Below are 57,671 nucleotides of genomic sequence, written 5' to 3' on the forward strand. Positions count from 1 at the left end.
GGTTACCAAGCGATCCCCGCGGGTATTTGACCCGCAGGATCGGTAATGGGTTTGACAAATCACGCAGCGGGCACAAGATTCTGTGGCTGGTGTGCAGTGATGATGCTCGTATCATGTCGATTCCTTATCTGCGTCTTGTTGTCGTGGGCTGGCTCGTCGCGGCGGGTCTGGGAACTGATTCGGCACTGGCCCAGTCATCCGGCAACGACGGCGCGGAGACATTTCCAGTCTTCGACACCTCGGCGATGCGCCGGCTTGTGCACGGCCATCGTCAAAACCTCGATCTGGCAGCCGGGGCGCTGCCGTTGGGCCACGCGCAGGCTTTTTTCGGCGTCGATGATTCCAGCAGTGCAACGCGGCGTTATCTCACCAGCGGTCTCGAATGGCAGGCGGCCTCATCGGCCAGCCCGCTCGACTTGCGTTTTAGCGGGATGCACACCTCAAGCCGAGGTGCGGCCGTAGGCGGGCAGACGCTGCTGCAGGCCACCAGCAATTTTGATCTCGGCGGCGGCGCGTTCGTGCCTGATCTGTCGTTCATGACGGCGGAAGTCGATGGTTCCGGGCCGGCCGGGGCCAGCCTGTCGGGACGGGCCAGCCGCTACGGCGTAAGCGAAGATTACGCGGCCGGCGGCTACCACCTGGGTTATTTTTCGGCCAGCTCGGGTTTTGATACCTGGGGCAGCCCGCTTGCCAGCGTTGGCCGGGGTGTCGAGCTGGAAAGCCATTACGATGGCGACTCGGGTTGGCGCGTGCACAACACGTTGCGCGTGCACGACCGCACGACCGAAAGCGGCCTCGTGGACACGTTTACCATCAGCGGGCGCTATGCTCAGGCCGGCACCGGCCGGCCCTGGGCGCTGAGCGCGCAGTTCGGTAGCAAACGGTCGGCCGATCATCGCCCGGTCTCGCTACGTGTGGCCAGCCGAACACAATACTGGCGCGCTTGGCATGTGAATACCGCCATGGGCTGGTATCAAGGCGATGTCGTCAATCCACAGAATCGGCCTGTCGAGGGCGGCCTGTGGTCGTTGTCGTTCGATCGGCGTCTGGCGATCGCCGGTGTGGCTGCACGCCTGCGTCCGAGGTTCGCGCTTGGCGGCACCCAGAGCCGCGATAGTGACTATGCGGGCCTGGCTGGTGTTGGACTCGTGTTTCCGGGCATCGCTGATCAGTTCGCCATCAACATGGACTATGCCTCGGCCGGCTGGGTGCCGGCGACCCACGCCGGCGGTGATGTGCGCTTGTCACTGAACTTTACGAAAGATTCCGGTCAAATATTCTCACCACTGCGTTCTCTGATCGATCGGTTTTGATCCAGCGATGGCCGATGTGCGGCCGTGTTCATGGTCTGCTCATGCCGTCTGTCGTCAGATAGCGCGGCATATGGCTTGATACGGCGTGCCCGCGGGGCAATGGGCGCGTCGTGAATTTGTTCGAACAAGGAAAAGCGCATGCGTCTGGCTCGTTACTATCGTTCGACGGTTGGTCGTGCCGTCATGCACACGGGGCTTGTGCTCGTCATGGCACAGGCGGGCGGGGCGATGACGGCCCAGGCCGCCAGCGATCCGGCCAAGTCGGGTGCGGCCAACAAAGCCAAGAGCGCTGAAAGCGCGCCGCAGAAAACGACGCCCTATCAACAAGTGATCGATTACGCCGCGCTCGTATCCCTGGCCCGGCAGCGCGCGAAAAAAGATTACAAAGCGCCGCCGCCGGTGGGGGAGGCGTTGAACAAGCTTTCGCCGAACGACTACACGCGTATCGGTTACAAGACGGATCGCGCGCTATGGGCCGATCAAAAAACCGATTTCAAGACGCTGTTCTATCCGCCGGGCTCGTTCTACGAGCACGCAGTCAAGATCTACACCATCAACGATGACAAGACCGTGCGCTCGGTCGACTTCGACAAGCACGCATTCAGCTATCCGTCGCCGGCCGTTGCCAAGAAGATGCCGGCCGATGCCGGGTTTGCCGGTTTCAAGCTGACGTATCCACTGAACGACGCGGATAAACAGGACGAACTGGTCTCGTTTCTCGGGGCCTCTTATTTCCGTGCGCTGGCTGCCGATACGCGCTATGGCCTGTCGGCGCGTGGCCTGGCCATCGATACAGGCAATACCCAGAAAGGCGAAGAGTTTCCGAATTTCACGCGCTTCTGGCTGGTGGAGCCGGCCTCAGGTGCCAAGAGCACGACGGTTTATGCGCTGCTGGACTCACCGAGCGTGGCCGGGGCCTACAAGTTCGTGATCACCCCCGGCAAAAAGACGGTCACCGCCGTCGAGGCAACGCTGTTCACCCGCAAGGCAATCGACAAGCTGGGCATCGCCCCGCTGACCAGCATGTTCACTTGGGGGGAGAACAGCCTGACTCGCCTGGATGATTATCGCCCGGAAGCCCACGACTCTGACGGCATGCTGATTTCCGCAGCCAACGGCGAATGGCTCTGGCGGCCTCTGATCAATCCGCAGAAGCTCTGGATGAACCAGTACGATGCCAACGATGTGCGTGGGTTCGGCCTGGTACAGCGGGATCGCGATTTCGCCAACTATCAGGACATGGACTACGGCTACGAAAAACGCCCGAACGCCTGGGTACGTCCCAAGGGCGACTGGGGCAAGGGCCATTTGGAACTGGTGGAGATCCCGTCCGACTCCGAGGTCAACGACAATATCGATCTGTACTGGGTGCCCAGCGAGCCCGTCAAAGCCGGCCAGCGCCTGCACTACGCTTATGACGTGAGCTGGTCGGATGCCCCGATCGCGCCGCAATCGTTAGGGCATGTCGCGGCGAGTCGGATCGGCATGGCCGCGGTGGTTCCCGGGCAGCAGAAGAATCAGGTCAAGATCGCGATCGATTTCGTCGGCGGCTCGTTGACCAAGCTCACCGACGCGAACTCGGTCAAGGCACGCGTCAACGCCGCGCGCGATGTGACGATCAACAATATCCGGGCGGTGCGTAATCCGCACACGAATGGTTGGCGTCTGAGTTTTCTGGTGCCGACGAAGGCGCTCGAATCCCCGCTCGATCTGCGAGCCTATCTGGCCGATGCCAACGGCGGTGGCTTGACTGAAACCTGGAACTATCGGCTGGCCAATCCGTGAGCGTAGAGACCGCCGAACAGCGCGCGCCCATGCGCCGTGTCGAGGCTTATCTCGCCGCGCTCACGGATCACACATCGCGCCGCATTGCGCTGCGAGACACGGTCGCTGCCAAGAACCCCGATACGCCGGATGCCGCCATGGCTGCGTTGCATGATGCGCTCGCCGGCGATCATCACGGTATGGACGACCCGGCCGAGGCCGAGCTGATCGGCCGGATCGAGGCCGCCTACCCGGACCTGGCCGCGCGGCGGGCTGCGGATACGGGCAACGCCGGGTTGCGCGGCGGCTCAATGCCGGGCATGGCGCGGCGCTCGATGTCGCCAGCGGCCATGGATCGGCGGCCCTGGCGTTTCATTTCCCGGCTATTGCCCGGCCTGGATCGGCGTCTGCGCCTGCCACGGGCGGTGCCCAGCCGGCTGCGCGGCGTCGTGCGCTGGCGTCAGCTGGTGCTGTTCTTTCTGGTCGCTCTGCCGGCGGCCGGGGCGACGTTCTATATGTTGACCGTGCTGCCGCATCAGGGCGGTACGCCTCTGGAAGTCGTCATCCTGGGGCTCGCCGGGCTGCTGTTTGCCTGGATTCTGGTTGGCTTCTGGACAGCGATGGCCGGCTTTTTCGTGCTCTGGCAGGGCGATAAGTATCGGATCAGCGACGCGCCGGGGGCAGCATGCGATCAGGACATGTCGGCGGCACGAACCGCAATCGTGATGCCGATCTACGAAGAAGACGTAACACGCACGTTTGCCGGTCTACAGGCGATCATCGAGTCACTGGCGGCGACCGGCCGGCTGGACGAGTTCGATATCTTCGTGCTGAGCGACTCGGTCAAACCCGATACGATCGCCGCCGAGCAGAAGGTCTGGGCCCAAACCTGTGACCGGCTCGGCGCGTTCGACCGGCTGTTCTATCGGCGCCGGCGTGCGCGGGTCAAGCGCAAGAGCGGCAATCTGGCCGATTTCTGTCGTCGCTGGGGCGGGCACTATCGTTACATGATCGTGCTGGATGCCGACTCGATCATGATCGGAAGCACGTTGACCGCGATGGTCGATCGGATGCAGGCCAACCCGAGCGTAGGCCTGATTCAGACGCCACCAACGGCCGTTAACCGCGTAAGCGTTCTGGCACGTGTGCAACAGTTCGCCACGCGCGTTTACGGACGCATGTTCGCGGCCGGATTGCATTACTGGCATCTCGACAACGCCCATTACTGGGGGCATAACGCGATCATTCGCATCGCGCCCTTCATGGATCATTGTGCTTTGCCGCGCCTGCCCGGCCGTGGCGCGTTGTCCGGCGAGATCCTGTCACATGATTTCGTCGAGGCCGCGCTCATGCGACGGGCCGGCTGGGGCGTGTATGTCGCCTACGACCTGCCGGGCAGTTATGAGGAGGTCCCGCCCAGTCTGATCGATGAGCTCGGGCGTGATCGACGCTGGTGCCAGGGCAATATCCAGCATCTGCGCCTGTTGTTCTCCGACAATCTGGCCCCGGCGCATCGTGCGCTGTTTGCCAACGGCGTGATGGCCTATACCTCGGCAGCGATTTGGTTCGTGTTTCTGGTTCTGTCTTCTTTCGAAGCGGTGATGGAAGCCGTGACCACGCCGGATTATTTCCCCTCGCCCGGGGCGCTGTTTCCCGCCTGGCCGGTCTGGCAGCCGATCTGGGCGCTGACGTTGTTTTACGCCACGCTCGTGGTGCTGTTTCTGCCCAAGATTGTGGGCATGGGCATGATCATCGCCCGTGGTGAACACAAGGCCTTTGGCGGCGTGGGTAATCTGATCGGCTCGACGCTGATCGAGATCATCCTGACCTCGTTGCTGGCGCCGATTCGCATGTTGGCGCATACGGTCTTCGTGGCCACCACGCTGATCGGCAGGCAGGTCAAGTGGAACAACCAGCAGCGCGAGGATGCCACCGTGCCCTGGTGGGCCGCGACCCGGTTTCATTTGCCGGGCATGGTGCTGGCCGTGGCCTGGGGCGCGGTGCTCTATATCTATACGCCGGGCTTTTTTCCCTGGCTGCTGCCAATTTTGATCCCGCTCCTGATCGCGCCGGTGGTGACGGTTCTGACCTCGAGCGTATATCTCGGTCAGGCTATGTCACGTCACGGCCTGCAGCGTATTCCCGAAGAAAACGCCCCGCCGGCCGAACTCAGGCGTGTGGTCGAGCTAGGGGATGAGGCTGGCCCGGAGCCGAGCATGGCCGCCCTGGTGATCGATCCGCGGCTCAATGCCTTGCACGTGGCACTGCTTGGCCAGCCGCGCCGGCTGAGCGATGAGCTTGCAAGCTATCGCCACGAGCTTGGCGAGCGGCTGCTCGCCGAGGGCCCAGCCGGCCTGGATACAGGCGAACAGGCCGCGCTGCTGGCCGATCCGGGACAGATGCGTGCCCTGCACAGCGCGCTCTGGTGTTTGCCGACATGGCCGGATTGGGCCGCCGCGGCCTTGTGCCCTGACACCCGGGCGAGCGCATCGGTATAGTCGCGCCATTCGCCTAAAGACAACGCTGTTATGTCGCTGCATATCGTGATTCTGGCCGCCGGCCAGGGCAAACGCATGAATTCGGCTCTGCCCAAGGTGTTACAGCCGCTGGGTGACCGGCCGTTACTGCGCCACGTGGTCGAGACGGCCCAGGCGCTGGAGCCGGCGGCCATCCACGTGGTTTACGGACACGGCGGGGAGCGCGTGCAGCAGGCGTTGGCGGATATGCCGGTACGCTGGGTACAACAGGCCGAACAGCTGGGTACCGGGCACGCCGTGGCCCAGGCCATCGGCGATATCCCGGACGATGCTCGGGTGCTGGTGCTTTACGGCGACGTGCCTCTGGTGCGGGCGAACACACTGAATCATCTGGTCTCGGCTGCTGACAACGGTGCCTTGGCCTTGCTGACGGTGGTGCTGGCTGATCCCACCGGTTATGGCCGTATCGTGCGCGATGACGACAATCGCGTGCAGCGTATCGTCGAGGAACGCGATGCCGATAGCGCCGAGCGGCATATTCATGAAACCAATACCGGGCTTCTGTGTGCCGGCGCTGCAGCCCTACGCGACTGGCTATCACGGCTGACCGACGACAACGACCAGGGCGAGTATTACCTGACCGACTGTATCGCGCTGGCCGCGGCCGACGGCGTGCCGGTCACCGCCGGCCAGGCTGCCAGCGAGGCCGAGACCCAGGGCATCAACAACAAGCTGGATCTATCACGCGCCGAGCGCCTGTTCCAGCGTCGTCAGGCCGATGCGCTGATGGCTACCGGGTTGACGCTACGCGATCCGGCACGGTTCGATCTGCGTGGCGTGCTGCGGGCCGGGCGCGATACCGAAATCGACGTCGATGTGGTTGTCGAGGGCCGAGTGATCCTGGGGGATAACGTCTATGTCGGCCCGCATGTCGTGCTCAAGAACTGTCGGATCGAAAACGATACACGCATCGAATCCCACAGCGTGGTCGAGGGCGCGACGATTGGCGCACGCTGTGCCATCGGCCCGTTCGCCCGGCTGCGTCCGGATACCGTGGTCGCCGACCGGGCCAAGATCGGCAACTTCGTCGAAACCAAGAAGACACGCTTGGGCGAAGCCAGCAAGATCAACCATTTAAGCTATGTCGGCGATGCTCGTATCGGCCGCGACGTCAATATCGGGGCCGGTGTCATCACCTGTAATTACGATGGACTGTCCAAGCACGAGACGATCATCGAGGACGGGGCGTTCGTCGGCTCGGACTGCCAGCTCGTCGCCCCGGTCACGATCGGCCGTGACGCCACCATCGGTGCCGGCTCGACCGTGACACGCAACGCACCGGCCGATGCCTTGACGCTATCGCGGGTACGACAGAGCACCGTGGCCGGCTGGCAGCGGCCGTCGAAAAAGACAACCAAATAATCAACTTATCACCGGGGCAATTCTATGTGCGGCATCGTTGGGGCAAGTGCGCAGCGTGACGTATCGGCCATTCTTCTCGAGGGCCTGAGACGGCTCGAATATCGTGGCTACGACTCGGCCGGCATGGCGCTGGTCGATGATGGGGCGCTACGGCGACAGCGTGCCGTGGGCAAGGTGGCCGCGCTGGCCGATGCACTCGCCGACGCCCAGGCCGAGACGCCCGGCGACGGCCTGCCGGGCCGGCTCGGCATTGCCCACACCCGCTGGGCCACGCATGGCGGGGTGACTGAGGCCAATGCGCATCCGCATGCCTCGAGTGAGCGTGTTGCCGTGGTGCACAACGGCATCATCGAGAATCACGAGGCGCTGCGCGATGAGCTGGTGGCGGCCGGTTATAGCTTCACCTCGGAAACCGATACCGAGGTCGTGGCGCATCTGATCGATTTCTATCGGCGCACCGCGGCCGATCTGGCCGGTGCTGTCCGGGCGGCGGTGGATCGGTTGCACGGGGCCTACGCGCTGGCCGTGGTCAGTATCGACGATCCGGATACGCTGGTGGCGACCCGGCGTGGCTCGCCGCTGGTGCTGGGCGTGGGGATCGGCGAGCATTTCGTGGCCTCGGATCTGGCCGCACTGTTGCCGGTCACACGGCGTTTCGTCTATCTCGAAGATGGCGATATCGCGATCGTGCAGCCCAAGCATTTTGCGTTGACCGATTTCAACGGCCAGCCCATCGAGCGCCCGGTACAGGAATCCGAGCTATCGCTGGAAGCCACGGAAAAAGGTGGCTATCGCCATTTCATGCTCAAGGAAATCTATGAGCAGACCCGTGTTCTGACCGAAACCTGGCAAGGCCGGCTGGGCGATGACGGCCCGCTGGCCGCAGCCATCGGCCCCCAGGCCGAGGCGCTGCTCGCCGAGGTGGAATCGGTGCATATCGTGGCCTGTGGCACGAGTTATCACGCCGGCTGCGTGGCGCGTTACTGGATCGAGTCGCGTGCCAGGATTCCCTGCAACGTCGAGCTGGCCAGCGAGTTTCGGTATCGCAGCCCGGTGGTGCCCAAGAACTGCCTGTTTGTAACCTTGTCGCAGTCGGGGGAGACAGCCGATACGCTGGCGGCATTGCGCTATGCCAAAGCGTTGCCCAGCGGCGCCGGTTATCTGGCCACACTGGCGATCTGCAACAAGCCCGAGACCTCGCTGACCCGCGAATCCGATCTCATCCTGATGACCCGCGCCGGGCCGGAGATCGGCGTTGCCTCGACCAAGGCATTCACCACCCAGCTGGTCTGCCTGGCCATGCTCTCGGGCATGCTGGCACGCCCCAATGCGTCGGCGGTACATGTGGCCCAGGCATTGCAGTCGATGGGCTCGGCGATCGAGGCGGTGCTCGCGCTCGACGACACGATCGCCGAGCTGGCCGAAGCCTTCGTGGACAAGCATCACGCCCTGTTTCTGGGGCGCGGGCCGATGTATCCGATCGCGATGGAAGGCGCGCTCAAGCTCAAGGAGATCTCGTATCTCCACGCCGAGGCCTATGCCGCCGGCGAGCTCAAGCATGGCCCGCTGGCACTGGTCGACGACGACATGCCGGTGGTCGCCATTGCCCCGACCGACGACTGGCTGGAAAAGGTCAAGTCCAACCTGCAAGAGGTTCGCGCCCGCGGAGGGCGGTTGTTCGTCTTCGCCGACGAGAATTCGGGCCTGAAATCCGGCGAGGGGCTGACCGTGATCGACATGCCGCATATCGCAGAGGCGATCGCGCCGATCGCCTATACCGTGCCGCTGCAGCTTCTGGCTTATCACGTGGCCGTGGCCAAGGGCACGGACGTGGATCAGCCGCGTAATCTGGCCAAATCGGTGACCGTGGAATAACACGACAGGCGGCCCCGGTTCGGTTTCGGGCTCGGTCTCGTATGAAACGGCAACAGGCCCTAAGATAACCGGTCACATTGAGATGATCGGACAAGCCTACGATGAAGATCGTTGCCATCGGTGCCGGCGCCTGGGGCCGTAACGTCATTCGCAATCTCGAAGCGCTGGGCGTGTTGTCCGGCATCGTCGAGAGCAATAACGAGCGCCTGAACGCTTACGCCAGCGAGCATCCGGATTTATCACTGTTCGCGGACTGGCGCGCCGCCCTGGCTTCGGACTGTGACGGTGTGGCCATCGCCACACCCACGGCAACGCACTACGAAATCGCGGCTGCCGCGCTGGCGGCCGGCAAGGACGTGTTTGTCGAAAAGCCGATGACGCCGACATCGGCCCAGGCACAAGAGCTGTCTGATCTGGCCGAGCGCGAGGCGCGGGTCCTGATGGTCGGTCATCTACTGCTCTACCAGCCGGCAATCGCCTGGATGAAGGAATATATCGAGGCCGGCAAGCTGGGGACGTTGTTCTCGATTCGTCACGAACGGCTGAACCTCGGCCGCGCGCGCAGCGCAGAGAACGTGATCTGGGATATCGGCGTCCACGACATGGCCGTGATGCTCTATCTCACAGGCACGGCCCCCGACCGAGTTCGGGCGACCGGCCATCGCATGCTGGGCCTGGCGGTCGAGGACGAGGTGCATGTACATCTCGAGTTCGCCCACGGCGTGCGGGGCAACCTGCACACCTCCTGGCTGTGGCCCGAAACAGCCCGTCGTACGGTCCTACGTGGCTCGGCGGGCATGCTCGTCTATGACGAGATCGAGCAGAGTGTCACCCTGCATCGACGATGGATCGACGATCAGCTGCAAAATCACGATGAAGGCAGTGAGATCGTGCATCGCGGCGATGGCCAGCCCCTGGCGCTGGAGCTTGCGCATTTCATCGATTGCATGAAACGCCGCGAGACATCGCGCTCGAGCGGGCGCTCGGCGATCGCGGTGATCAAGACGCTCGAACGGATCAACGAGGCCGTGGCGCACTCATCCCGCTATGCGTATTAGCCCGGTTCATCTCTTGGACTGTTGTGTATCGATACGCTGTTGAAAACTAGCTGTGACAAGCCGGAATCGAGACAAACACGATCCAAGAGATTGAATCAGATACCGTCTCGTCCGGCTTCCGTTGGTTGAACCACGGCGTCGGCCCGCTATTAACAGCTGTTCGGCAAAAAACTAACGATCGGTCGTGGTTTTGATGAAAACCATCGTTTCTTCTTTTAAGCGATTGTTTTGCAAGCGATATATTTTTCTATCTTTATTCGTTAAATAAAAACAATCGCGCCCGGCCATCGGCTTTTCCTGGGCGTGTGTTATACACGATATGTGAAGTAGAAAAGCAGAAAAATTGCGGCGATTCGTGCAGTCGGCCACAAGTTTTCTGTATATCGAATATTTTAGCGAATACGGATTTTCTGCTTCTGCTATCGAGTGCACTTTTGAGAGCGAAGGCGCATGCCAAGACGTCTTCTCTAACGGCTTCAAGGCCGAAACCGCACCAAGTGCTGGGTTGACTGGGCTATGAAAAAATACGATCTGCCACGCTCTCCGTTCATTCGTGCGTTGGAGCCACGCCTGCTGTACGACGGTGCAGCCGCCGGTGAAGCGCTTCAAACAGCCACGGATCAATCGCATGCAGCGGACAAATCGACCAGCGACGCACAGACGCCGGATCAGCTGGCCCCGGAACAGGTCAGCCATGTAGCAACGCGCTCGCCGTTGGCCAAGGCGCTCGAGGCCAGTGCGCAGGCACGTGCTAATGGTGAAGCAGAGTCGGCGGCTGTCTTCGTCGATTCAAAAGCGTTGTCGGATGCCGACGCGACTACCAAGGCACTGTTCGAAGACGCACGAACCAGTGACAACGTCGATGTGTTCGTGGTCGATCATCGCAGCGCCGGCGTGGCCGATATCGAGGCCACACTCTCCGAACAGCCGCCTTATGATGCGGTCTTCGTGGTGGCTGACGGTCAGGGTAGTGAAGCCAAGATAGGGCAAAGCACGCTCGCCGATCTGTCGGCGGCACAGAATGGTCTGCTCAACGGCTCGGCCGTGTCGGTGTTTGATCGAGCCGGAGAGTCGATCGCGGCTCGTGACCCGGCTAATCTCTCGCTCGCCGATGGCGATACCACGCTGGCCTTATCCGATAGATCGGTCGATGCGTCGGGCGACACCGGTGAGATCGCCGCCATCAACGCCGCGATCGGTGATCGTGCCGGTCAGAATCTCGTCTTCGTCGATCGTAACGTGCAGGGCCACGAGGCGCTGGTCGCGTCCTTGGACAGCCGCGCCGAGATCGTCTATCTCGACGGCGATCGCGACGGCATCACGCAGATGCTGGAGGCCACCGCCGGCCGTCAGGATATTCAGGCCATCCATATCCTGTCCCACGGCGAAGCAGGCCAGTTCAGTCTGGGCAGTTCACGTATCAACACGGATTCGATCCGCGGCGAATACGCCGACGGGTTGGCCGAGTTGGGCACGCGCCTGTCGGACAGCGGCGATCTTTTGATCTATGGCTGTGACTTCACCGGCAACGCCGAGGGCATCGCGGCAGCCCAGGCCCTGGCAAGCGCCACGGGCGCTGACGTAGCCGCCTCCAGCGACGACACGGGCGCGGCGGCGCTGGACGGCGACTGGACGCTGGAAACCCATATCGGCGATATCGAAGCCGCCACGCTCGACGGTACCGATTGGGCCGGGCGTCTGGCTGATCCTATTAATCTGAGTTTCACCACTACGCCGACACTTGTCAGTGGTACCGATCGTCAAGTCGGCGCGGTATATCGTTTTGCCAACGTGGCCAGCGGTGTCGATGCGCTGGTTACGATCGAAACGCTCTCGAACGCTCAGATCACGGCGATCGACGCTAACCAGAACGGCGTCTCAGAAGCTTTCTCGCCGACCATTCAAGGCAATGGCGCCAACGGATTCGCTCAGTTCTCATTTCGTTTCGTAGACGCTGGCACCAACAATTCGCGGGTGGTCAGCTATACCGCGAGCGCCTTGGACGTGGATTCCACTGCGGAGACGATTCAGTTCCGCGGCGCGTCCTCGTTCACGCGGGAAAGCGACACGTTCGTTACTGCCAACGTCGACCGGCGAACCAGCAATGTCGATTTCCGCGGTGGCGGGCCGAGCGTGTCGCCGACTTCGCGCGATAACACGCGATATATCGTCTCGGCGGGCTACACCGACGTCACCGGCTTTGTCTATCGCGCCGGCGTGGACGGCACCACCGAGCGCCAGACCTCGCTGCTGTTCGAAAACATCAACTTCCGTAACGCCCAGACCTCGGTCTTGCCGGCTGCGCAGAACGATACCGTCTCGACGAGCCAGAACCGTGCTGTGACCGTCGATCCGTTGGCCAACGACACGCGGGGCAGTGGCACGACCACGATCTCCGACTTTCAGACCAGCACGAATAGCGGCGGCATCATTATTCGGGGCACCGATGGGCGTTTGGTTTATTCTCCGCTCAACGGTTTCAACGGGACCGATTCCTTCACCTATACGATTCGCGACAGCCAGGGTTTCGAGTCCACTGCCACGGTTACGGTCAAGATCGACAACGACCGCGACGGCGTCGTCAACGATATCGATGTCGACGACGACAACGACGGCATCCTGGACGTCAACGAGGGTTACGCACCGGCCGCACAGACCGGCACCTGGACCATCAACGGCAACAGCGCCACGATGAATCTGGGCAATGGCGTTATCGTTCGTGCCACAAGCCAAGGCGCAAGCGCATTCAGTAACACAAGTTTTAATCCGAACGGACAAGGGTTCTGGAGTGGCGATCTGGCCGGGGATCCTGGGTTAACCAGCACCTTCACCGATGGCGATAGAATCACATTCCGTTTCGAAGACGCCTCCGGCAACTTGGTTGCAGTACGTAATCCGGTGCTACATATCGACCGAATCGGGGCGCTAGAAGATGAAGGCCTCATCGGTAGTATATTGCCGGGGACAGACCAGCTGTCGCAAACGCTTACCCTGCAAAACGGCCTGTCTTGGACACGTATTGCCGGAACACAGGATTTCGGCGTCAACAACACCACCGCGCGCGACAGTGGTGCCGGCTCTAATGCGGCTTCCGGCTGGACATCGCAATCCACACGGATGGACGCGAACGGCACCGCTGCGGGCTCATTACGACTTGATGGCGCTATCAGCTCGTTCTCCTTGGTCAGCTCGGGTCGCCTCGGAACACTGATTCAGAGAGATTTCGAAGACGCGTTGTCGTTCATTCTGGAAGCTCGTCCGGTCGCACGCGACTCCGACGGCGCGGGATTGCCGGATTATCTGGATATCGACTCCGATAACGATGGCATCACCGATAACGTCGAAGCCCAGACCACCGCCGGCTACCGGGCACCCTCTGGCATGGGTGGCACGTCGGCTTTTCGGGATGCCAACGGCGACGGCCTGGACGATAACTACGGCCCGAACGGTCTCGCGCCGGTCGATACCGATCGTGATGGCACGGCTGATTTCATCGACACCGATTCCGACAACGATGGTCGACTGGACATCACCGAGGCAGGCCACGTAACGACCACGCGTTCAGGCCAGGATGCTGATGGCGACGGTCTGGATGATGCCTTTGATGCCGTGACCGGCTACGACGTCAACGATGACGATATCGTCGGTGACAACGGCGGGGCCGACGGCGATTACACGCGCTTCGCACTGCCCGATACCGATCGGGATACCAACGCCAACGAAGCCGTTGTGGGTCGAACGAGCAATGACGCGGTGGCCGGCGTCCGCGATCTGGATTTCCGTGAGGACGATCTCGATAACGACGGCATCCCGAACGCCGCCGATATCGATGACGACAACGACGGCATCATCGACACGCGCGAAGGGTTCGGTGGCCTGACGCAGAGCGGCAGTTGGACGCTCAACGGTACGAGCGCGACTTTCGACCTGGGCAATGGGCTGATGATCCGTGCCACCGGCTCCGGCACCGATAATTTCGCTAACCAGGCCTTCAATCCAAACGGCACCGGGTTCTGGAATTCTGCCTTGTCCGGTAATCCGGGCCTGTCCAGCGTTTTTAGTGATGGCGATACCATTACGTTTACCTTCGTCGATGGCAGTGGCAACTCGGTACAGGTCAACAACCCGATTCTGAATATCGATCGGATCGGTGCGTTGTCCGGCGGTACCCAGCAATCGCAGACATTGACGCTGCTTAACGGATTAACCTGGACATCGTTAGCGGGCACCAATGATTTCCGTGTTTCGCCAACGACCGTGCTCGACGGCGGCGCGGGCACTGCGGCGGCATCGAGCTGGACGGCGGCTTCCTCGTTGAACGACGCCGACGGCACAGCCGCGGGATCGCTGCGTCTCAACGGCATGATCACTTCGTTCACGTTGCGCTCGAACGGCGGGTTCGATGACGGCGCGGGCTTCATCATTCAAGCGCGCCCGCCAGCCCGCGATACCGACGGTGACGGTCGCCCGGACTATCAGGACATCGATTCCGACAACGATGGCATCACCGACAACGTCGAGGCCCAGACCACGGCGGGTTATATCGCGCCCTCCGGTGTTGGTGGCACGCCGGCGTTCATTGACGCCAACCGCGACGGTCTGGACGACAACTATGGCCCGAACGGCCTGACGCCGGTCGACACCGACGGCGATGGCCGTGCCGATTATATCGATACCGATTCCGACAACGATGGGCGCCTGGATATCAATGAGGCCGGGCACGCCAATACACAGCTATCCGGCACCGACAGCGATTACGACGGCCTGGATGACACCTTCGACACCGTGTCCGGTTTCGATGTCAACGACGACGATATCCTCGGCGACAACGGCGGTGCAGACGGCGACTACACCCGCTTTGGTCTGCCCGATTCCGATCGTGACACCAACGCCAACGAGGCCATGGCGGGTCGCACGACCAATGATGCGACGCCACTCGTTGCCGACCTTGATTTTCGCGATAACGTCGCGCCCGTGGCTGTGGCCGATCGCAACACCACGCCCGAGGACACGACGCTGGACGTGGCCGCGGCTAACGGTCTGCTGGCCAACGATCAACGCGTGGCAAATCGCCCGCTGACCGTCACCGACTACACCGTGGCCGGACGCACGATCACCGTTGATGCCAATAATGGCGGCACGACCACGCTGGACGGTATCGGCACGCTCACAATTCGGGCCGATGGCTCGTATCGCTTTGTGCCGGCGGCCAATTACAACGGTGCGGTGCCCCAGGTCAGCTATACGATCGCGGCCGGCATTGCCGGACGGGCCACCTCGACGCTGGATATCACGGTCAGCCCGGTCAACGATGCGCCCACGGTCGCGGTACCCCTGGCCAACCGCACCAACAACGATGGCGAAAGCGTCACCGCCAACACCGCCGGTGCCTTCACCGACGCCGATGGCGACGTATTGACCTACAGCGCCACGAATCTGCCCAAGGGGCTATCGATCAACGCCACGACCGGCGTGATCAGCGGCACGTTGGCGCGCGATGCCAGTCAGGTCATGGGCGGCGCGTACAGCGTGGTCGTCACGGCACGTGACCCCAGCGGTGCCACGGGCACGGCCAGCTTCACGTGGAACATCGCCAACGTGGCGCCGGTTGCCGTGGCCGATACCGCGGGCACCGATCAGAACACGACGCTCACGATGGGCAACGTGCTGGTCAACGATCGTGACGGCGCTGGCGATACCGATCCGCTCACCGTCAGCCAGGTGGCCGGTGCGGCCAATAACGTCGGCGCGACGGTCGCTGGCAGTGCTGGCGGTACGTTCAGTATCAACAGCGACGGCAGCTATACGTTCAATCCGGGCGCGTCTTTCGTGGGCTTGGCCGCCGGGCGAACCGCCCAGACCCAGGTCACCTATCGCGTCTCCGACGGTCAGAACGGCTTTGCCGACACCACGCTTGTCGTGACCGTGACCGGTACCAATGACCGGCCGACGGTGGTCAATACGCCTGTCAATCAAGCCGGGCGCGACGGTGATACGGTATCGATCTGGGTTGCCGTCAATTTTAGTGATCCAGACAACGGCGACACGCTAACCTACAGCGCGACTGGCCTGCCGGCTGGCCTGCGCCTGGATCCGGCCACTGGCCAGATCACGGGCACCCTTGATCGCAGTGCCAGCCAGACCAACGGCGGCACGTACACGGTGAGCCTGACGGCGACCGACGGCGCGGGCGCCTCGGTCTCCAGCAGCTTCGTCTATACCATCACCAATCCGGCACCGATCGCGACCGATGACACGAACACGATCGGCGAGAACATGCCGGTCACCGGCTCGGTGCGTGCCAACGACCGTGACGGTGCCAATGATACCGATCCGTTGACGGTCGATCAGGTCGCCGGGAGTGCGGCCAGTGTCGGCAACGCCGCGCCCGGCAGCGCCGGTGGCTCGTTCATCATCAACGCTGATGGCAGCTATCGCTTCGAGCCGGGTACGGCCTTCGACTATCTGGCGGCCGATCAGACCGCGACCACCGCGATCAACTACCGGATCAGCGACGGTCAGGGCGGCACCTCGATCGCGCGCCTGACGATTACGGTCACCGGCGCCAATGATGCGCCGACCGTGGTCAACCCGTTGACCAATGTGGCCAGCAACGACAGCCAAAGCATCTCCATTGATACCGCAGGCGCCTTTACCGATGTCGATACCAATGACCGGCTGACCTACACCGCCACGGGGCTGCCGGCCGGCCTGGCCTTTGATTCGGCCACGGGCCGCATCACCGGTCGCCTGGCCAACGATGCCTCGGTCAACAGCCCTTACACCGTGACCATCACGGCTAGTGACGGCACCGCCACCGCCCAGTCAAGTTTCACGTGGCGCATCAATAACCTGGCTGCAACGGCCAACGACGACACGGGCATGACCGGTGAGAACACCGTGCTGACCGTGAACGCGGGCAATGGCGTGCTGGCCAACGATCGTGATCTTGACGGTGACCCGCTGCGCGTCGCCCAGGTCAACGCTGCGGCCGACAACGTCGGCAACGCGGTTCGCGGGGCCAACGGCGGGCAGTTCACCATCAACGCCGACGGCAGCTATCGCTTTGATCCAGGCATGGATTTCGAGGCGCTGGCTGTCGGCGAAACCCGTACGACGTCGGTGAGCTACCAGGTCAGCGATGATCAGGGCTCGACCTCGATGGCCACCCTGACCGTCACCGTGACCGGCGCCAACGATGCGCCGATTGTCGAGGCCCCGTTGCCCGACGCCTCGAACAACGACGGCCAGATGGTCACGCTGACCACGGCGGGTGCATTCCGTGATGTGGATACCAACGACCGCCTGAGCTACAGCGCCACGGGTCTGCCCGACGGCGTGATGATCGACGCGGCGACCGGCGTCATCAGCGGCCGGCTGGCCAGCGATGCCTCGGTACGCGCGCCGTATAACGTCACCGTTACCGCCACGGATCCGGCGGGGCAATCCGTCACGAGTTCGTTCACCTGGGCGATCGCCAACCTGGCAGCGACGGCCAACGATGACAGCGCGAGTACGCCCGAGGACGTCGCGTTTTCGCGCAACGCTGCCAGCGGCGTGCTGGCCAACGACCGGGATCTCGACGGCGACCCGCTGACCGTGGTTCGCGTGGCCGATCAGGCCGGGCGCGTCGGCCAGGCCGTCGCCGGAACCAACGCCGGCTTGTTCACGATCCGCGCGGACGGCAGTTACAGCTTCGACCCCAACGGCGCGTTCAATGATCTGGCTGTGGGCGCCTCTCGCGATACGTCCGTGACTTACCAGATCAGCGACGGTCAGGGCAGCACCTCGACCGCCACGCTGACGGTGACCGTTACAGGCACCAACGATGCGCCGACGGTCGTTCAGCCCGTGGCCGATCAGAGCGCTCGCGATGGCGATGGGGTGCGTCTGGCCACGGCCGGGGCCTTTGCTGACGTGGATCGGGGCGATGTGCTGAGCTACAGCGTCGCCGGCCTGCCTGCCGGTTTGAGCATTGATGCGGCCACCGGCCTGATTTCCGGCACGCTGGATCGTAGTGCCAGCCAGGTCAACGGCGGTCAGTATGCCGTCACGGTCACCGCGACCGATAACAACGGCGCACAGGTCAGCGATAGCTTCAATTATGTTGTGACCAACCCGGTACCGGTGGCCGTCGACGACACCGCCACGACGAGCGAAAACGCCGACGTCGCCGGTAGCGTGTTGGTCAACGACCGTGATGGGGCGGGTGATACCGATCCGTTGACCGTGGACCGTGTCAACGGCCAGGCCGAGGCCGTGGGTCGCGGCGTGGCCGGTAGTGCCGGCGGCGTGTTCACCATCAACGCCGATGGCAGCTATACCTTCGACCCGGGTACGGATTTCGATGCGCTGGCCGTGGGCCAGAGTGCGACGAGCCGTGTGGGCTATCGCATCAGCGACGGCCAGGGTGGAAGCGATACCGCCCAACTCACCGTCACCGTCACCGGCACCAACGACGCGCCGACGGTCGCGCGCGCGCTGGACGATCTATCGGCCAGCAATACAGAAACGATCACGATTCCCACCGCGGATTCCTTCGCCGATGTGGATACGGGCGACACGCTCACCTTCACGGCCGAGGGGTTGCCGGATGGCTTGATGATCGACGCCGAGACCGGCGAAATCAGTGGCCAGCTGGCCGCCGATGCCTCGGCGCGTGGCCCGTTCAATATCCGCGTCACGGCGACCGATCGCGCGGGTGCCATGGCCAGCGATGCCTTCGTGCTTACGGTCAATGACCTGCCGATCACGGCCCGGGCCGATACCGATACGACGGATCAGAACACCGTCATCACTCGGGAACAGAGCACGAGCGTGCTCGCCAACGACGGCGACACCGCGCAGACGGTCAGCCAGGTCAACGGCTCGGCCGACAACGTCGGCATGGCGATCGCCGGCACCAACGGCGGGCTGTTCACGGTCTTTGCCGACGGCACGTATCGCTTCGAGCCCAACGATGCCTTTGATCGTTTGCAGATGGGCGAAACGGATACCACATCCGTGGTCTATGAGGTCACCAATAACGGCGGCGGCACGGACACGGCACGTCTGAGCATCACCGTTACCGGCGTCAATGACATGCCCATCGGCGATAACGTGCCGCTGGCGCCGCAGGATGCCCTGGACGGCGATACCGTGATCATCGCCACGGCAGACGGCTTCGTCGACCCGGACGGTGATAGCTTGACCTACACCGCGGCCGGTCTACCGGCCGGGCTGTCGATCGATACCGATACCGGTGTGATCCGCGGCACGCTGGCCAGCGATGCCTCTCAAAACGGGCCCGGTAACGACGGGCGCTACACGATCGATGTCACCGCGACCGATCCGTCCGGCGCCATGCATACCGAAGCCTTCACGCTGGACGTGGCCAATGTGCCGGTCACCGCCCGCGACGAGATGGTGGACGTGGGCCAGGCCGGCATGTTCAGCGGCAACGTCCTGGACAACGATATCGACGGCGCCAACGACATGGATCCGCTACGCGTGGCCCGCGTGGCCGGCCAGCCGGACAACGTCGGCCAGACGATCACCGGCAGCAATGGCGGTGTGTTCGTCGTCAACGCCGACGGCAGCTATACCTTCGATGCCCGGGATGCGTTCGTGGCGTTGGCCGCGAACGAAACCGCTGTCACCACGATTGATTACCAGATCACCGACGATCAGGGCAGCACGGCCACGGCCACGATCGTGGTCACGGTCACCGGTGCCAACGATGCACCGATAGCCGGCAACGTGCCCTTGCCGCGTCAGGACAAGACCGACGGCGCCAGCGTATCGATCGCCACTGACGGGGCCTTCGTCGATCCTGACGGCGATCAGCTGACCTACAGCGTTGCCGGCTTGCCGGACGGTTTGATGATCGATGCACAGACCGGTCGTATCACCGGTCAGCTGGCCAGCAACGCCTCGCAGCAGGGCCCGGATAACGACGGCACCTACAGCGTGACCGTCACCGCCACCGATCCAAGTGGCGCGACACATGACGAAAGCTTTGTTCTGAGTGTTGCCAACCGGCCGGTGGTCGCCAACGACGATAGCGGGCAGGTCGCCCAGAACGACACCACGAGCGGCAACGTACTCGCAAACGACGCCGACACAGGCCCGGATAACGATCCCTTGAGCGTCGTGGCGGTCAATGGCGACGCCGACGGTATCGCCATGGCCGTGGCCGGCGACAACGGTGGCCTGTTCACCATCGACGCCGACGGCAGTTATATCTTTGATACCAACGGCGCCTTCACGGGCTTGGCGGCCGGTGAAACGGCCAGCACCACGGTGGCCTATCAGGTCAGCGACGGTCAGGGCAGTACTGTCACGGCCCGGCTCACCGTCGAAGTCACCGGCGTTAACGATACGCCGAACGTCGTCGCCGATCTGGCGCGCCAGGAGGTGAGCGACGGCGAAACGGTATCGATCGCCACCGCCGATGCGTTTGCTGATCCGGATAACGATACCTTGCGTTATACGGCCCTCGGTTTGCCTGACGGGCTGGCCATCGACGCGGCCACCGGCGTCATCGCGGGCCGCCTGACCAGTGATGCCTCACAGGGCGGGCCCAACGGTGACGGGCGCTACTCGGTTGTCATCACCGCGACGGATCCGTCCGGCGAAGCCGTCAGCCAGACGCTGACGGTGGCTGCGGCCAATCGGCCGGTCATCGCCAACGATGATAGGGCCATGACCGACCAGAACGGCACGGCCTCGGGCAATGTGCTGAGCAACGATCAGGACACCGGCCCGGATAACGACCCGCTGCGCGTGGTCACCGTCGACGAGATGGATCAGCCGGGCACCCGCGTGGCCGGCGACCAAGGCGGTATGTTCATCGTCAACGCCGACGGCAGCTATACCTTTGATACCAACGGTGCCTTCGACACCTTGGCTGCCGGCCAGACGGCCACCACGTCGGTGACCTATCAGGTCTCCGACGGTCAGGGCAGCACCACGAGCGCGCGGCTGTCGGTCGAAGTGACCGGCGTCAACGATGCGCCCACAGCCGATGGCATGCCGATCGGTGACCAGCAAGATCTCGACGGCAATACGGTCAGCCTGGACACCGCGGGCACGTTCAACGATGTCGACGACGGCGATATGTTGACCTACACGGCCAGCGATCTGCCGTTTGGGCTTGCCATTGACGCCGCGACCGGCGTGATCAGCGGCACGCTCGATCGCTCGGCCTCGGTGGCCGCGCCGTATCGCGTGTCGGTCACCGCCACGGACGAGGCCGGCGCGAGCGCGACCACGCAATTCGTCTGGCAGGTCATCAACCCCGCGCCCCAGGCTGGCGCGGATGCCAATACGGTGGGCGAAAACGCGCGTCTGTCGGTCGACGCCGATCAGGGCGTTCTGGCCAACGATATCGACCCCGACGATGACCGACTCCAGGTGGACGCCGTCGGCGGCCAGGCCAATGCGGTTGGCCAGAGCGTGACCGGCAGTAACGGCGGGCTGTTTGTCATCGAGCGCGATGGCAGCTATCGCTTTGATACCAACGGGGCTTTCAACGATCTGGCTGCGGGTGCTACGCGCACCACGCAAGTGGCTTACCAGGTTCGCGATGCCGATGGCGCCAGCGATACCGCGTTTCTGACCGTAACCGTCACCGGCGCCAACGATGCGCCGGTGATCAACGGCGACGGCTTGATGATGCGCCAGGACGCCGACGGCGCCGAGGTGTCGCTGGACACCGGCGCGGCCTTCGTCGATCCCGATCGTGGCGACACGCTGACCTATCGCGTCGACAACCTGCCGCCGGGTCTGATGTTCGACACCGCGACCGGCCTGATCACCGGCCGCCTGGACAACGATGCCTCGGCCAACGCGCCGTATCAGGTCACGGTGACCGCGACCGACGACAACGGCGGCTCACTCAGCCAGAGCTTTGTCTGGCAGATCGACAACGTCGCACCCGTGGCGGGCGAGGATGCCGCTCAGGTTCAGGCCGGCGGTGCCACGACCGGCAACGTCCTGGATAACGACTTCGACGGCGCCCCGGATAACGATCCGCTCACGGTCGTGGCCGTCAACGACACCGGCGATAACGTGGCCCGCGAGATCGCGGGCAGCAACGGCGGTACGTTCATCGTGCGCGCCGACGGCAGCTATAGCTTTACCGCGGGCGATGACTTCCGCGGCCTGGCCGCCGGCGAGCGTCTGGATACCGCCATCAGCTATCGCATCAGCGACGGCCAGGGCGGCTTTGATACGGCGACGCTAAGCGTTGGCGTGACCGGCGTGAACGATGCGCCCGTGGTTGTTTCCCCCGTGGGCGATCAGCAGGGCACGGACGGCGCCAGCGTGCGCATCACGCCCGGCATCATCGATCGTGACAACGGCGATGTATTGACCTATACGGTCGACAACCTGCCGGCAGGCCTGACCATCAATCGCGACACCGGCATCATCAGCGGCACCCTGGCCGCCGATGCCTCGGTCAACGCGCCGTATCGCATCACCGTGACCGCCACCGACGAAGCGGGCGCCACGGTCGACGATGTGTTCACCCTCAACGTGGCCAACCCGGCGCCGGATGCCGCCGGTGACACGGGCCGCGTCAACGAAGACGCCGATCTCGTGGTTGCCGCGGCCAACGGCGTGCTGGCCAACGATGTGGATCCCGACGGCGATGTGCTGACCGTCGATCAGGTGACCGATCAGGCCGACAACGTGGGCCAGGCGATTGCAGGCGCCAACGGCGGTCTGTTCACGATCGCGGCCGATGGCAGCTATCGTTTTGCCACCAACGGCGCGTTCAATGATCTGGCCGCCGGTGATACCCGAGCCACATCCGTGACGTATCGGGTCTCTGACGGCCAGGGCGGTTTCGATACCGCACGGCTCGTCGTCACGGTACTGGGTACCAACGACGGCCCGGTTGCGGTCGCCGACGGCGCGGCTACCGACCAGAACACGCGGCTTGTCATCGAGGCCGGCCGCGGCGTGCTGGCCAATGATCGCGATGTCGACAACGGCGATACCTTGCGCGTGGTGGCCGTGGCCGGCCGCAGCGACGGTGTCACCACCGCGGTGGCCGGCAGCCAGGGCGGGCGTTTCACATTGGCCGCCGACGGCAGCTATGTGTTTGATCCGGGTGATGATTTCGCCTCGCTGGCCGCCGGCCAGACGGCCACGACGCGTGTCAACTATACGGTCTCCGACAGCCAGGGCGCGACCGCCGACAGCATGGTCAGCGTCACCGTGACCGGCATCAACGATGCGCCGATCGCCCGGGGCCAACTGCCTGACCAGAGCGCAAGCGACGGCAATCAGGTCTCGATCAACACGGCCGGCGGCTTTGCCGACGTGGATCGCGGCGATACGCTGGCCTACAGCGCCGACGGCCTGCCGCCGGGGCTGATGATCAATGTTGAAACCGGCATCATCTCGGGCCAGCTTGCCCCCGATGCCTCGGACAACGGCCCGTATGCCGTGAGTGTGACGGCCACCGACGATGCCGGGGCCAGCGCCACGCAGCGCTTTATCTTCTCGGTAGCCGACCGCGCCTCGGTGGCCGCCGACGATGCGGCCTCGACCGACCAGAACACCGATCTTTCGGTGGATGCCGATAACGGCGTGCTGGCCAACGATCAGGATCCCGACGGCGATGACCTGGCCGTGGTTTCGGTCACCGGTGATGCCGACGCGCTGGGCATGGGGGTTGCCGGCAGTAACGGTGGTGTCTTCACCGTCAACGCCGATGGCAGCTATGTCTTCTCGCCGGGCGACGATTTCGTGAACCTGGCGGCCGGTGATACCGCCACCACGTCGATCATCTACGGCCTGGACGGCAACGATGCCTCCGCGCGCCTGACGATCACGGTCTCTGGCATGAACGATGCGCCGGTGGTCGTGAACACGCCGGACGACGTCGATACCACCGACGGCAGCACGGTTACTATTGATACCGCCGATGCCTTCAACGATCCGGATCTGGGCGACACGCTGACCTATTCGGCTGACAATCTGCCGGATAATCTGGTCATCGATCGCGATACCGGCCTGATTCAGGGCCGATTGGCCGCTGATGCCTCTGACAACGGCCCCTACCAGGTCGCGGTCACGGCCACTGATGCCGCCGGGCGCCAGGCCACGGTGATGTTCACGGTTCGTGTGGCCGATGTGCCCGCCGAGCCGGTCGATGACGCCGCGCGCACCGACGAAGACACCGCACTCGTGCGCCAGCCCGTCAACGGCGTGCTGGCCAACGATATCGATCCTGACGGCGACGTGCTGGCCGTGGATCAAGTCGCCGGTTCGCCCGACAACGTCGGCCAGGATGTGCCCGGCAGCAACGGCGGCGTGTTCGTCATCAATAACGACGGCAGCTATCGTTTCGATCCGGGCATGGATTTCCAGAGCCTGGCGGCTGGCGAGAGCGCGACCAGCTCGATCAGCTATCGCACCGACGGCGGCGCTGATACCGCCACGTTGACCGTCGTGGTCGACGGCGTGAACGACGCGCCGACCGCGCTCGGCCTGTCGCCAATGACCGCGAACGACAACCAGCAGGTCACGATCCCGACTGCCGGCGGTTTCGCTGATGTCGATACCAACGACGCCTTGTCGTATCAGGCGATGGGCCTGCCGGGCGGGTTGAGCATTGACGCCGATACCGGCCTGATCACCGGGCGTATCGCCGACGGCGCCGCGGCCCGTGGCCCCTACGATATTCAGATCACCGCCACGGACCCGGCTGGCGCCAGTGCGGCCACGCGGTTCACGCTCACCGTCATCAACGACCCGGCTGTGGCCGTGGACGATGCCGCCGCCACGAGCGAAAACACGGCCATCAGCCGGAACGCCGACAATGGCGTATTGGCCAACGACAGCGACAACGACACGCCGATGCTGGTCGTGGGTGCTGTGGCCGGGCAGGCCGATAATGTCGGCCAGAGCGTCGCCGGATCGGACGGAGGCGCGTTCATCATCAACGCCGACGGCAGTTACAGCTTCGAGCCGGGCGATGATTTCGACATGCTGGCCGAAGGCGCGACCCGCACCACGAACATCACGTATCGCGTGGGCGACGTCGACGGTGAGACCAATACCGCCACGTTGACCGTCACGGTCATGGGTACCAACGACGCCCCGCGTGTCGTTACGCCCCTGGGCGACAGTCAGGCCAGTGACGGCGCGGCTATCGACATCACCACGGCCGGTGCATTCGCCGACGTGGACAATGGCGATCGTTTGACCTACAGCGCCGATGGTCTGCCGCCGGGTATCTCGATCGATACCGACACCGGGCGTATCTTCGGCCAGCTGGCCGCTGATGCCTCGGTCGACGGGCCCTACACCATCACCGTGACCGCGACCGATCCGGCCGGCGCTTCGGTGGCCAGCGCGTTCGATCTGTCGGTGGCCAATATCGCGCCGATCGCAGCCGACGATATGGCTCAGGCAGCGGCCGAAGGCGCGGTGGCCGGCGATGTGCTGGCCAACGATCGCGACGGCGCGCCGGATGCCGATCCGCTGCGCGTTGTCGCCGCGGGCGGCGACGATGACAGCGTCGGCCAGGCTATCGCCGGTGATAACGGCGGCCAGTTTACGGTCAATGCCGACGGTAGCTATACCTTCACGGCCGGCGATGACTTCGCTTACCTGGCCGACGGCCAGACCGCGGTCACCCGCGTGACCTATCAGATCAGCGACGGCCAGGGCGGCAACGCCTCGGCCAGTCTGGCAATCACGGTCACCGGCGCCAACGATGCGCCGGTGGTGTCTGCCCCGCTGGGCGACGTCTCCGCCAACGACGGCGCACGGGTCACGATTCCCACGGCCAACGCGTTCACCGATCCCGATCGCGGCGATGTGCTGTCTTATAGCGCCGACGGTCTGCCGGCCGGGCTTGCCATCGATGCCCAGACCGGTCTGATCACCGGCCGTCTGGCGTCTGATGCCTCGAACAACGGCCCGTATCGCATCACCGTGACCGCGACCGACCGGAACGGGGCCGCGGTCTCATCGGTGTTCAGCCTGTTGGCCAACGACCAGGCGGCGGTGGCCAATAGTGATACCGCCAGCACCGGTGAGGACGTGGTGCTCGTACGCGATGCGGCCAACGGCGTGCTCGCCAACGACCGTGATCCCGACGGGGATGCGCTGTCCGTGGCTGCGGTCAACGGACAGGCGGGCAACGTCGGTGCACGTATCGCCGGCGATAACGGCGGCGTGTTCATCGTGGCCGCCGACGGTAGTTATCGCTTCGAGCCGGGCACCGATTTCGATCGCCTGGCCGCGGGCGATCAGGCCACCAGTGCGGTGACCTACCAGGTGGCCGGCAACGGCGCGCCCGGTGGCACGGCGACGCTCTCGGTCACGGTGCAGGGCACCAACGATGCGCCGCAGGTCGTGGATCCGCTGGCCGATATCGATACCCGCGACGGTGACACGCTGGTCATCGCCACCGCTGACGCGTTCAAAGATATCGATGCCGGCGATCGTCTGACCTACAGCGCTGATAACCTGCCCGACGGGCTGGCCATCGATGCCGCCACGGGCATCATCTCCGGGCGTCTGGACTCGGATGCGTCGCAGAACGCCCCCTACGAGATCATCGTGGTGGCAACGGATGCCAGCGGCGTACCGGCCGAGGCGCGCTTCACGCTCAATGCCTTCAACGTGGCCCCGCAGGCCGGCGACGACACGGCAACGACCGCACAGAACGACGTACTGAGTGTCAACGCCGACGACGGCGTGCTGGCCAATGATGCAGACGGCACGGCCGACTTCGACGCGATTAACGTCGCCGAGGTCGGCGGCAATGCCGATCGCGTCGGGGCCGGTGTGGCCGGTGATCAAGGCGGCTCGTTCGTCATCAACGCCGACGGCAGCTATATCTTTGATCCGGGCATGGATTTCGATGCCCTGGCCGCGGGCCAGAGTGCGACGACGTCGGTGCGTTATACCGTCTCCGACGGTCAGGGTGGTACGGCACAGGCCACGCTGGCCGTGCAGGTCACCGGCACCAACGATGCGCCGACGCTGGTCAGGCCCATCGCCGCTCAGAACGCATCGGACAATCAGGACATCGTCATTGCGGTGAGCGGCACGTTCCGTGATGTGGATACCGGCGACCGGCTGACCTACAGCGCCGACGGCCTGCCCGACGGTTTGATGATCGATCCCGAGACCGGCCTAATCGCCGGCACCCTGGCCGACGATGCCTCGATGATGAATAACGGCAGCTATGTCGTGACCGTCACCGGCACCGATCGAAGTGGCGCGAGCGTCAGCGACCAGTTCACGCTGAGCGTGATCGCGCGTCCGGCCGACGCGGTGGCTGATCAGGGTCGAACCGACGAGAACACCGATTTGTCGGTGGCAGCCCCGGGCGTGCTGGCCAACGATGCCCGTGCCACCACGGTGGCCGGCGTGGCCGGTTCTGCCGAGCGCGTGGGCCAGACCGTGGCCGGCAGCGACGGCGGCGTATTTGTCATCAACGCCGACGGCAGCTACAGCTTCTCGCCCGACGCCGATTTCGAAAATCTGGAGATCGGCGATACCGCCACGACCTCGATCACTTATCAGGTGGATGACGGTCGCGGCGGCTTGGCCCAGGCCACGCTGACGATCACCGTCGACGGCGTGAACGACGCGCCCACCGTGGCCCAGGCGGCGGGCGATCAACGCAACGACGACGGCGATCGCGTCACGATCGACACCGCGGGCCTGTTCGCCGATGTCGACGACAACGACACGCTGACCTACAGCGCCGACGGCCTGCCCGACGGCGTGGCCATCGATCCGGCCACCGGCCGTATCACCGGCCGCCTGGCCAGTGATGCCTCACAGAACGGCCCTTACACCGTCACGTTGACCGCCACCGACAGCCAGAACGCCAGCGCAAGCCAGACGTTCACCTGGACCATCGACAATCTGGCCCCGGTAGCCGCGGATGACCGTGGCGCGATCACCGCCGGCGGCGATCCGATCACGGGCGACGTGCTGGCCAATGATCTTGACGGTGCGCCGGACGACGACATGCTGCGTGTGGCTCAGGTGGCCGGTAGCGCCGACAACCTGGGCATGGCCGTACGTGGCACTCAGGGTGGGTCGTTCACGCTGCGTGCCGATGGCAGCTACAGCTTCGATGCCGGTCAGGATTTCAAGAACCTGGCTGCCGGCCAGACCCGTGGCACGGCCATCGATTATGTCGTCACCGACAATCAGGGCGGTACGGACACCGGACGTTTGATCGTCACCGTCACCGGAGTCAACGATGGCCCGGTCATCGTCACTCCGTTGGCCGATACGCGTTCCAACGATGGTGCGAGCGTCGCGCTGTCAACGGCGGGCGCCTTTGCTGATCCGGACGCCGGCGATGCGCTGTCCTACAGCGCCGACGGCCTGCCCGAGGGCCTGGCCATCGATGCCAATACCGGCATCATCACTGGCCAGGCGGCCAGCGATGCGTCGGTCAACGGCCCGTACACCGTGGTGGTCACGGCCACCGACGGTGCCGGCCAGAGTACGAGCTCTCGTTTTGCCTGGGCCTTTGACAACGTGGCCCCGATGGCCACCGACGACATGGCGCGCGGTAACGACGGCGTGCGCCAGACCGGCAACGTGCTGATCAACGACGTTGACGGCGCGCCGGACAACGATGCCCTGAATGTCGCCCGCGTGGCCGGCGATGCCGATAACGTCGGCCAGTCGGTCACCGGCGATCGCGGTGGCCGATTCACCATCGACGCCGACGGCAGTTATGTCTTCGTGCCCGGCAACGACTTCGTGGATCTGGCCGCGGGTGAGACCCGCTCGACCCAGATCACCTATCAGGTCGGTGACGGTCAGGGCGGTCTGGACACCGCGACGATCACGGTCACGGTCGTGGGCATCAATCAGGGGCCGACCACGGTCTCGCCGCTGGCCGACATCACGGCCAACGATGGTGCCAGCGTGGCCATTGCCACCGCCGGCTCGTTTGCCGATGCCGACAACGGCGACACGCTGACCTACAGCGCCCAAGGCCTGCCGCAGGGTCTGGTCATCGATGCCGATACCGGGCTCATTACCGGCAGCCTGGCCTTCGATGCCTCTGAGCGGGCGCCGGTTCAGGTGCAGGTCACCGCGACCGATCGTGCCGGCGTGGCCACGACGAGCACGTTCATGCTGACCAGCCTGAACGTCGCCCCGGAGGCCGTGGACGATACGGTCATCGACGAGGCTGGCATTACAGCCACGGGCAATGTGCTGGCCAACGATCGCGACGGTGCGACCGATGGCGACAGGCTCGTTGTGAGCGCGGTCAATAACGACCCGGCCGGCGTGGGCCAGGACGTGGCGGCCAGCAACGGCGGGACGTTCCGCATCGCCGCGGATGGCAGCTATCAGTTCCTGCCGGGCGATGATTTCACCAACCTGGCGGTCGGCGAGCAGGCCGTCACCCAGGTGACGTATCGTGTATCCGATGGCCAGGGCGCGTTTGATACGGCAGCCTTGATCGTCACCGTGAACGGCGTTAACGATGCACCGCAGGTCGTGCGCGATCTGGCGCCCACGCCGGCCGGCGACGGGCAGAGCGTGACGCTGGAAACAGCGACCGCGTTCGTTGATCCCGACAACGGCGATCGGCTGACCTATCGCGCCGACGGCCTGCCCAACGGGCTGGCCATCGATGCCGATACCGGGCGCATCACCGGCGCGCTGGCAAGTGACGCCTCGGTCGGCAGCCCGTATCCGATTGATATCACGGCAACCGATCAGAGCGGTGCCAGCGCGACCACGCGCTTCACCCTGACGGCTGTCAACGCGGCCCCCATCGCTGTGGGCGATAGTGCCACCACCGGCGAACGCGCCGGTCTGGACGTGCCGGCCGCCCAGGGCGTACTGGCCAACGACCGCGACGGCGGGCTCGATCGTGATGCCTTGCAGATCGTGGCCGTCAACAACGACGCCAACGCCATCGGCACGCCTGTCATGGGCAGCAACGGCGGTGTATTCGTCCTGCGCGACGATGGCAGCTATACCTTCGATCCACAGGATGCCTTTGCCGGGCTCGGGGCCGGGGAATCGGCAACCACCACCCTCGAATACCGCATCAGCGACGGCCAGGGCGGTTTTTCAAGCGCCAATCTCGTGGTCACGATCATGGGCGCCAACGATGCGCCGCAGGTCATCGCCTCGACGGCCAGCCAGTCGGCCGATGATGGCTCGACCGTGGCCATTGCGGCCGGCGCGGCGTTCGCCGATCCGGATTCCGTGCTGACCTTCATGGCCGACGGCCTGCCGGACGGCCTGATGATCGATGCCGATTCCGGGCTCATCACGGGCCGCTTGGCCAGCGATGCCTCGGTGCGCGGGCCTTATGTGATCACGGTTACCGCAACCGACGATCAAGGGGCGGCCGTCACGGATCGTTTCACTCTGAGTGCCAACAACACCGTGCCGGTCGCGGCCGCGGACACCGCCAGTACGCCGGCCGATCAGGCCCTGGCCAGCGCGCCGGGCGCCGGCGTGCTCGCCAACGATCGTGATGCCGACGGCGACAGGCTCGTGGTCTCCCAGATCAACGGCGAGGCCAACGCGCTGGGGCGCAGTGTCGCCGGTGATCAGGGCGGGCTGTTCCGTATCAACGCTGACGGCAGCTATACCTTTGACCCCAACGGTGCCTTTGACACCTTGGCCGCCGGCCAGAGCGCGATCACCTCGGTGTCCTATACGGTCTCCGACGGCCAGGGCGGCACCCGTCAGAGCGATCTCACCGTCACGGTGCAGGGCGTCAACGACGCGCCGACGGTCATGCCGGTCGAAGATCAGAACGCCCGCGATCGGGATCAGGTCGCGATTGCGGCCGGTAACGCGTTTGCTGATATCGATACCGGCGACAACCTGACCTTCACGGCCAACGGCCTGCCGATGGGGCTTGCCATCGATACTGCCACCGGCCGTATCACCGGCCAGCTGGCCGCCGATGCCTCCGATAACGGCCCGTACACCATCACCGTGTCGGCCACCGACCGGCTGGGCGCCACGGTCAGCACACAATTTGCGCTGAACGTCGCCGATCAGCCATCGATCGCGGCTGATGACTCGGCCACGGTCTCGGAAAACGCCACCCTGTCGCGCAACGCGGCCAACGGCGTGCTGGCCAACGATATCGATCCCGACGGCGACGGGCTGTCGGTGGTTCAGGTCAACGGCCAGGCAAATGCCGTGGGCGCCAGTGTTGCCGGTACGCGCGGCGGCCTGTTCACGATCGGCGCCGACGGCAGCTATACCTTCACCACGGCCAATGCCTTTGATGCGCTCGGCGCCGGCCAGACGGCCACCACGTCGGTCACCTACGGTATCGCCGACGACAACGGCGGTACGACCACGGCCACGCTGACGGTCACCGTGACCGGCACCAATGATGCGCCGCGCGTGGTCGCCACGATCGGCGATGCCGCTGCCGGCGTGGGCGATACGGTTTCGCTGGCCACGGCCGATGCCTTCGCCGATGCCGATGACAACGATCGGCTGACCTATACCGCCGACAACCTGCCGGCCGGGCTGTCGATCGATGCCGATACCGGCGTCATCAGCGGCACGCTGGGCGCGGGCAACAACGTTGACGGGCCGATTACCATCGCGGTGACGGCCACGGATCGCAGCGGTGCCACGGCCACCACATCGTTTGATTTCACGGTCAACGACACGCCGGTACAGGCGGTTGACGACAGCTTGACCACAGGCGAGAACACACCCGTTTCTGCCGATGCGGATAACGGCGTGCTGGCCAACGATCGCGACGTTGACGGCACGCCGCTCACGGTCGGTCAGGTCAACGGCCAGGCCGACAATGTCGGCTTGAGCGTGGCCGGCAATAATGGCGGCACGTTCGTCATCAGTGCTGACGGCAGCTACAGCTTTGATCCGGGTACAGATTTCGATGCCCTGGCCCCCGGCCAGACGGCATCCACCTCGGTGACCTATCTGCCGGTCGGCGGGGACACGCCGGCCACGCTCAGCGTGACGCTCACCGGTGCCAACGACGTACCGACGACGACCGGCATCGCGCCGATCACGGCCAACGTCAATGCGCCGGTGCAGGTATCGCTGGCCGATGCCTTCAACGATATCGACAACGGTGACCGCCTGAGCTTCACCGCCGACGGACTCCCGCCGGGGCTGAGTCTGGATGCCGACACCGGCGTGATCAGCGGTACGGTCGGCCCGGACGCTGCCCGCGATATGCCGTATCAGGTGATCGTGACCGTTACCGACGGCGCGGGTGCCAGCGTGAGCACGGCCTTCGATTATCGCGTGGTCGACAATCCCGCCACGGCGATCGACGACACGGCAACGACCGACGAGAACACCGCCGTCCAGCGTGATGCCGCCAACGGCGTGCTGGCCAACGACCGCGACGACGATACGCCGAACCCGGTCGTGGGCGCGGTCAACGGCCGGCCCGGCAATGTCGGCATGGCTGTTACCGGCAGCCAGGGCGGCACGTTCATCGTCAACGCCGACGGCAGCTACGCGTTCGATCCGAACGGTGCCTTCGATAACCTGGCGGCCGACCAGAGTGCCACCACCCAGATCACGTATCAGGTGGGCGCCGGCGGCGACGGCGCCACGGCCACGCTCGTGATCACGGTGCAGGGCGTCAATAATGCGCCGACCACGATCGGTGCGATCGACGACGTCGCCGCGCGTGACGGCCAGACCGTGGCGATCGGCACGGCGGATGTGTTCGCCGATGCCGATCGCGGCGATGTTCTGGTCTATAGCGCCGACAATCTGCCGGCCGGGCTGGCGATCGATGCCGATACCGGCCTGATCAGCGGCCGGCTGGCTGGCGACGCCTCGCAGCAGGGTCCGTTCACCATCGTGGTCACGGCCACCGATGGCCAGGGGGCGGCCACGACGGCGCGCTTCACGTTGGACGCCACCAACATCGCGCCGGTCGCGGTCAGCGATAATGCGACCACCGGTGCCCAGGCCCCGGCCACAGGTAACGTGCTGGCCAACGACCGTGATGGTGCACCGGATACCGATGCGCTGACGGTGATCGGCGTGGGCGGTCGTGCCGACAATGTGGGCAACCGTCTTGCTGGTAGCGTCGGCGGTCAGTTCACGATCATGGCCAACGGCGATTATCGCTTTGAGCCGGGCAACGACTTCGCCGGCCTCGCGGCCGGCCAGTCCGCCAGCACCCAGGTCAGCTATCAGGTTAGCGATGGCCAGGGCGGCACGGCCACCACGACGCTCGTGGTCACCGTGATGGGCGTCGACGATGCCCCGACGGTGGTCGCGCCGATTGCTGACGTATCCGCCAACGACGGTACCTCGGTCCAGATCGAGACTGCCGGCGCGTTTGCGGACCCCGATGCCAACGCTGTGCTGACCTACACCGCTGACGGTCTGCCTGACGGCCTGATGATTGATGCCGACACCGGGCGCATCACCGGTCAGCTCGGCGCTAACGCCTCTGATAACGCGCCGTACTCGGTCACGATCACCGCCACCGATCAGGGCGGGAATCAGGTCACCGATACGTTCGTCATTCGCGTGAACGATCAGGCAAGTGTTGCCATCGATGATCGCGGCACGACCGGCGAAAACACGCCGCTCGTCGTCAATGCCGCCAACGGCGTGCTGGCCAACGACATCAACCCGGACGGCGATACGCTCTCGGTGGTGGCGGTCAACGGCGGGCCCGATCGTGTCGGCCAACGTGTTGTCGGTAGCCAGGGCGGCGTCTTCACGCTCATGGCCGACGGCAGCTATCGCTTCGAGCCGGGGGCCGATTTCGATCGCCTGGCCCAGGGCGAGCAAGCGATCACGAGCATCACGTATCGTGTCTCCGGTGCGGCCGACGGCACCGATACCGCCACCTTGAGCGTGGCGGTCACGGGCGTGAACGACGCGCCCAACGTGGTGACGCCGCTGGTCGATCGGCGTGAGGCCGAGGGCGCATCGGTCGCGATTGCCACCGCCGGCGCTTTTGCCGACGCGGATCGCGGCGATACGCTGCGTTTTGCGGCCACGGGCCTGCCGAGCGGGCTGACGATCGATTCCGGTACCGGTTTGATTACCGGAACGCTGGCTCGCGACGCGGCTGCCAACGGGCCCTACACGGTCACCGTGACGGCCACCGACAACTTCGGCCAGAGCATCGACAGTCGCTTCATGCTGACGGCGTTCAACCGGCCGGTCAGTGCCGTGGCCGACACGGCCGCGGCCACCGCGGATCGCACGCTATCGGTCAACGCCGCTAACGGCGTACTGGCCAACGATCGCGACGGCGACGGAGATCGCCTGTCGGTCGCGGCCGTCAACGGTCGCGCTGAGGCCGTGGGTCAATCCGTGGTCGCGGCCAACGGCGGGCGATTCACGATCGCCGCCGACGGCAGCTATGTATTCGATCCGAACGGCGATTTCGCCAGCCTCGCGGCGGGCCAGACGGCCACGACGTCGATCCGCTACACCACGAGCGATGGCCAGGGCTCGACACAGGCCACCACGTTGTCGGTCACCGTGACCGGCGTGAACGATGCGCCGATCGTTGTCGCCCCGCTGGCGGATATCAACGCCAACAACGGCGAACGGGTCTCGATCCCGACGAGCGGCATCTTCCGCGACGTCGACAACGGCGATCGCCTGTCGTATCAAGCCGACGGCTTGCCCATCGGTCTGGCAATCGACCCCGATACCGGGCTGATCACCGGTCAACTCGCGGCCGATGCCAGTAACCGTGGCCCTTATACCGTGGCCGTCACCGCGACCGATACGCGCGGCGCCACGATAACCAGCCAGGTGACAATTAGCGTGGGCGAGCGTCCCACGGTGGCCATCGATGATACGAACCGCACCACAGAAGGCGCGGCGATCGATATCGCAGCCCCCGGCGTGCTGGCCAACGATCGCGATCCCAACGGCGATGGCCGCACGGTCGTGGGTGTCGCCGGCACCAGCCAGGTCGGCACCGAGTTGGCCGGCACCAACGGCGGTATCTTCGTCATCAATGCCGACGGTAGCTATCGCTTTGATCCGGGCCAGGATTTCATTGGCCTGGCCGCGGATCAGACGGCGACGACCTCAATCACCTACCAGACCGCCAACGATGTCGGTGGGCAGGACACGACACGCCTGACCATCACCGTCGACGGCCAGAACAACGCGCCCACCGTCGTCACCCCGCTTGCGCCGCAGGCCGCGCGCGACGGCGATACCGTGGCGCTCGCCACGGCCGGCACGTTCGCCGATGCCGATCGCAGTGATCGGCTGAGCTACAGCGCGACCGGCTTGCCAGCCGGGCTGGCCATCGATGCTGATACCGGCCGAATCACGGGTCGTCTGGCCGCCGATGCATCGGCCGGCGCGCCTTATACCATCGTGGTGACGGCGACCGACGGCCAGGGCGCCTCAGCCCAGTCGCAGTTCGCGCTCAGCGTGACCAACCCGGCCCCGGTGGCCGTGGACGATACGGCGACCAATACGGCGGGCGCTGAGACCACGGGCAACGTGCTGACCAACGATGCCGACGGCGCCTTCGACGACGACACGTTGCGCGTCGATCGTGTCCGTGGCCGTGCCGATGGCGTTGATGCGGCTGTTCGCGGCAGTCAGGGTGGCCTGTTCACGCTGGGGGCCGACGGCAACTATTCGTTTACCGCCAACGGCGATTTCGATCGCCTGGCGGCCGGTGCCACGGCGACCACGTCGATCACCTATCGCGTGGCCGACGGCCAGGGCGGCACCGATACGGCCACGCTTGCGGTCACGGTCACCGGCGTGAACGATGCGCCCGCCGTGGCGCGTGATCTGGCTGATCGTAGCGATACCGACGGCCAGACGATTCGCCTGGATACAGCGGCCAATTTCAACGATGCCGATATCGGCGATCGCCTGACCTACCAGGCCGACAATCTGCCGCCGGGGCTATCGATCGACGCCAATACCGGCGTGATCCAAGGGCGCCTGACGGCCGATGCATCACTGAGGGCGCCGTACCAGGTCAGCGTGACGGCAACAGACGCCGCCGGCGCGTCGGTCACCAGCCAATTCACCTGGCGCGTGGTCAACCTGGCACCGGTAGCCGTCGATGACCGGGCCACGATTGACGCTCGTAACGCCGGTGCCGGCAGCGTTCTGGCCAACGATCGCGACGCCGCGCCGGACAACGATGCCCTGCGCGTGGATCGCGTAGGCGGTCAGGCTGATGATGTCGGCCAGAGCGTGGCCGGCAGTAACGGCGGCCGGTTCACGGTGGCTGCCGACGGCAGCTGGCGCTTTGATCCGAACGGTGCCTTCACCGGTCTGGCGGCCGGCCAGCAGGCCGATACGCGTATCAGCTATCGCATCACAGACGGCCAGGGCGGTAGCGCCACGGCCAACCTGGTGGTCACGGTCACCGGCGTCAACGACGCGCCCACCGTCGTGAACCGAGCCGATCCGGCGCCGGTCTTCGACGGCGATCGCATCAATCTGTCGGTCAGCGAGCGATTCGCTGATGCCGACCAGGGGGATGTGCTGTCCTATGCCGCCACCGGTCTGCCTGAAGGCCTGATGCTCGATCCGGCCACCGGGCGTATCTCGGGCCGGTTGGCCAGTGATGCCTCGGCTGACGGGCCCTATGTCGTGACGCTTACCGCGACCGATCGCCAGGGCGGCCAGGTTTCGACCGATATCCGCCTGACGGTGAACAATCGTGTGCCGGTCGCCGCCGATGACGCGGTGTCTGCAAGCGCCGATCGTCTGGCCCAGGCCAACGTGCTGGACAACGACCGCGACGGCCTGGCCGATACCGATACGTTGTTCGTCGACCAGGTGGCCGGCTCGGCCGACAACGTTGGTGTGGCGGTTGCCGGCAGCAACGGCGGCCAGTTCGCCATCGCAAGCGACGGCAGCCTGACGTTCACGCCGGGCAACGACTTCGATGCGCTGGCGCCAGGCCGCACGGCCAGTACCGCCATCACATATCAAGTCTCCGACGGTCAGGGCGGCGTGGCCACGGCTCGTGTCGTCGTCACCGTTACCGGCGTCAACGATGCACCGCGCGTTGTCGAAGCGCTTGACGATCGTCGGGTCGCTGACGGCAACGCCGTGGTTATCGCGGCCGGGCAAGCGTTCGCCGATGCCGATACCGGCGATCGGCTGAGCTACAGCGCCACCGGCCTGCCGGCCGGGCTGACCATCGATGCCGAGACCGGCACCATTACCGGTAGCCTGGGCGCCGATGCCTCTCAGGCCGGGCCGTATCGCGTGACCGTTACGGCCACCGACGGCGCCGGTGCGCGTATCTCGAGCCCGTTCACGCTGACGGCCACGAACGTGGCCCCGGTCGCCGCGGCCGATCGTGTCTCGACCGGTGAGAACACGGTGGCCAGTGGCAACGTGCTGAAAAACGACGTCGACGGCGGGGCCGATCGCGATCCGCTGGCGGTCTCTCAGGTCGATGGGCGAGCTGATGCCGTGGGCACGGCGGTCGCCGGCAGTGCAGGCGGTCGTTTCACGATCGGTGCCGACGGCCAGTACCGCTTCGATCCGGGTACGGACTTCGATGCGCTGGCGGATGGTCAGAGCGCCACCACCCAGATCACGTATCAGGTCAGCGATGGCCAGGGCGGTGCCGATACAGCGACCCTGACCGTCGTGGTCGCAGGCGCCAATGATGCGCCGGTCGTGGCCGGGCCCACGCCGGATCAGACGGTCTCGCGTGGGCAGGACATCGTCATCACCGCCGGTGATGCGTTTGTCGATGCCGAAGGCGGGCCTTTGTCTTATAGCGCCGACGGTCTGCCGGCCGGGCTGGAGATCGACCCGGACACCGGCCGCATTACGGGTACGATCGGGCCGGATCAAAATGCCGGGCCGTATACGGTGACCGTGACCGCACGGGACCCGGGCGGTGCCACGGTCAGCGATCAGTTCACGATCACGGCACCCAACGCGGCGCCGGTGGCCGTGGCCGATAACGCCACGGTCGATCAGAACACGCTGTCCACCGGCAATGTGTTGGCCAATGATCGCGACGCTGACCGCGACACCTTGCGTGTCGCCCAGGTCGCCGGCAACGGCGACGACGTGGGTCAGGCCGTGGCCGGCAGTGCCGGCGGTCGGTTCACGATTGATGCCGACGGCGGGTTCATTTTCGATCCGGCCGGTGACTTCAACGGTCTGGCCGCGGGCGAGCGCGCCACGACATCGGTGACCTATCAGGTCGCCGACGGTCAGGGTGGCTTTGACACAGCCACGCTCACGATCACCGTGACCGGCGTGGACGACGGCCCGGTGGTTGCCAACCCGACACCGGCCCAGTCCGCGGATGACGGCCAGCGCGTGGCGATTGCCGCAGGCAACGCCTTCACAAGCCCGGACGGTGCCAATCTGACGTTCGCCGCGGATGGCTTGCCCGACGGCCTGATGATCGATCCCGAAACCGGGCTGATCACGGGGCAGCTGGGGTCTGATGCCTCGGTCGGCGGGCCGTATGCCATCGTGGTCACGGCTACCGATGGCAACGGCAATACTGCGATCGATCGCTTCACGCTGAGCGCGGCCAACCGCGCTCCGATCGCGGTAGCCGATACAACCCGCACGGGTGAGAACACGCCTGCCAGCGGCAACGTCCTGGCCAACGATCGCGACGGCGGCAATGATCGCGACACCTTGCGCGTGGGCGCGGTCAACGGCGCAGCCGGTAACGTTGGTGATGCGATTGCCGGCAACGCGGGCGGCACGTTCGTGATCAATGCCGACGGCAGCTACACCTTCGATCCGGGCACGGATTTCGATGCGCTGGCAGCCGGCGAGACCGCCACGACCTCGGTTACTTATCAGGTCAGCGACGGCCAGGGCGGCACGGCCACCCAGACATTGGCAATCGTGCTCGAAGGTGCCAACGATGCGCCGGCGATCGGCGATCAGCCGCTGGCGCCGCAGACCGCGCGCGATGGCCAATCCATCGTTCTGGGGCTTGGTGGGGCGTTCTTCGATATCGACGGCGACACCCTGACCTATGCGGCCGACAACCTCCCGCCCGGGCTGGCCATCGATACCGAAACCGGGCTGATCACCGGCACGCTGGCCAACAACGCCTCCAACGGCGGGCCGTATCAGGTCACGATCACGGTCAGTGACGGCAATGGCGGCATGGCCAGCCAGAGCTTCACATGGACGGTGATCAACGAGCCGCCGATCGCAAACGACGATACGAACGCCACCTCGGCCGACGATACGTTGACAGTTGGCGCCGACGACGGCGTGCTGGCCAACGATATCGATCCCGACGGCGACGGTATCGTGCTTCGGAGCGTGTCCGGCTCGGCCGACAACATCGGTCAAACGGTGGCCGGTACCAATGGTGGCCGGTTCATGATCGCTGCGGACGGCAGCTATCGCTTCGATCCAAACGGCGACTTCGACACTCTGGCCGCCGGTGAGACCGCCACCACGACCGTGGTCTATACGATCAACGACGACGACGGCGGCACCGCCGAAGCGCGTCTTGTCATACAGATCACCGGCGTGGATCAGGCCCCGACCGTGGTGCGCCCGACGCCGGATCAATCGGCTGGCGACGGGCAATCGGTCGTCATCGCGGCAGGCGATGCGTTCGCTGATCGTGAAGGCGGGCCCTTGAGCTACGCCGCCGACGGTCTGCCAGACGGCTTGATGATCGACGGTGAAACCGGCGTGATCAGCGGCGCTCTGGGCGCGGATGCCAGTGCGAACGGGCCATATACGATTGTCGTTACGGCCACTGACGCCAACGGCAACACCGTGACCGATCAGTTCGTGATCACACCACGCAATATCACCCCCGTAGCGACGGCCGATACGGCGACAACCGACGAGAACACGGCCACGAGCGGCAACGTGCTGGGTAACGATCGCGACGGCGCACCGGATAACGACGCGCTGCAGGTCGTGCGGGTCAACGGCGATGGCGATGCCTTGGGTCAAGGCGTGGCCGGCAGCAACGGTGGCGTGTTCGTCATCGGCGCCGACGGCCGTTATCGGTTTGAGCCGAACGGCGATTTCGATACGTTGAACGCCGGCGAGGCCGCGACCAGTTCGGTCGTTTATCAGATCAGCGACGGCCAGGGCGGTTTCTCTACGGCGACGCTAACGGTCACGATCAACGGCGTGGCCGATGCCCCGACGGTGGTCATGCCGATCGATGATCGCATCGTCTCGGACGGCGAACAGGTATCGATTGCCACGGCCAACGCGTTTGCCGATATCGACAGCGACACGCTGAGCTACCGCGCCGACGGTCTGCCGGACGGCCTGATGATCGACGGCGACACCGGCGTGATCAGCGGCGCGCTGGGCGCTGATGCCAGCGCGAACGGGCCCTATACGATCGTGGTCACAGCTACTGACGCCAACGGCAACACCGTGACCGATCAGTTCGTGATCACCGCCCGCAACGTGGATCCGGTGGCCCAGCCTGATCGGGGCCGCACCGACGAGAACACCGCCACGAGCGGCAACGTGCTGGGTAACGATCGCGACGGTAGGCCGGACAATGATCGGCTGCGCGTCGGTGCGGTCGATGGCCGCGCGGCGAATATCGGCCGTGCCGTGGCCGGCAGCAACGGTGGCGTGTTCGTCATCGGGGCCGACGGCCAGTACCGCTTTGATCCGAACGGCGATTTCGACGATCTGATCGGCGGCCAGACCCGCACCACGACGGTGACCTATCAGGTCGCCGACGGCCAGGGCGGCACCGACACGACCGAACTCACCATCGTGGTCGAGGGCGTCTTCGAGTCGGGTGAGCTGACCGACGATACGGTGCAGTTCGGTGATAACTATCGCAAGGACATTACCGGCGCGTTCAACGATATCGGGCTGACCGGGCCGCTGAGCTACAGTGCTGCCGGGCTGCCGCAAGGTCTGACCATCGACCCGGTTACGGGTGTCATCCGGGGCAATCCGGTCGCGCTCGGCCCGTTCACGGTCACGATCGTGGCCACTGATGCCAACGGGCGCACGGTCACCGCGGACTACGGCGTACGCGTGCTTTCACCGGCGGTGATCTACGACAACGGCCCGAGCGGGCCGGTGTTGATCGCGCCCGGTGGCATCGGCCTGGGGACACTGCCGATCGGCGGGTTCGTGGGTAACGGGCTCAACGAGCTCGAGCCCGACTCAACGGCCGATTTCGAGTTCGGCGTGGCCACCCGGCTGCGTGATGATCTGGATCTCGACGGCTTTGGCAGCGTGTTCGACGTGAATTTCGCCACGCCGAAGATTCATTATCAGGCGACCCAGACCGACGGCAGTACGCTGCCGGGCACGCTCACGATCAACGCTGATACCGGCGAGATCTCGGGCCTGCTGCCGACCGGCATGAGCCAGGCACAGCTGACCGTGATCGCCATCGACGACCAGGGCGATACCCGAACCCGTGAGGTCTGGGTCGATGCCATGGGCCGAGCGATTGCCGGTGCCGGTGATCGGGCACTGGCCGAACGTCCTGATCTGTATCGCCGCAGCGAAATCACGTTGATTCCGGGCCAGGACGCGACGCGAACGCGCCTGGAGGAAGACCGTGGCAACCCGATGCAAGTGGTCGATGTTCGCTTGAACGGTCGCAACGTGTTCATTGATATTCAGGATCCGGAGGCCGCCAACGCCGTCGAATACACGGCCCGTCTGGTCGACGGCGGCGCTTTGCCGAGCTGGCTCCTCTTTGATCGTGATTCGGCCGATCTATCCGGTCACCTGCCAATCGGTCAGAATGAGCTGCACGTGCGTATCGTCGCGGTCGATCAGGACGGGGGCATGCGCGTGCTCGATCTCGATGTTCGTGTCGACGAGTCGGGCAAGTCGGCGGCGCAGGGGTGGCGTTCGTTGTCGGATGAGGCCGACCGGGCGCTATCGGCCAGTGGGGACCGCAGCGCGGACAGTCGTGGCGCACGACTGGCGGCGGCATTGAAGTTCAATAACTAAAGCATCGGTTTAAAGACCGTTACATGGGCGACCGGCTGTATCAGGGAGAAAACATGCGTTTCACACAACGTTCAAGACAGTGGCTGGGGGTGGTCAGCTTGGCCGTGGTCACGACAGGCTGTGCCGTTAGCCCCGATCCGTTGACACGCGACGAGTTGGCCGATCAGGCACGTGCGGATATGGCGGTGCTGCGCTCGGGCCAGCCGGCGATCGATACGCCGCTGAGCCAGGAAGACGCCGTGGCGCGCGCGATCCTCTATAACCGGGATCGACACGTGGCCAGCATGAAGGCGGCACTGGCGCGCAATCAGCTCACCACGGCGAATTTCCAGATGCTGCCGAGCCTGACCGCATCGGCCGGTTACACCACGCGCAGTGAGTTCGCCGCGACCCAGAGCGTGCCGTTCATCGATGGTTCGCCGCGGCGTGAGCTGGGCAACGATATCTTCAGCGTGGGCCAGGAGAAAAACCGCACCACCTACGGCGTTGACTTCACCTGGTCGATCCTGGATTTCGGGTTGTCTTATGTGCGTGCCAAGCAGCAGGCCAACCAGTATCTTGTAACGGTCGAGGAAGAACGCAAGGCGGTCCAGAACCTGGCACACGAGACCCGCACGGCCTACTGGAAAGCCGTGTCGGCCACCGCACTGCTGGATCGTGTGGGCCCGCTGATGGACAAGGTCAACGGGGCCGTGGCCAACAGCCGCGAAATCACGCGTCAGCGTATTTCCGATCCACTGACCAATTACTCCTACGAGCGCAGCCTGCTGGACGTCAAACGGGCGTTGCAGAGCCTGCGCGAAGAACTGATCGGCTCGCGCGAGAAACTGGCGCAGCTGATGGGCCTGCCGCCGGATACGGTCTATCAGCTGGCAAGCTACGAGGCCGACGAGCTCGAAGCGCCCAACGCCGTGTTTGATATTGACACGATGGAAAACACGGCCCTGCTGCAGCGTCCGGAAATCCTGTCGGCCAGTTATCGCAAGCGTATTGCCCGCGATGACGTGCGTGCTGCCTTGTTGCAGATGTTTCCCGATTTGAGCCTGTCGGCCGGCTATCAACAGGACAGCAACGACTTCCTGCGCTACAACGACTGGGCCAGCGCCGGCGCCTCGATCAGCTATGACCTGCTCAATATCTTCGAGACCAAAGCCAAATACGACGCGGCCAAGACCAGCGTGGAGGTCGCGGATCAACAGCGTCTGGCCACCGCACTCGCCGTGCTGACCCAGGTGCATCTGGCCGCACTCGAATACCGCTCGGCGCGCGAGCAACTGTCCACGTCGACCAGTTATCTGCGCGTGTCGCGCAGCATCTCCGATCTGGTCTATAACCAGTCGCAGGCCGGCTCCACCGGTCAACTGACCGCGATCAAGGAACAGCTGAACTCGCTGGTCGCCGAGCTGCGACGTGATCTGGCCTATGCCAGCCTGCAGAACGCCTTCGCCCGGATCTATCAAAGCATCGGGCTGGATCCGTATCCCAAGGATGCGGGCGATACGCCGGATGAGCTGGCCGCCGCGATCTCGCGTCGACGGGCGGCCTGGCAGGCGGGTTATATCGGCGTGGTCATCAAACCGATCGCTAACCAGGGCCCGGTATTGACGACACGCGATGGCACCACGCAGCCCAGCTTCACCTTCGCCGACGATACGTTCACCGTCGGTGGCGATGTGACCTATCAGGCCACGAGCGAGAACGGGGCGCTGCCGAGCTGGTTGCGTTTTGACGAAAACAGCCGCACCTTCTCAGCCGCCACGGGCGCGCCGATCCGTAATACGCCGATCACCGTCACCGCCATCAATGGCGAAGGGGTCTCGGCCAGCGACTCGTTCGTGCTGCAGACCAACTTTGGCAGTTCCTGAGCCGGTGCCGGATTTGTCGACGACGTCTATCGATACCACGGTCGAACGCGGGCCCAGTGCGATCACCTATCGCCGGCTTGAGACCCTGAGCGCCACGGCGCATCGGGATCTCAAGCTGGCGGGGCAAAACGATTATCGTTTTGCCGCGGCCACGGCGCAGGTGCCGTTGGTGGCCGAGGAGATCACCGAGGCGGCCAAGCATTTCCCCATCGTGTTCACGCGGGCGGGTGACGATATTCAGCCGGTCGCCCTGATGAGCCTGTCAGAAAATAACAATGTCTTTGTCGGCAGCGACGGGCGCTGGCAGGCGCGTTATGTACCGGCCTGGTTACGGCGTTATCCGTTCACCTTTGCCCGCCAGGCCGATGATGATCCGGCCGACGGCTCGGCGACAGCCGACGATGCCCAGCGTCTGGTCGTGATGATTGATCGCGGGGCACCGCATTTCAGCGCCGATGCTGGCCAGCCGTTGTTCGTGGCGGCCGGCGAGAATGCTGACGATGGCGTGACCCGTGGCCCGGCCATGGATCAGGCGCTGGATTATCTGGAGCGCTACCGGCGGGCAAGCGTGTCGGTGGCCGGTTTGGTCTCTGGCCTGGCCGGCGCGGACGTGCTGGTTGAACGCAGCCTGGATGTCTTTACGAAGGCCAGGCACGCCAACCGGATCGGCGGATTGCAGATCGTCGATCACGAGCGGCTGATGGCCTTGACCGATGCAGAACTCGGCCAATGGACACGTAACGGTCTGCTGGAGATCGTGCATGCGCACTGGCAATCGTTGACCAATTTCCGCCGTCTGGCTTAGAGGCATCCGTCTATGACATTCAAGACATCGCAGGCAACGGTCGTGCTGTGTGCTGTGGCCGGGCTCGGCATGGGCCTTGGCAACACGGCATCAGCGGCCCAGCGGGCCCAGATCGAGGCGCTCTACAGCACCACGATTTCCAGTGAGGTATCGGGCCGGATCGACAAGATCGGTTATCGCGAGGGCGAATCGTTTAACAAAGGGGCCACGCTGGTTTCGATCGATTGCACCTCGTATGCCGCCGAGCGTGATCGCGTGGCGGCCAAGCTGGCCAGCGCGCAGGCCAAGCGCGATAACCAGGAGAAATTGGCGCAGCTCCAATCGGCCGGCAAGCTCGAGGTGGATCTCGCGCGCCTGGGCGTCAACGAATCGGCCGCGGAGCTACGCGCTGCACGGGCCAACGTGGCGCGTTGCAGCATCAACGCGCCGTTTGCCGGACGGGTCAACGGTCTGGAGGCCAGCCTCGGCCAGAGCATCAAGCCACAGGACAAGCTGATGACCGTCGTCGGCCAAGAGCTCAATGCGCGGGTCATCGTGCCGGCCAACTGGTTGTCGTGGCTGAAAAAAGATGACGCCGTGAATCTGTCGGTGTCGGAAACGGGGACGCCGGTCACCGCGCATGTCGTGCGTATCGGCGCGGCGGTGGATCCGGTCAGCCATACCATCCCGATCTGGGCTCGCCTGGACAAGACGGCCGATCTGCGCCCGGGTATGACCGCGCGCGCCGAGTTTCCAGGCGCCCCGGACAACGCGGGCTCGAAGAAGAAACAACCAGACACCACACCCAAACCCGACGCCTCGGCGTCTTGATAGCCTTGCAGGCAGCGAGCGTGCGCCGTGGCTGAGGGCCCCGGCGTCGATACCAATCGTCTGTCGGCGCTGTTCGACGTCGAGCATCGCGCCCGTAGCGCGACCGATCTGACCACGCTGCGGTTTGTCATCGTCAACGAGAGCCGGCGGGTGTTCGGCTACGCGCATGCTGCGCTGATCGAACCGGGGGCGACCGGCTGGAAGATCACGGCCGTGTCCGATGTGGCCAGCGTGGATCGCAATGGCCTGTTCGCGCAGTGGGTCGAGCGGGCCTTTGCCCAGCAGAAGCCGGCCGATGACACCGCTTTTGATCTGAACGGCGACGCCCTGGGCGACTGGGAACGCGGCGTCTGGGGCGACGTCAGCCCGGCACATGTCCACGTCGTGCCCTTGGGGGCGCCGGGTCGCGCGCCCGAGGCCTGGCTGTGGCTGGCCGCCGAACAGCCGCTGGACGGCGGGGCGACATCGCTGGCCGAGCACATGGCCGAAGTCTATGGGCATGCCTTGGCCGCACTGTCGCCCAACACCCGTCGGCGCAGTCTCTGGGAGCGCTTGTCGAAACGACGTTACTGGCTGGCCCTGGCGGCACTCGTCGTCCTGATTCTGCTGCTGCCCGTACGCTTGTCGGCGTTGGCGCCGGCCGAGATCGTGGCACGCGACCCGGATATCGTGGCCGCCCCGCTGGACGGCGTGGTCGAGAAAGTGCTGGTTGCGCCCAACGAACGGGTCAAGGCCGGGCAATCGCTGGTCGCACTCGACGATATCGAGACACGCAACCAGTATGAGGTCGCCAGCGAACAGCTCGAGGTGGCCAATGCCCAGCTCGAACAGGCCGAGCAGGAGGCGTTCAACGATGCCCAGTCGCGCGCCGAGCTTGCCACGCGCCGGGCTGAAGTGGGCCTGCGCGAAGTTCAGAAAGCCTATGCCAAGCAACAGCTTGACCGGATCGTGCTAAAGGCCGAGCGTGCGGGTATCGCGATCTACAGTGATCCCGACGACTGGGCCGGGCGCCCGGTCCAGACCGGCGAGCGGATCATGCAGCTGGCTGATCCGGCCCGGCGCGAAGTCCGTATCGATCTGTCGGTTGATGATGCGCTGCTGCTCTCCGAAGACGCACCGATGAAGCTGTTTCTGGATTCGCACCCGCTGTCGCCCGTCGCCGGGCGGATCGTGCGGGTGTCCTACAAGCCGGAAGTCGACGCACACGACAAGCTGGTCTATCACGTGACCGCGCGCCTGACCGGCGAGCGCGACTGGCTGCGGATCGGGCTGCGCGGCACCGCCAAGATCAGCGGCTCGCGGGTGCCGCTGGTGTATTACCTGCTGCGCCGGCCGATCGCCGCACTGCGTCAGACCATCGGTTATTGATCGTCGGCGGTGACTAGGGCGTGTCGTCATAAGATATGCCGTCGCATTGCCCGCGCCGGGCGCGTCAGGCAAGGCGCGGGCCGCCGACCGTGGCTAGCCACGGTCAAGGTCCGTAACGCGGCATGGCGCGTCCGGCGCGGGCAACCCGAATGGGCCGGTGGCCAAGCCCCGGCAATCCTGCGTTATCGCTCGCTTACGTGGAATAACCACGCTGCACGCGCGATGCCTTGTCTTGCCGCGGCTTGGCCGCCGGTGCGCCGACTTATCTTATGACGACACGCCCTGCCACGACGATTGAAAAAGACGAGGACGACGACGCGGCGCTGGTGCTGCCGGCCCTGCGTGCCGATCTACGCCTGGCGCCGGCGGCGCCGGATACCGACGGCTCGCCGATGTGGACGTTGTTCGATCCACTTCGCAACCAGTATTTTCATCTGCACGTGCAGGGGCTGCGCCTGATACGCCACTGGCGCGCCGGGGCCACGGCTGGCGATATTGCGGCCGAGATCACGCGCGACGGCGTGCCCATGAAGGCTGATGAAGTGGCCGGCATGGCCCGCTTCATGGCGGCCTCGAACCTCACGGCCGCCGGCACGCCACAGGATACCGAGCGCCTGGTCGATCAGGCCGAGCGCGGGCGCACGACCTGGTATGCCTGGGTCATGCACCGCTATCTGTTCTTTCGGATACCGCTGGTGCGCCCCGATGCGTTTCTGGTGCGCTGGCTGCCCCAGGCCCGCCAACTGATTGCCCGGCCCATGCGCTGGGCGCTGGTGATCATCGGCCTGCTGGGGTTCTATCTGGCCGGCCGGCAATGGGACGAGTTCACGTCCACGTTCGTGCATTTCCTCTCGTGGGAAGGGCTGGTCTGGTACGGCTTGGCCCTGGTGGCCGTCAAGTCGATCCACGAGCTGGGCCATGCCTTTGTGGCCAAGCATTTCGGCTGTCGTGTGCCGTCGATGGGCGTGGCGTTTCTGGTCATGGTGCCCATGCTCTATACCGATGCCACCGATACCTGGCGACTGGTCAAGAACGCTGACCGCCTCAAGGTGTCACTGGCCGGGGTCTGTACCGAGCTCGTGATCGCGCTCGTGGCTACGTTCGCCTGGGGCATGCTGCCCGATGGCGGGCTGCGTCAGTCCGCGTTCTTTCTGGCCACCACCAGCTGGATCGCCACGGTGCTGGTCAATCTGTCGCCGTTCATGCGTTTTGACGGCTATCACGTACTGGCGGATCTGTGGGGTATTCGCAATCTGCAGCCTCGCGCCTTCGCGCTCACCCGCTGGCGCCTGCGCGAGGCCGTGTTCGGCTTCGGCGAGGCACCGCCGGAGGCCTTTGCCCCGCGCCGGCGTCGCCTGCTGGTGCTTTATGCCATCGGCTGCTGGCTGTATCGGCTGGTGCTGTTTCTTGGCATCGCGCTGCTGGTCTATCACTTTGCCTTCAAGGCGCTGGGCATCGTGTTGTTCTGTATCGAAATCGGGTATTTCATCGTGCGACCGATCGTCAACGAGCTCAAAGCGGTGTGGGGCTACAAATGGCCGATCAATCGCTCGCTGATCCGCAGCGGCCTGGTGTTGCTGGTGCTGCTGGGGCTGCTGTTCATCCCCTGGCACGGCACGATCGGCCTGCCGGCCGTGTTGGTGGCGGCCGATCACACGGAAATCCATGCCCCGGAGCCGGCGCGTATCCAATCGGTGGCGGTGCGCGCCGGCGATGTGGTCGAGAAAGGCCAGACCCTGTTCGTGCTGGATAATCCGGATCTTGAAGAAAAGATCGCCGAAAATCGGGAACGGATCCGCGTGATCGAGACCCGACTGGAACGCCGCGCCGGCTCGCCCGAGGATCTGGCAGCCAGCGGCGTGCTCGAGCGCCAGCGCGCCGAACTGGACGCCCAGATCGCCGGTTTCAAGAAACGTCAGGGTGCACTCGTGATCACGGCCCCGTTCGCCGGGCGTGTAACCGATCGTATGCCGCTGCACGCCGGCGAATGGATCAACCCGCGTCAAGCACTGGCTCAACTCGTGGCCGCGGGCGGTGCGCGGGTCTATGCCTATGTCAAAGAAGGCCAGCTGCGTCGTATTCAGGCGGACGCGCCGGCGCGTTTCATCCCGGATGACGGCATCCACAACGCGCTTGATCTACACGTGCTCGGCGTCGACGATGCAGCCAATGAACAACTGGCCTATCCGATCCTGGCCGATCGCTACGGCGGCAGTCTGGCCACGGTCAACGACCCGGGCGATCGCGGTGCCCGCGAGGATCGGCCCACGCTCGAAGGCGGGCAATACCGTGTAACGCTCGCCCCGAACGAGGCCACGCCGGCCCCGGAGTGGCAGATCCGCGGCGAGGTGCGCGTTCAGGGGCCGGCCGAAAGCATCGCCGGGAGCATATTCCGTAACGCCGCGGGCGTGTTCATTCGGGAAAGCGGGTTTTAGACAAGACAATCCGCCGATGAACGAGACAGGTCGATTAAATCAGTGTTTCAAGCGGCATGCCCGGGGTTGCCCGACAAAAGCCGCTCAGCCCAGATCGAAATCGGCGACCACCGGGACATGATCGGAGGGGCGTTTGCGCCCGCGCTCGCCCACATGTGCCTTGCAGCCGGTGCAGACCTCGCGCAGGGCCGGCGTGGCCAGAACATGATCGATGCGCAGGCCGGCGTTACGCGCCCAGCCGCCGTTACGATAATCCCACCAGGTGAAACAGTGTCGGCCTTCCTTGTCGGCCTCGAACAGCGGCCATAGATCGGCCAGCCCCGCATCCAGCAGCGTCTGCAACGCCGCGCGCTCCGGTTCGGAGCACAGAATACGGCCTTCCCACTTGTCGGCGTCGTAGGTGTCCTGGGGCCTGGGGGCGATATTGAAATCGCCGGTGAGCACCAGCTTGTCGTGACGACTCAACTCATCGGCCAGCCACCGGGCGAGGGCGCCAAACCACTCGAGCTTGTAGGTATAGCTGGGATTGTCGATATCCTTGCCGTTGGGGCAATAAACGCCGATGACCCGCACGCCGTCGACAGTGGCCGCGATGACGCGCTTGGCATCGTCCTCGAAGCCGGGCAGGGCATGCACCACGTCTTGCGGGGCAGCCTTGGACAGGAGGGCGACGCCGTTATAGGTCTTCTGCCCGTTGAAGACGGCGTGATAACCGGCCTCGCGCAGATCGTCGATCGGAAACTTGTCATCGGTGAGCTTGGTTTCCTGCAGCGCCAGTACGTCCACAGGCGTCTTTTCCAGCCAGGCCTGGATGTGCGGCAGGCGGACATTGAGCGAGTTGACGTTCCAGGTGGCGATCTGCATGAGCTGTTCTTCTCGGTCGATGACAAGCCATCACCGGCCTGTCCGTGTAGTCTGATAAGTCTGGTATTTCAAGCTCTGGCCTGCCCGTCATGCGAACCCGTGCCATGCTTTGTTTGAGCCTTATTGTACCCAGCCTGTGGCTGGCCGGCTGCGCCAGCGCGCCGCCCCCGGAGACGACGATGACCGACGACAACACGTTCACGCCCTGCGACGGCGCGCCGCACTGTGTCTCGTCACAGGCCGCCCCCGACGACAGCCACTACATCGAGCCGTTTGCCTACGCCACCGATGCCCGCACCGCGCGTTATCAACTGATCGGCCTGATCCGCGAGCAGCCCCGCACGGCGATCAAGACCGACGAGGATCGATATATCTATGCCACGTTCTCCACGCGCCTGGGCTTCACCGACGACGTCTATTTTCTATTCCGCAACAGCGAACAGAAAATAGATGTTAAATCGACCTCCCGCGTGGGCTACTACGACATGGGCGTGAACCGCCGCCGCGTCGAGCGCCTGCGGGCATTGTTCGACGAGCGTTTGTCCGGGCGTTGAAAGTTGGGTTCCTTGAAGAAAGAAATCCGCGAATAAATGCCAATAAGCGCAAATAAAAGAAAGACAATCCGCAGATGGGCGCCGATTTACGCCGATTGAAAAGATGAGTTATGGGTAGTGCGAACTACCGGAGTGAAAAGACTCTCTGAGCGCGTACAGCCATAAAGTTCTCGTCTTTATCTGCGGCCATCTGCGGCCATCTGCGGCCATCTGCGGGTAACATGCCCGTATTGATTTGCATTTATTCGCGTTCATTGGCGGACGTTTTCAATAAGCAGCTTAGATTTGCGGATAACGGGCCTGCTGGATAAACGTCTCGCTGGAAAACAAAAATCTGTCCGCGAATGAACGAGAATGAGCGCGAATAGAAGAAAGACAATCCGCAGATGAACGCAGATTTACGCCGATTGAAAAGATGATTTATGGGGAGTGCGAACTACCGAAGTGAATATGACTTTCGGAGCACGTACAGCCATAAAAGTTCTCGTCTTTATCTGCGCTAATCTGCGGCCATCTGCGGATAACCGCCTGTATTCATTTGCATTTATTCGCGTTCATTGGCGGGTGTTATGAATCAAGCCGCGCGTTGGTCGTCGGCCAGGCCGCTGTGGCGCAGCAGGGCATCGATGGCCGGTTCGCGGCCGCGGAAGGCCACGAAGTTGTCGGTGGCACTTCGGGTGGCGCCGCGCTCGAGCACTTCGGTCTTGAAGCGGGCACCGGTGGCGGCGTCGAACAGGCTGGTTTCCTCGAAAGCCGCGAACGCATCGGCCGAGAGCACTTCGGCCCATTTGTAGCTGTAATAGCCTGCGGCATAGCCGCCAGCGAATATATGCATGAACGAGTGCGGGAAGCGGTTGTAGGCCGGCTGTTCGATGGGGGCGACCTCGGCGCGTACGGCGGCCAGGGTGTCCATCACGCCGCGGCCCTCGTCCGGGGCAAAGTCCTTGTGCAGGCGCAGATCGAACAACGAGATTTCGACCTGGCGCAGCATCTGCCAGCCGGCCATGTGGTTACGCGCCGCATAGAGCTTGTCGAACAATGCCTGGGGCAACGCCTCGCCGGTTTGATGATGCGCGGCGAACAGATCGAGTGATTCACGATGCCAGCACCAGTTTTCCATGAACTGGCTGGGCAGCTCGACCGCATCCCATTCCACGCCGGAGATGCCGGCGATGCTGGCTTCATCGACCTGGGTGAGCATGTGATGCAGCCCGTGGCCGAACTCATGAAACAGTGTCGTGACCTCGCCGTGGGTCAAAAGGGCCGGCTTGTCGCCGACCGGCGGCGAGAAGTTGCAGGTCAGAAACGCCAGCGGTGTCTGGGTGCCGGCTGTATCCACGCGCCGGCTCTGGAACGGGTGCATCCAGGCCCCGCCGCGCTTGCCTTCGCGGGCGTACGGGTCGAGATAGAACACCCCGCGCAGAGTCTCGTTCCGGTCGTGGATTTCATACACGGTGACGTCTGCATGCCAGGTCGCGGCGTCGTGGCGCGGGGTGACGGTGATATCGAACAGGCGCGCACAGACCTTGAACAGCCCGTCGATGACGGCCGGCGCGGCGAAGTAGGGCTTCAGGTCTTCCTCGGCGTAATCGTAGCGCGCGGTCTTGAGTTTCTCGGCGTAATAGCCGATATCCCAGGCGGCCAGCGCCTCGATGCCGTCGGCAGCAGCCAGTTCTCGCAGGGCACCCAGTTCGGCGTGGGCCGGCGTCTTGCTGCGCTCGGCCAGATCCAGCAGGAAGGTCTCGATCTGCTCGGGGGAGTCGGCCATCTTCTTGGCCAGCGACTGCTCGGCGTAGTTGGCAAAGCCCAGCAGCTCGGCGCCCTCCTGGCGCAGCGCCAGGAGCTCGTCCATGAGCGCCGAGTTGTCGTATTCGCCGGCGTTGGGCCCGACATCCGAGGCGCGCGTGGCAAAAGCCTCGTGGATCTCGGCGCGCAGCGCGCGATCATCGGCGTGGGTGAGCACGGCCATCAGGCTCGGCGCATCGAGTGTGACAAGCCAGCCGTCCATGTCTTTTTGCGCCGCGTTCTGGGCCAGCAGATCACGGGCCGAGTCCGGTAGGCCGGCCAGCCGGGCCTCGTCGGTGATGTGCTTGTGCCAGGCCTGGGTCGCATCCAGCAGGTTCTGCTGGAACGTCGTGGCCAACTCGGAGCGGCGCTGGGCGATATCGGCAAAACGTTTCTTGGCCGGGCCGGCCAGCGCCACGCCGGCGAGCTCGAAATCGCGCAGCATGTGCTCGATCACGCGTTGACGGGCCGGGCCGAGTTCGGCGAATGCCGCGCTGTCATGCAGGTTGGCGACCGCCTGGTAGAGTGCGGTGTTCTGGCCCACCTCCGAGGAAAACGCGGTGAGCTTGGGTACACAGGCCTGGTAGGCATTGCGCCACTCGGGCGAATCCATCACCGCATGCATGTGTGCGACCGGCGAAAACGCGCGATCGATAGCGTCCTGGCTGTCCTCGATCGGGGCGATGAGGGTGTCCCAGGTGGGCTCGTCGGCGTGGGCCAGTGCGGCGTCGATGGCCTCGCGGGCCGCGTCGATGAGCTGATCAACCGCCGGCTCGGCGTGGTCGGGCGACAGGCTGGCGAAATCCGGCAGGGCCGTTGAGCCGGCGGCAGCCAGGGCGAGCAGGGGGTTGTTCGAATCAGGCATTACAAACGTCGTGTCGACAGGCAATACCCTGATGATGCGGCAACAGCCGCGGCGATCAAGCCCGCCGGGCCCATCGCGGCGTGGTGGCCGGAACGCGTTGGGCCGGCCTACAATACGGGCCAACAGTTCGTTTCGAACACACAGGATATTTCATGAGCGATCACTATGATCTGATCGTCATCGGCGGCGGTTCGGGTGGTATGGCCACGGCCCGCCGGGCCGCGTCTTATGGCAAGCGCGTGGCGCTGATCGAGCGCGGGCGTCTCGGCGGCACCTGCGTCAACGTCGGCTGTGTGCCGAAAAAAGTCATGTGGCACGCCGCGGCTTATGCCGAGGCCTCGGCCCATGCCCACAACTATGGCTTCACGCACCCCTCGGCCGAGCATGACTGGGCCCGGCTGGTGGCCAATCGCCGCACATATATCGAGCGTCTCAACGGCATCTACGACCGTAATCTGGACAAGGACGACGTCGAGCTGGTGGTGGGTGAGGCGTCTTTCGCCGGTGAGCGTGAAGTCACGGTCGGCGATCGCCGGCTGACCGGCGAGCACGTGCTGATCGCCACCGGCGGCAAGGCCAGCTGGCCGGAGATTCCCGGCGCCGCGCTCGGCACGGATTCCGACGGTTTCTTTGAGTGGGAGAGCCGGCCGGACAGCGTGGCCATCGTCGGCTCGGGGTATATCGCCTGTGAGCTGGCCTGCATGCTGAACGGGCTGGGCACCCGGGTCAGCCTGCTGCTGCGCAAGGAACACGTGCTCAAGGGCTTTGACGCCATGCTGGGTGACACGCTCATCGAGCGCATGCGTGAGGCTGGGATCGATGTCCAGATGAACCGCCAGAGCGTGGCCCTGCACGAGCAGGAAGGCGGACATATCGCGGTCGAGTTTGAGGACGGCGACACCGTCAAGGGCTTCGACCGGCTGATCTGGGCGATCGGACGCGTGCCCAACACCGATACACTGGCACTGGAACAGATCGGTCTGGAGCTGGCCGGCGACGGCACAGTCCCGGTCGATGAATGGCAAGACACCGCACTTCCCGGCGTGCACGCGCTGGGTGATGTGACCGGCGGGCCCGAGCTTACCCCCGTGGCCATCGCGGCCGGCCGCCGGCTGTCTGACCGGCTGTTTGGCGGCATGCCCGAGCGCAAGCTGGATTACAGCAATATTCCGACCGTGGTGTTCACCCATCCGCCGATCGGCACCGTGGGCCTGTCCGAAGCCGATGCGCGCGCGCAGTTCGGCGACGATAGCGTCAAGATCTATACCAGCCACTACGTCGCGCTCTATCACGGCGTGCTGGATGACAAGACCCCGTCGGACATGAAGCTGGTCTGTGTGGGCGACGAAGAAAAGGTTGTGGGTGCGCACGTCATCGGCGACGGCGCCGACGAGATGACCCAGGGCTTTGCCGTGGCCGTGAAAATGGGTGCGACCAAGAAAGACTTTGACGATACCGTGGCCATCCATCCGACGAGCGCTGAAGAGTTCGTCACGATGACGTGAGCCGGCGTGGTCTATACGTTATCGGCCGGGCGGCCACGATGAGTCTCGTGGCCGGTCTGCTGACGGCCTGCTCGGGCCAGTTCTGGGTCAATACGCTGACTCCGTCGTGGGGCCATACCCGCCACGCCGATATCGCCTACGGTGATCTGGCCCGTCAACACCTGGATATCTACAGCCCGAGCGAGCCTGCCCCGGGCCGCCCGGTGGTGGTGTTTTTCTACGGCGGCAGCTGGCAGGAAGGCAACAAGGACGGCTATCGCTTTGTCGGCCAGGCTCTGGCCTCGCGTGGGATCACCGCGGTTATCCCGGATTATCGACTGTATCCGCAGGTCACGTTTCCGGGCTTTATCGAAGACGGCGCCGCCGCGGTGGCCTGGACACGAGCGCATATCGACGAGTACGGCGGCAACGGTAAGGATCTATTTCTGGCCGGCCACTCGGCCGGCGCGCATATCGCGGCCATGTTGGCCGTTGCACCGGATTATCTGGCGGCGGTCGATGTGCCACGCGAGGACATACGCGGGCTGATCGGCATGGCGGGGCCGTATGATTTTCTGCCGATCATCGATCCCACGCTACAGACCATATTTGCGCCAGAATCGGGCTGGCCGCGTACCCAGCCGATCAATTTCGTGGATGCGAGCGTGCCGCCGACGCTGTTGCTGCATGGCCTGGCGGATGAAACCGTCTTGCCGAAAAATACACGGCACATGGCCGAAAAAATCAACGCAAGTGGCGGAAATGCCAAGACAAAATACTACCCTGACGTGACACACGTCATGTTGATCGCCCCGCTGGCCGCGGTGCTGCGCTTCAAGGGGGATGAGCTGGATACCGTTGCTGCCTTCGTGAAAAAGCACGCCACGGACAGCTAGAGTTCAGGTTGGCTGGTTATGGTCACGGGCTTATGAAGCACGAGGGGCGATCATGAGACGTCTAATGATACAAAACGTCTGCATAGCGGCGTGTCTATTGTTTGCAGCGTCCATCGCGCAGGCGCAGTCCGATGAGTGGGAAAGTCTGAGCGTGGCCGCCTCGGCTTATAACTCTCTGCCGTCGCAAACTGCCAACAACCCGGCCATTGCAGCCTGGGGCGACAGGCTCAAGCCCGGCATGAACGCTATCGCTGTTTCGCGCGACCTGATCAAGAAAGGCCTGACACACGGCACCAAGGTCAGGATCAAGGGCTTGCCCGGGGTCTATATCGTACGCGACAAGATGGCCGCGCGGTGGAAGAACAAGATCGATATCTATATGGGTAAGGATGTCACCGCCGCCCTGGAATGGGGCATGCGCCACGATATCGAGATCGAGTACGCCGAAAACAGCTGAGCGATCGATATGATCGGCCGCCGGCCGGTTTGATGGCGATCCGTGTCGCGGTTTGGTCGACTGCGTTAATCTCGCAACTTGTTTGTCGTAACAAGGATTGCTCATGGCAGGCCAGCTCATCCTCCTGCGCCACGGACAGAGTCAGTGGAATCTCGAGAATCGCTTCACCGGTTGGGTGGATGTCGATCTTACCGATACCGGGCGTGACGAAGCCCGTAATGCCGGCCGGCTACTGGCCGAAGACGGTATTCGTTTCGACGTGGCCTTCACGTCGGTGCTTCAGCGGGCCATCAAGACGATGTGGCTGGCGCTGGAAGAAATGGAGCAGCCCTGGGTCGAGGTCGAGCGTCATTGGCGCCTGAACGAGCGCCACTACGGTGCGCTGCAAGGCCTGGATAAGGCCGAAACCGCCGAGAAACACGGCGAGGAGCAGGTGCATGTCTGGCGTCGCAGCTACGACACACCGCCGCCGGAAATGGATCGCGACGACCCGGGCCATCCCTGTCACGATCCACGCTATGCCAAGCTCGACGTGCGTGCCCTGCCGGGTACGGAATCGCTGGCGCTCACGCTCGATCGTGTATTGCCGTTCTGGCACGACGCCATCGCCCCGCGTTTGAAGGCCGGCGATAACGTGCTGGTGGCGGCCCACGGCAACAGCCTGCGTGCGCTGGTGAAATATCTCGACGGTGTATCCGACGACGAGATCACCGGCTTGAACATCCCCACGGGCATTCCGCTGCGCTACAAGCTTGACGACGAGCTGAACGCTCTGGAATCGGCCTATCTGGGCGATGCCGATGCTGCCGAGAAAGCCGCCGATGCCGTGGCCAATCAGGCCAAGGGCAAGTAGCGATGAATCACGGGCGCCGATCGGCGCCCGTCCAGGGCCTGTTGCCGTTTCATGCGAACGCCGCGTTGGAGACCGCAAATGGTGTCCTGCAAGACTCGCCAGGGGCAGGGCACCCATCTTTAATTTTTATGGGCGGCCCAACCGTTTGGGACAAGCGCCCACAAAATGAGCGACACGTCGGCAATACAGCCCCTAGGGCCTGTTGCCGTTTCATGCGAGCCCGCGTTGGAGACCGCAAATCGTGTCCTGCAAGGCGCGAGTCGCCGCATCGTGGCGTGCCACGATCAAGGCTTGCAACGCCGCAGGGCGCGATTTTCGGCCCAACCCGAAGGGACAAGCGCTGTTTTGCGGCAATACAGCGTTCTAGCCCTCTTGCGCAGAATGACTGCGCGGCGTGGGCTACGCCTCGTCTTGCCGCAAAACAGCGCTTGGCGCGGGCCCGCATGAAACGGCAACAGGCCCTAGCAACGTATCGCGCTGTTCAGCCGGTCGGTCATGGCATCGAGTAGGCCATGGCGGACAAGAAAGCCGTGGGCGTCTTCAGCATCACGCTCAAACCAGGCGGCGGCGGAGCCCAGACGAAAGGTATACCCCCAGGCATCCATGTCACGACACATATCGGCCCGGGATATGCCCGCCAGGCGATCACAGGCCATGATCTGCCAATAGCAGACCGCATTCTCCTCGGCGTAGGTGCCGCCGGCATCGGTATCCAGTACCGCGCGGCGTTTGCTACTCATACAGACATAGTGCCCGGCCTCGTGCAGAGCCGAATGCAGCGGTGTGTCAGAGCGCACGATCAACGTATCGCCCTTG

20 protein-coding genes (1 of these 20 running past the window's edge) are annotated in these 57,671 nt (G+C 64.3%); 17 read left to right on the plus strand and 3 right to left on the minus strand.

Features of this window, described 5'->3' with window-relative positions; all coding sequences use genetic code 11:
• The 12 genes from SAJA_RS13205 to SAJA_RS13260 form a co-directional block, all read left to right on the plus strand.
• On the plus strand, nucleotides 1–1,313 hold a 1,313-nt coding region (locus tag SAJA_RS13205), incomplete at its 5' end, for a hypothetical protein (protein WP_221180246.1).
• Between the two features lie 138 nt (nucleotides 1,314–1,451).
• The gene (locus SAJA_RS13210) at nucleotides 1,452–3,098 is read left to right on the plus strand and encodes an OpgD/OpgG family glucan biosynthesis protein (protein ID WP_123659140.1); all 1,647 of its coding nucleotides are present in this window, start codon (nucleotides 1,452–1,454) and stop codon (nucleotides 3,096–3,098) included.
• On the plus strand, nucleotides 3,095–5,575 hold the full coding sequence (gene mdoH, locus SAJA_RS13215) for a glucans biosynthesis glucosyltransferase MdoH (RefSeq protein ID WP_221180247.1): 2,481 nt from the start codon (nucleotides 3,095–3,097) through the stop codon (nucleotides 5,573–5,575). Before SAJA_RS13210 ends, mdoH begins: the two co-directional genes overlap by 4 nt.
• A gap of 30 nt (nucleotides 5,576–5,605) precedes the next feature.
• Complete coding sequence (gene glmU, locus SAJA_RS13220; protein WP_184999888.1) at nucleotides 5,606–6,976, plus strand: bifunctional UDP-N-acetylglucosamine diphosphorylase/glucosamine-1-phosphate N-acetyltransferase GlmU; 1,371 nt, start codon at nucleotides 5,606–5,608, stop codon at nucleotides 6,974–6,976.
• Between the two features lie 24 nt (nucleotides 6,977–7,000).
• Nucleotides 7,001–8,851 carry a glutamine--fructose-6-phosphate transaminase (isomerizing) gene (gene glmS / locus SAJA_RS13225; protein ID WP_123659141.1) on the plus strand — a complete coding sequence of 617 codons (1,851 nt, stop codon included), beginning with the start codon at nucleotides 7,001–7,003 and terminating at the stop codon, nucleotides 8,849–8,851.
• A 101-nt stretch (nucleotides 8,852–8,952) separates the two neighbouring features.
• Nucleotides 8,953–9,909: a Gfo/Idh/MocA family protein gene (locus SAJA_RS13230; RefSeq protein ID WP_123659142.1), complete on the plus strand. Its 957-nt coding sequence runs from the start codon at nucleotides 8,953–8,955 to the stop codon at nucleotides 9,907–9,909.
• Nucleotides 9,910–10,425: 516 nt separating this feature from the next.
• Nucleotides 10,426–41,814 carry an Ig-like domain-containing protein gene (locus SAJA_RS13235; RefSeq protein ID WP_123659143.1) on the plus strand — a complete coding sequence of 10,463 codons (31,389 nt, stop codon included), beginning with the start codon at nucleotides 10,426–10,428 and terminating at the stop codon, nucleotides 41,812–41,814.
• A gap of 53 nt (nucleotides 41,815–41,867) precedes the next feature.
• A complete protein-coding gene (locus tag SAJA_RS13240) occupies nucleotides 41,868–43,679 on the plus strand; it encodes a TolC family protein (RefSeq protein WP_184999889.1) in 1,812 nt (603 codons plus the stop codon).
• A 13-nt stretch (nucleotides 43,680–43,692) separates the two neighbouring features.
• Entirely contained in the window at nucleotides 43,693–44,484 is a 792-nt protein-coding gene (locus SAJA_RS13245) for a SapC family protein (protein ID WP_184999890.1), read from the plus strand.
• Nucleotides 44,485–44,496: 12 nt separating this feature from the next.
• Nucleotides 44,497–45,294, plus strand: coding sequence for an efflux RND transporter periplasmic adaptor subunit (locus tag SAJA_RS13250; protein WP_123659146.1), 798 nt, complete (start codon nucleotides 44,497–44,499; stop codon nucleotides 45,292–45,294).
• Between the two features lie 27 nt (nucleotides 45,295–45,321).
• On the plus strand, nucleotides 45,322–46,662 hold the full coding sequence (locus tag SAJA_RS13255; RefSeq protein WP_123659147.1) for an efflux RND transporter periplasmic adaptor subunit: 1,341 nt from the start codon (nucleotides 45,322–45,324) through the stop codon (nucleotides 46,660–46,662).
• A 269-nt stretch (nucleotides 46,663–46,931) separates the two neighbouring features.
• Nucleotides 46,932–49,097, plus strand: coding sequence for a site-2 protease family protein (locus tag SAJA_RS13260; RefSeq protein WP_123659148.1), 2,166 nt, complete (start codon nucleotides 46,932–46,934; stop codon nucleotides 49,095–49,097).
• Between the two features lie 84 nt (nucleotides 49,098–49,181).
• Here SAJA_RS13260 and xth read toward each other — a convergent pair whose 3' ends face one another.
• Nucleotides 49,182–49,961, minus strand: a complete 780-nt coding sequence (gene xth / locus SAJA_RS13265) for an exodeoxyribonuclease III (protein WP_123659149.1) — start codon at nucleotides 49,959–49,961, stop codon at nucleotides 49,182–49,184.
• A gap of 179 nt (nucleotides 49,962–50,140) precedes the next feature.
• On the opposite strand from xth, the gene SAJA_RS13270 reads away from it, so the two are divergent.
• A complete protein-coding gene (locus SAJA_RS13270; protein WP_184999891.1) occupies nucleotides 50,141–50,515 on the plus strand; it encodes a DUF1499 domain-containing protein in 375 nt (124 codons plus the stop codon).
• Nucleotides 50,516–51,089: 574 nt separating this feature from the next.
• On the opposite strand, the gene SAJA_RS13275 is transcribed toward SAJA_RS13270, so the two are convergent.
• A complete protein-coding gene (locus tag SAJA_RS13275; RefSeq protein WP_123659151.1) occupies nucleotides 51,090–53,165 on the minus strand; it encodes a M3 family metallopeptidase in 2,076 nt (691 codons plus the stop codon).
• Nucleotides 53,166–53,317: 152 nt separating this feature from the next.
• Between SAJA_RS13275 and gorA the strand changes: the two genes are divergently transcribed.
• From gorA to gpmA, 4 genes are all read left to right on the plus strand, one after another.
• Complete coding sequence (gorA, locus tag SAJA_RS13280) at nucleotides 53,318–54,670, plus strand: glutathione-disulfide reductase (RefSeq protein WP_123659152.1); 1,353 nt, start codon at nucleotides 53,318–53,320, stop codon at nucleotides 54,668–54,670.
• Nucleotides 54,671–54,708: 38 nt separating this feature from the next.
• The gene (locus tag SAJA_RS13285) at nucleotides 54,709–55,545 is read left to right on the plus strand and encodes an alpha/beta hydrolase (RefSeq protein ID WP_123659153.1); all 837 of its coding nucleotides are present in this window, start codon (nucleotides 54,709–54,711) and stop codon (nucleotides 55,543–55,545) included.
• 97 nt (nucleotides 55,546–55,642) lie between these two features.
• Nucleotides 55,643–56,002: a 3D domain-containing protein gene (locus SAJA_RS13290; RefSeq protein WP_245963332.1), complete on the plus strand. Its 360-nt coding sequence runs from the start codon at nucleotides 55,643–55,645 to the stop codon at nucleotides 56,000–56,002.
• 103 nt (nucleotides 56,003–56,105) lie between these two features.
• Nucleotides 56,106–56,855 carry a 2,3-diphosphoglycerate-dependent phosphoglycerate mutase gene (gene gpmA / locus SAJA_RS13295; protein ID WP_123659155.1) on the plus strand — a complete coding sequence of 250 codons (750 nt, stop codon included), beginning with the start codon at nucleotides 56,106–56,108 and terminating at the stop codon, nucleotides 56,853–56,855.
• Between the two features lie 461 nt (nucleotides 56,856–57,316).
• Here gpmA and SAJA_RS13300 read toward each other — a convergent pair whose 3' ends face one another.
• Nucleotides 57,317–57,671, minus strand: the 3' portion of a protein-coding gene (locus SAJA_RS13300) for a hypothetical protein (RefSeq protein ID WP_221180248.1). Its footprint extends 167 nt past the window's final position; 355 of the gene's 522 nt are visible here — the last part of the coding sequence; the start codon falls outside the window, past its right edge; its stop codon occupies nucleotides 57,317–57,319.

Source organism: Salinisphaera japonica YTM-1 (assembly GCF_003788585.1).
Classification (GTDB): domain Bacteria; phylum Pseudomonadota; class Gammaproteobacteria; order Nevskiales; family Salinisphaeraceae; genus Salinisphaera; species Salinisphaera japonica.

What these genes read in the sequence shown, in the direction of transcription:
- SAJA_RS13240 (WP_184999889.1), top strand. Translation starts at nt 41,868, where the DNA reads ATGCGTTTCACACAACGTTCAAGACAGTGGCTGGGGGTGGTCAGCTTG.
- glmS (WP_123659141.1), top strand. Translation starts at nt 7,001, where the DNA reads ATGTGCGGCATCGTTGGGGCAAGTGCGCAGCGTGACGTATCGGCCATT.
- SAJA_RS13250 (WP_123659146.1), top strand. Translation starts at nt 44,497, where the DNA reads ATGACATTCAAGACATCGCAGGCAACGGTCGTGCTGTGTGCTGTGGCC.
- gorA (WP_123659152.1), top strand. Translation starts at nt 53,318, where the DNA reads ATGAGCGATCACTATGATCTGATCGTCATCGGCGGCGGTTCGGGTGGT.
- SAJA_RS13270 (WP_184999891.1), top strand. Translation starts at nt 50,141, where the DNA reads ATGACCGACGACAACACGTTCACGCCCTGCGACGGCGCGCCGCACTGT.
- SAJA_RS13285 (WP_123659153.1), top strand. Translation starts at nt 54,709, where the DNA reads ATGAGTCTCGTGGCCGGTCTGCTGACGGCCTGCTCGGGCCAGTTCTGG.
- SAJA_RS13260 (WP_123659148.1), top strand. Translation starts at nt 46,932, where the DNA reads ATGACGACACGCCCTGCCACGACGATTGAAAAAGACGAGGACGACGAC.
- glmU (WP_184999888.1), top strand. Translation starts at nt 5,606, where the DNA reads ATGTCGCTGCATATCGTGATTCTGGCCGCCGGCCAGGGCAAACGCATG.
- SAJA_RS13230 (WP_123659142.1), top strand. Translation starts at nt 8,953, where the DNA reads ATGAAGATCGTTGCCATCGGTGCCGGCGCCTGGGGCCGTAACGTCATT.
- SAJA_RS13235 (WP_123659143.1), top strand. Translation starts at nt 10,426, where the DNA reads ATGAAAAAATACGATCTGCCACGCTCTCCGTTCATTCGTGCGTTGGAG.
- SAJA_RS13275 (WP_123659151.1), bottom strand. Translation starts at nt 53,165, where the DNA reads ATGCCTGATTCGAACAACCCCCTGCTCGCCCTGGCTGCCGCCGGCTCA.
- gpmA (WP_123659155.1), top strand. Translation starts at nt 56,106, where the DNA reads ATGGCAGGCCAGCTCATCCTCCTGCGCCACGGACAGAGTCAGTGGAAT.
- SAJA_RS13210 (WP_123659140.1), top strand. Translation starts at nt 1,452, where the DNA reads ATGCGTCTGGCTCGTTACTATCGTTCGACGGTTGGTCGTGCCGTCATG.
- xth (WP_123659149.1), bottom strand. Translation starts at nt 49,961, where the DNA reads ATGCAGATCGCCACCTGGAACGTCAACTCGCTCAATGTCCGCCTGCCG.